This is a genomic window from Pseudomonas sp. 15C (assembly GCF_055484735.1).
Genome location: NZ_JBUDGD010000034.1, coordinates 1 through 54,311 on the forward strand (window position 1 = coordinate 1; position 54,311 = coordinate 54,311).

Annotated in this window: 61 protein-coding genes (1 of these 61 running past the window's edge); 22 read left to right on the plus strand and 39 right to left on the minus strand. The window is 61.0% G+C overall.

Going from position 1 to position 54,311, the window contains the following annotated elements; translation table 11 throughout:
• Positions 1-268: 268 nt before the first annotated feature.
• From ACYYKW_RS17465 to ACYYKW_RS17475, 3 genes are all read right to left on the minus strand, one after another.
• The gene (locus ACYYKW_RS17465; RefSeq protein WP_203418420.1) at positions 269-646 is read right to left on the minus strand and encodes a type II toxin-antitoxin system VapC family toxin; all 378 of its coding nucleotides are present in this window, start codon (positions 644-646) and stop codon (positions 269-271) included.
• A complete protein-coding gene (locus ACYYKW_RS17470; RefSeq protein ID WP_464990696.1) occupies positions 643-981 on the minus strand; it encodes a type II toxin-antitoxin system Phd/YefM family antitoxin in 339 nt (112 codons plus the stop codon). Before ACYYKW_RS17470 ends, ACYYKW_RS17465 begins: the two co-directional genes overlap by 4 nt.
• Before the next feature lie 200 nt (positions 982-1,181).
• Positions 1,182-2,483, minus strand: coding sequence for an erythromycin esterase family protein (locus tag ACYYKW_RS17475; protein WP_464990656.1), 1,302 nt, complete (start codon positions 2,481-2,483; stop codon positions 1,182-1,184).
• A gap of 174 nt (positions 2,484-2,657) precedes the next feature.
• Here ACYYKW_RS17475 and ACYYKW_RS17480 point away from each other — a divergent pair, with 174 nt between their 5' ends.
• Entirely contained in the window at positions 2,658-2,858 is a 201-nt protein-coding gene (locus tag ACYYKW_RS17480) for a hypothetical protein (protein ID WP_336355583.1), read from the plus strand.
• Positions 2,859-3,132: 274 nt separating this feature from the next.
• Here ACYYKW_RS17480 and ACYYKW_RS17485 read toward each other — a convergent pair whose 3' ends face one another.
• Complete coding sequence (locus ACYYKW_RS17485) at positions 3,133-3,750, minus strand: helix-turn-helix domain-containing protein (RefSeq protein ID WP_093100987.1); 618 nt, start codon at positions 3,748-3,750, stop codon at positions 3,133-3,135.
• Between the two features lie 45 nt (positions 3,751-3,795).
• On the opposite strand from ACYYKW_RS17485, the gene ACYYKW_RS17490 reads away from it, so the two are divergent.
• The gene (locus ACYYKW_RS17490) at positions 3,796-4,491 is read left to right on the plus strand and encodes a B3/B4 domain-containing protein (protein ID WP_464990657.1); all 696 of its coding nucleotides are present in this window, start codon (positions 3,796-3,798) and stop codon (positions 4,489-4,491) included.
• A 40-nt stretch (positions 4,492-4,531) separates the two neighbouring features.
• Here ACYYKW_RS17490 and ACYYKW_RS17495 read toward each other — a convergent pair whose 3' ends face one another.
• The 6 genes from ACYYKW_RS17495 to ACYYKW_RS17520 form a co-directional block, all read right to left on the minus strand.
• Positions 4,532-5,455 (minus strand): LysR family transcriptional regulator, encoded by a 924-nt coding sequence (locus ACYYKW_RS17495; RefSeq protein ID WP_090284007.1) that lies wholly within the window; start codon positions 5,453-5,455, stop codon positions 4,532-4,534.
• 93 nt (positions 5,456-5,548) lie between these two features.
• Positions 5,549-6,259 (minus strand): SDR family NAD(P)-dependent oxidoreductase, encoded by a 711-nt coding sequence (locus tag ACYYKW_RS17500; protein ID WP_464990658.1) that lies wholly within the window; start codon positions 6,257-6,259, stop codon positions 5,549-5,551.
• 50 nt (positions 6,260-6,309) lie between these two features.
• A complete protein-coding gene (locus ACYYKW_RS17505) occupies positions 6,310-6,966 on the minus strand; it encodes a DsbA family oxidoreductase (RefSeq protein WP_464990659.1) in 657 nt (218 codons plus the stop codon).
• A complete protein-coding gene (locus ACYYKW_RS17510; protein WP_093101002.1) occupies positions 6,963-7,178 on the minus strand; it encodes a tautomerase family protein in 216 nt (71 codons plus the stop codon). The genes ACYYKW_RS17505 and ACYYKW_RS17510 overlap by 4 nt, the downstream gene beginning before the upstream one ends.
• Before the next feature lie 160 nt (positions 7,179-7,338).
• Complete coding sequence (locus tag ACYYKW_RS17515; RefSeq protein WP_464990660.1) at positions 7,339-8,034, minus strand: tRNA (adenine(22)-N(1))-methyltransferase; 696 nt, start codon at positions 8,032-8,034, stop codon at positions 7,339-7,341.
• Positions 8,035-8,177: 143 nt separating this feature from the next.
• Positions 8,178-9,227 (minus strand): NAD(P)-dependent alcohol dehydrogenase, encoded by a 1,050-nt coding sequence (locus ACYYKW_RS17520; protein WP_464990661.1) that lies wholly within the window; start codon positions 9,225-9,227, stop codon positions 8,178-8,180.
• 223 nt (positions 9,228-9,450) lie between these two features.
• Between ACYYKW_RS17520 and ACYYKW_RS17525 the strand changes: the two genes are divergently transcribed.
• Positions 9,451-10,377 carry a Gfo/Idh/MocA family protein gene (locus ACYYKW_RS17525; RefSeq protein ID WP_464990662.1) on the plus strand — a complete coding sequence of 309 codons (927 nt, stop codon included), beginning with the start codon at positions 9,451-9,453 and terminating at the stop codon, positions 10,375-10,377.
• A 58-nt stretch (positions 10,378-10,435) separates the two neighbouring features.
• Here ACYYKW_RS17525 and ACYYKW_RS17530 read toward each other — a convergent pair whose 3' ends face one another.
• Positions 10,436-10,675 carry a hypothetical protein gene (locus tag ACYYKW_RS17530; RefSeq protein ID WP_336355591.1) on the minus strand — a complete coding sequence of 80 codons (240 nt, stop codon included), beginning with the start codon at positions 10,673-10,675 and terminating at the stop codon, positions 10,436-10,438.
• A gap of 176 nt (positions 10,676-10,851) precedes the next feature.
• On the opposite strand from ACYYKW_RS17530, the gene ACYYKW_RS17535 reads away from it, so the two are divergent.
• Complete coding sequence (locus ACYYKW_RS17535; protein ID WP_093101011.1) at positions 10,852-11,064, plus strand: hypervirulence associated TUDOR domain-containing protein; 213 nt, start codon at positions 10,852-10,854, stop codon at positions 11,062-11,064.
• Between the two features lie 9 nt (positions 11,065-11,073).
• On the opposite strand, the gene ACYYKW_RS17540 is transcribed toward ACYYKW_RS17535, so the two are convergent.
• The 3 genes from ACYYKW_RS17540 to ACYYKW_RS17550 all read right to left on the minus strand — a co-directional run bounded on the left by ACYYKW_RS17540 (position 11,074) and on the right by ACYYKW_RS17550 (position 14,337).
• Positions 11,074-12,336: an NAD(P)/FAD-dependent oxidoreductase gene (locus ACYYKW_RS17540; protein ID WP_464990663.1), complete on the minus strand. Its 1,263-nt coding sequence runs from the start codon at positions 12,334-12,336 to the stop codon at positions 11,074-11,076.
• Between the two features lie 71 nt (positions 12,337-12,407).
• Positions 12,408-13,355 carry a dihydrodipicolinate synthase family protein gene (locus ACYYKW_RS17545; RefSeq protein WP_464990664.1) on the minus strand — a complete coding sequence of 316 codons (948 nt, stop codon included), beginning with the start codon at positions 13,353-13,355 and terminating at the stop codon, positions 12,408-12,410.
• A 55-nt stretch (positions 13,356-13,410) separates the two neighbouring features.
• Complete coding sequence (locus ACYYKW_RS17550) at positions 13,411-14,337, minus strand: 4-hydroxyproline epimerase (RefSeq protein ID WP_464990665.1); 927 nt, start codon at positions 14,335-14,337, stop codon at positions 13,411-13,413.
• A gap of 256 nt (positions 14,338-14,593) precedes the next feature.
• On the opposite strand from ACYYKW_RS17550, the gene ACYYKW_RS17555 reads away from it, so the two are divergent.
• Complete coding sequence (locus tag ACYYKW_RS17555) at positions 14,594-15,364, plus strand: PAS domain-containing protein (protein ID WP_464990666.1); 771 nt, start codon at positions 14,594-14,596, stop codon at positions 15,362-15,364.
• A 3-nt stretch (positions 15,365-15,367) separates the two neighbouring features.
• Here ACYYKW_RS17555 and ACYYKW_RS17560 read toward each other — a convergent pair whose 3' ends face one another.
• The 11 genes from ACYYKW_RS17560 to ACYYKW_RS17610 all read right to left on the minus strand — a co-directional run bounded on the left by ACYYKW_RS17560 (position 15,368) and on the right by ACYYKW_RS17610 (position 27,125).
• On the minus strand, positions 15,368-15,964 hold the full coding sequence (locus ACYYKW_RS17560; protein WP_464990667.1) for a LysE family translocator: 597 nt from the start codon (positions 15,962-15,964) through the stop codon (positions 15,368-15,370).
• A gap of 55 nt (positions 15,965-16,019) precedes the next feature.
• Positions 16,020-16,856: an AraC family transcriptional regulator gene (locus ACYYKW_RS17565; RefSeq protein WP_090283981.1), complete on the minus strand. Its 837-nt coding sequence runs from the start codon at positions 16,854-16,856 to the stop codon at positions 16,020-16,022.
• 201 nt (positions 16,857-17,057) lie between these two features.
• Positions 17,058-18,239 (minus strand): MFS transporter, encoded by a 1,182-nt coding sequence (locus ACYYKW_RS17570; RefSeq protein WP_464990668.1) that lies wholly within the window; start codon positions 18,237-18,239, stop codon positions 17,058-17,060.
• Between the two features lie 107 nt (positions 18,240-18,346).
• Complete coding sequence (locus tag ACYYKW_RS17575) at positions 18,347-19,633, minus strand: aminotransferase class V-fold PLP-dependent enzyme (RefSeq protein ID WP_464990669.1); 1,287 nt, start codon at positions 19,631-19,633, stop codon at positions 18,347-18,349.
• An 80-nt stretch (positions 19,634-19,713) separates the two neighbouring features.
• A complete protein-coding gene (locus ACYYKW_RS17580; protein WP_093101032.1) occupies positions 19,714-20,610 on the minus strand; it encodes an EamA family transporter in 897 nt (298 codons plus the stop codon).
• A gap of 31 nt (positions 20,611-20,641) precedes the next feature.
• Complete coding sequence (locus ACYYKW_RS17585; protein ID WP_464990670.1) at positions 20,642-21,871, minus strand: ATP-grasp domain-containing protein; 1,230 nt, start codon at positions 21,869-21,871, stop codon at positions 20,642-20,644.
• A 30-nt stretch (positions 21,872-21,901) separates the two neighbouring features.
• Positions 21,902-23,233: an ATP-grasp domain-containing protein gene (locus ACYYKW_RS17590; RefSeq protein WP_464990671.1), complete on the minus strand. Its 1,332-nt coding sequence runs from the start codon at positions 23,231-23,233 to the stop codon at positions 21,902-21,904.
• Between the two features lie 69 nt (positions 23,234-23,302).
• Positions 23,303-24,643: an ATP-grasp domain-containing protein gene (locus ACYYKW_RS17595; protein WP_464990672.1), complete on the minus strand. Its 1,341-nt coding sequence runs from the start codon at positions 24,641-24,643 to the stop codon at positions 23,303-23,305.
• A gap of 15 nt (positions 24,644-24,658) precedes the next feature.
• A complete protein-coding gene (locus ACYYKW_RS17600; protein WP_090283971.1) occupies positions 24,659-25,411 on the minus strand; it encodes a hypothetical protein in 753 nt (250 codons plus the stop codon).
• A gap of 65 nt (positions 25,412-25,476) precedes the next feature.
• The gene (locus tag ACYYKW_RS17605; protein WP_090283969.1) at positions 25,477-25,773 is read right to left on the minus strand and encodes a 2Fe-2S iron-sulfur cluster binding domain-containing protein; all 297 of its coding nucleotides are present in this window, start codon (positions 25,771-25,773) and stop codon (positions 25,477-25,479) included.
• 95 nt (positions 25,774-25,868) lie between these two features.
• Positions 25,869-27,125: an MFS transporter gene (locus ACYYKW_RS17610; RefSeq protein WP_464990673.1), complete on the minus strand. Its 1,257-nt coding sequence runs from the start codon at positions 27,123-27,125 to the stop codon at positions 25,869-25,871.
• A gap of 150 nt (positions 27,126-27,275) precedes the next feature.
• On the opposite strand from ACYYKW_RS17610, the gene ACYYKW_RS17615 reads away from it, so the two are divergent.
• Positions 27,276-27,731, plus strand: a complete 456-nt coding sequence (locus ACYYKW_RS17615; protein WP_090283965.1) for a winged helix-turn-helix transcriptional regulator — start codon at positions 27,276-27,278, stop codon at positions 27,729-27,731.
• A gap of 18 nt (positions 27,732-27,749) precedes the next feature.
• Here the strand turns inward: ACYYKW_RS17615 and ACYYKW_RS17620 are convergent, their stop codons facing one another.
• The 4 genes from ACYYKW_RS17620 to ACYYKW_RS17635 form a co-directional block, all read right to left on the minus strand.
• The gene (locus ACYYKW_RS17620) at positions 27,750-30,134 is read right to left on the minus strand and encodes a DUF3772 domain-containing protein (protein WP_464990674.1); all 2,385 of its coding nucleotides are present in this window, start codon (positions 30,132-30,134) and stop codon (positions 27,750-27,752) included.
• Positions 30,135-30,227: 93 nt separating this feature from the next.
• Positions 30,228-30,671, minus strand: coding sequence for a DUF6130 family protein (locus ACYYKW_RS17625; RefSeq protein WP_464990675.1), 444 nt, complete (start codon positions 30,669-30,671; stop codon positions 30,228-30,230).
• Positions 30,672-30,809: 138 nt separating this feature from the next.
• Complete coding sequence (locus ACYYKW_RS17630; RefSeq protein ID WP_336355606.1) at positions 30,810-31,136, minus strand: hypothetical protein; 327 nt, start codon at positions 31,134-31,136, stop codon at positions 30,810-30,812.
• A 116-nt stretch (positions 31,137-31,252) separates the two neighbouring features.
• Entirely contained in the window at positions 31,253-32,137 is an 885-nt protein-coding gene (locus tag ACYYKW_RS17635) for a LysR family transcriptional regulator (protein ID WP_090283957.1), read from the minus strand.
• 155 nt (positions 32,138-32,292) lie between these two features.
• Between ACYYKW_RS17635 and ACYYKW_RS17640 the strand changes: the two genes are divergently transcribed.
• The 4 genes from ACYYKW_RS17640 (at position 32,293) to ACYYKW_RS17655 (ending at position 35,757) form a co-directional block, all read left to right on the plus strand.
• A complete protein-coding gene (locus tag ACYYKW_RS17640; protein WP_090283955.1) occupies positions 32,293-32,718 on the plus strand; it encodes a VOC family protein in 426 nt (141 codons plus the stop codon).
• Positions 32,719-32,828: 110 nt separating this feature from the next.
• Positions 32,829-34,106, plus strand: coding sequence for a cation:dicarboxylate symporter family transporter (locus tag ACYYKW_RS17645; protein ID WP_464990676.1), 1,278 nt, complete (start codon positions 32,829-32,831; stop codon positions 34,104-34,106).
• A gap of 103 nt (positions 34,107-34,209) precedes the next feature.
• Entirely contained in the window at positions 34,210-35,313 is a 1,104-nt protein-coding gene (locus tag ACYYKW_RS17650; RefSeq protein WP_464990677.1) for an alkene reductase, read from the plus strand.
• Positions 35,314-35,376: 63 nt separating this feature from the next.
• Positions 35,377-35,757 (plus strand): nuclear transport factor 2 family protein, encoded by a 381-nt coding sequence (locus ACYYKW_RS17655; protein WP_464990678.1) that lies wholly within the window; start codon positions 35,377-35,379, stop codon positions 35,755-35,757.
• Between the two features lie 37 nt (positions 35,758-35,794).
• Here ACYYKW_RS17655 and ACYYKW_RS17660 read toward each other — a convergent pair whose 3' ends face one another.
• On the minus strand, positions 35,795-35,956 hold the full coding sequence (locus tag ACYYKW_RS17660) for a DUF2986 domain-containing protein (protein ID WP_464990679.1): 162 nt from the start codon (positions 35,954-35,956) through the stop codon (positions 35,795-35,797).
• 253 nt (positions 35,957-36,209) lie between these two features.
• On the opposite strand from ACYYKW_RS17660, the gene ACYYKW_RS17665 reads away from it, so the two are divergent.
• On the plus strand, positions 36,210-36,704 hold the full coding sequence (locus tag ACYYKW_RS17665; RefSeq protein ID WP_464990680.1) for an anti-virulence regulator CigR family protein: 495 nt from the start codon (positions 36,210-36,212) through the stop codon (positions 36,702-36,704).
• Between the two features lie 73 nt (positions 36,705-36,777).
• On the opposite strand, the gene ACYYKW_RS17670 is transcribed toward ACYYKW_RS17665, so the two are convergent.
• On the minus strand, positions 36,778-38,319 hold the full coding sequence (locus ACYYKW_RS17670) for a methyltransferase regulatory domain-containing protein (protein ID WP_464990681.1): 1,542 nt from the start codon (positions 38,317-38,319) through the stop codon (positions 36,778-36,780).
• Positions 38,320-38,958: 639 nt separating this feature from the next.
• Positions 38,959-39,420, minus strand: a complete 462-nt coding sequence (locus tag ACYYKW_RS17675; RefSeq protein WP_464990682.1) for a hemerythrin domain-containing protein — start codon at positions 39,418-39,420, stop codon at positions 38,959-38,961.
• On the opposite strand from ACYYKW_RS17675, the gene ACYYKW_RS17680 reads away from it, so the two are divergent.
• The 5 genes from ACYYKW_RS17680 to ACYYKW_RS17700 all read left to right on the plus strand — a co-directional run bounded on the left by ACYYKW_RS17680 (position 39,410) and on the right by ACYYKW_RS17700 (position 42,553).
• On the plus strand, positions 39,410-39,709 hold the full coding sequence (locus ACYYKW_RS17680) for a hypothetical protein (RefSeq protein ID WP_464990683.1): 300 nt from the start codon (positions 39,410-39,412) through the stop codon (positions 39,707-39,709). The genes ACYYKW_RS17675 and ACYYKW_RS17680 overlap by 11 nt on opposite strands.
• A 42-nt stretch (positions 39,710-39,751) precedes the next feature.
• Positions 39,752-40,978 carry a zinc-dependent alcohol dehydrogenase gene (locus tag ACYYKW_RS17685; RefSeq protein ID WP_093101080.1) on the plus strand — a complete coding sequence of 409 codons (1,227 nt, stop codon included), beginning with the start codon at positions 39,752-39,754 and terminating at the stop codon, positions 40,976-40,978.
• Between the two features lie 96 nt (positions 40,979-41,074).
• Positions 41,075-41,575: a CinA family protein gene (locus ACYYKW_RS17690; RefSeq protein WP_464990684.1), complete on the plus strand. Its 501-nt coding sequence runs from the start codon at positions 41,075-41,077 to the stop codon at positions 41,573-41,575.
• Between the two features lie 4 nt (positions 41,576-41,579).
• On the plus strand, positions 41,580-42,098 hold the full coding sequence (locus ACYYKW_RS17695) for a hypothetical protein (protein ID WP_093101086.1): 519 nt from the start codon (positions 41,580-41,582) through the stop codon (positions 42,096-42,098).
• A gap of 8 nt (positions 42,099-42,106) precedes the next feature.
• Positions 42,107-42,553 (plus strand): DUF421 domain-containing protein, encoded by a 447-nt coding sequence (locus ACYYKW_RS17700; RefSeq protein WP_464990685.1) that lies wholly within the window; start codon positions 42,107-42,109, stop codon positions 42,551-42,553.
• A 46-nt stretch (positions 42,554-42,599) separates the two neighbouring features.
• On the opposite strand, the gene ACYYKW_RS17705 is transcribed toward ACYYKW_RS17700, so the two are convergent.
• Complete coding sequence (locus ACYYKW_RS17705; protein WP_090283927.1) at positions 42,600-42,815, minus strand: PLD nuclease N-terminal domain-containing protein; 216 nt, start codon at positions 42,813-42,815, stop codon at positions 42,600-42,602.
• A 396-nt stretch (positions 42,816-43,211) separates the two neighbouring features.
• Here ACYYKW_RS17705 and ACYYKW_RS17710 point away from each other — a divergent pair, with 396 nt between their 5' ends.
• A complete protein-coding gene (locus ACYYKW_RS17710) occupies positions 43,212-44,339 on the plus strand; it encodes a saccharopine dehydrogenase family protein (protein ID WP_464990686.1) in 1,128 nt (375 codons plus the stop codon).
• Positions 44,339-44,830, plus strand: a complete 492-nt coding sequence (locus ACYYKW_RS17715; protein ID WP_464990687.1) for a DUF2269 family protein — start codon at positions 44,339-44,341, stop codon at positions 44,828-44,830. The genes ACYYKW_RS17710 and ACYYKW_RS17715 overlap by 1 nt, the downstream gene beginning before the upstream one ends.
• Here the strand turns inward: ACYYKW_RS17715 and ACYYKW_RS17720 are convergent.
• Both ACYYKW_RS17720 and ACYYKW_RS17725 read right to left on the minus strand, forming a co-directional pair.
• Positions 44,769-45,290 carry a thiol-disulfide oxidoreductase DCC family protein gene (locus ACYYKW_RS17720; RefSeq protein WP_464990697.1) on the minus strand — a complete coding sequence of 174 codons (522 nt, stop codon included), beginning with the start codon at positions 45,288-45,290 and terminating at the stop codon, positions 44,769-44,771. The two genes, ACYYKW_RS17715 and ACYYKW_RS17720, sit on opposite strands and share 62 nt — an antisense overlap.
• 68 nt (positions 45,291-45,358) lie before the next feature.
• Positions 45,359-45,814 (minus strand): N-acetyltransferase family protein, encoded by a 456-nt coding sequence (locus tag ACYYKW_RS17725; protein WP_464990688.1) that lies wholly within the window; start codon positions 45,812-45,814, stop codon positions 45,359-45,361.
• A 156-nt stretch (positions 45,815-45,970) separates the two neighbouring features.
• On the opposite strand from ACYYKW_RS17725, the gene ACYYKW_RS17730 reads away from it, so the two are divergent.
• Entirely contained in the window at positions 45,971-46,384 is a 414-nt protein-coding gene (locus ACYYKW_RS17730) for a PaaI family thioesterase (RefSeq protein ID WP_464990689.1), read from the plus strand.
• 192 nt (positions 46,385-46,576) lie between these two features.
• Positions 46,577-47,788, plus strand: coding sequence for a multidrug effflux MFS transporter (locus tag ACYYKW_RS17735; RefSeq protein WP_464990690.1), 1,212 nt, complete (start codon positions 46,577-46,579; stop codon positions 47,786-47,788).
• A 17-nt stretch (positions 47,789-47,805) separates the two neighbouring features.
• On the opposite strand, the gene ACYYKW_RS17740 is transcribed toward ACYYKW_RS17735, so the two are convergent.
• Together ACYYKW_RS17740 and ACYYKW_RS17745 are read right to left on the minus strand one after the other, a co-directional pair.
• Complete coding sequence (locus ACYYKW_RS17740; protein WP_093101108.1) at positions 47,806-48,723, minus strand: AraC family transcriptional regulator; 918 nt, start codon at positions 48,721-48,723, stop codon at positions 47,806-47,808.
• A 156-nt stretch (positions 48,724-48,879) separates the two neighbouring features.
• Complete coding sequence (locus ACYYKW_RS17745) at positions 48,880-49,644, minus strand: SDR family NAD(P)-dependent oxidoreductase (RefSeq protein ID WP_093101111.1); 765 nt, start codon at positions 49,642-49,644, stop codon at positions 48,880-48,882.
• Positions 49,645-49,840: 196 nt separating this feature from the next.
• Here ACYYKW_RS17745 and ACYYKW_RS17750 point away from each other — a divergent pair, with 196 nt between their 5' ends.
• Together ACYYKW_RS17750 and ACYYKW_RS17755 are read left to right on the plus strand one after the other, a co-directional pair.
• A complete protein-coding gene (locus tag ACYYKW_RS17750; RefSeq protein ID WP_464990691.1) occupies positions 49,841-50,749 on the plus strand; it encodes a helix-turn-helix domain-containing protein in 909 nt (302 codons plus the stop codon).
• Between the two features lie 170 nt (positions 50,750-50,919).
• The gene (locus ACYYKW_RS17755) at positions 50,920-51,654 is read left to right on the plus strand and encodes an SDR family oxidoreductase (RefSeq protein WP_336355625.1); all 735 of its coding nucleotides are present in this window, start codon (positions 50,920-50,922) and stop codon (positions 51,652-51,654) included.
• 97 nt (positions 51,655-51,751) lie between these two features.
• Here ACYYKW_RS17755 and ACYYKW_RS17760 read toward each other — a convergent pair whose 3' ends face one another.
• A complete protein-coding gene (locus ACYYKW_RS17760) occupies positions 51,752-53,104 on the minus strand; it encodes a c-type cytochrome (RefSeq protein WP_464990692.1) in 1,353 nt (450 codons plus the stop codon).
• Positions 53,105-53,121: 17 nt separating this feature from the next.
• Positions 53,122-54,311, minus strand: partial view of a xanthine dehydrogenase family protein molybdopterin-binding subunit gene (locus ACYYKW_RS17765; protein ID WP_464990693.1) — the 3' portion only. The gene runs 1,066 nt beyond the window's last position; 1,190 of the gene's 2,256 nt are visible here — the last part of the coding sequence; its start codon lies beyond the right edge, outside the window; it ends in the stop codon at positions 53,122-53,124.

Consider the following 54,311-nt stretch of genomic DNA (forward strand, 5'->3'; position numbering starts at 1 on the left):
CAGCGTATTCCCAACTACCGCAACCTGATGAACAGCTACTCGGCGCTGACGGCGCAGCAGAAGTAATCGGTATCGCTGTACAACAAAGCCCGCTTTGAAAGCGGGCTTTTGTCGTTGCCACCTTAAACACACCGCTCCCACAGTGGACCGCATTTCAATTGAAGAACCACGAACAAATTGTAGGAGCTTGCCTGCAAGCGATGGCGGCCCGACATTCAATATGGATTTTGAATTACGAAGCGCGATTGCAAGAAAGCCACGCATCGGGTTAAACCAGAACCACCAGATCAGAATATCGAGCGACCAACGGATCGGCCGTAAGCAACCTCATCGGTTCGGTCATGGCTGTGGCAACGATAATGCGATCAAACGGATCCCGATGATGGTGTTCAAGATCCTTCACAGCTATGGCGTGTTCCGTGGTCACCGGCAATTCGATAAACCCGCTATCAAGGCAATGTTGGCGGACGTCATCCAGATCAACATCCAATTTACCGAGCCCGACCTTGATAGCCATTTCCCAAAAAGTGGCGGCACTGATGTAGATATCGGCAGCGTTTTCAATCAGCTTTCTGGCTTTACCAGACAATTTGGCGTCATCACTGAGCGTCCAGAGCAGAATATGTGTATCAAGCAGTAGCCTCATGTCTGAGTGCCTTCGAATGCATCCAGCATGTCATCGGGCAATGGTGAGTCGAAATCTGCAGGCAGCAACAGTTTGCCCTTCATTGCACCAATACGCTTTGCGGTCGGTTTTCCCGCAGGAACGAGGCGAGCCATCGCCCGGCCATGCTTGGCAATCGTGATGACTTGTCCAGCGGCGGCATCATCGACAAGTTTGGATAGGTTGTTTTTAGCTTCGGCCAGCGGAACGATGATCATCAGTTCACTCCAATATTCTGGACAAATATAGCCAGAATAATTTGGCGCTGCCAATCCCTCGGCGCTTTCAGCCCATTTGGAAAAGATGTCTCTATGCATTTTCGCCTCGCTGTTCTTTCGATTGAACAAGGCTTCACCATAGAACTATCCATTCACGCTGGCTGTAGGACGAAACGGAGGTTGCAGCGAGAGCTTTCGGCATTTGTCCACGGACAGAACAAAATCGGTAAAAAGTCATACAAACGACTCTCTGGCAAGCCAGCCGCCACTCAGTTTTTATGTCGCTGTACCGATACGGTTCACACCCCAAACGGAAATGTGTCCTCTTCATGACTCGATGACTCCGGGCTCGACAGCGGTGTAATCGCCGTGGTCTGCGCGCACCATAAATACGCATCGAATTGCTCACTGAGGGTGGCGTCGAAGTAGTGGCTTTGGCGTTCGGTCTGCGGGCGGTAGATCACCCCGATCGCGCGTTCGAGCAGGCGCCGCGTGAGGGCTTCGCGCAACTCGGCGCGATCTGCCGCGCGCCAGTCATATAACGCCTGCGGGCAACCGGCCTCGACACAGGCGCGCTCCCAACTGCGCGGCAGGGCGGGAAGCACATTTTTGATCTGCATCGGCGCGTCCCAGTCGTCGGCAGCAGCCACGCTGCCCTGATCGGTGCCCATGCCGATCAGCACCGCGTCTTTGCCGAAGGCTTGCCGGCACAGCTGGCCGAGGGTCAGTTGGCCGCTGTCGCCCATTTGCGTGGCGCGGGCATCGCCGATGTGCGAATTGTGCGCCCAGACGACCACTTTCGCCTCGTGCGCGTGGCGCATGCGCAACGCTTGGAGGGTCTCGAACATGTGCCGGTCGCGCAGGTTCCACGATTCGCGGCTGCCGCGATACATCGCTCGATAATATTGTTCGGCGGCGTGCACGACGCGGGCGTTCTGGGTGGCGTTGAACAGCGCTTCGCCGTCGTTTTTCATCAGACTCAGACGTTCATTCAACAGGGCCTGAAGTTGTTCGAGCACGGCGCGTTCGCAAGTGGCCATGCCGCCCACTTCTGTGAAATGCCCGTAGAGCGCCGGATCATCGTGCCAGGGATTCAGGCAGGCGTAGCGCTGTTGTGCTTCGCGGGCCATGGCCGGGTCGGTGTCTTGCAGATAACCCAGCACCTCGCGAATCGAACTGCGCAGGCTGTACACGTCGAGTCCGCGAAACTCCACACGCTGCTCTGCTGGTTGCGCCTGGTTGTATTGCTGCAACCAGCGGGTAAACGCCTGCACATCGGTGTTGCGCCACATCCACGTCGGGAAGCGTGAGAACGCCGCGTCGTGCCAGGCCCCTTGGCCTCGGCCGCGCACGCAGCGATCAATCTGATCGGCGTCCGGCCAGTCAGCCTCGACCGCGACAATGGTGAAACCATGATGGGCAATCAGATGCCGGGTGATCGCCGCGCGTGCTTCGTAGAATTCGTGAGTGCCGTGGCTGGCTTCACCGATCAGCACCACCTGGGCATCGGCGTAGCGGTCGAAGAGGTCGGCAAAGGCGTCACTGCCAACATTCGGCAGCGGTTCGGCGTACTCCATGAGGGTCGAGACCAGAGTGTCCATGTGCGGATTCTCCGTGGAGGGTTGTGCATTGGAAAACCCACAGCAAACAGCGGTTCCATCGGACTGAGCGGACGGCTGCCTGCCCGGCGATGCACCGTTCGTCCAGCGTTGGGCACTTGCCCGGCCTGGGCTTTTCTCAGTTCTAACCCCTGTGAATCACTACGGAGAGCAGACATGAACATTGACGAAAACGCACCGGGCAATCAGTCGCAGCAAGGCGCAACACGCCCGACCGACAACGAGGCCGGGCAAGATTCCCCGCGCAAAAAACCCGAGGTGCCGCTGCCGGCCGATGACGAAGCACCGGTTGATGAAGACATGGCGGATGTCGACGCGACGAACTCGGTTTCGCAGGAACATCCCAAGCCGCAATAACAGCGCAAACGCAGGCGTAGACAGTTGAGGGAGTGTTGCAGCTCAAAAGCCCCTCACCCTAACCCTCCCGAAACGTCGGACCGCCCGGGGGGAGAGGGGACTGATCGCGTGGGATATGAGACGTGCATCGACCTGAGCGCTCTGCGTAGAACTCAAACCTCGAAAGCGACAAGGATCGGCTCCCTTTCCCCCTCGCCCCCTGTGGGGAGAGGGCTGGGGTGAGGGGGCTCGATTCAGGCAACCCCACACAAATCACGCCGGGCTAACAAGCCGCTTACACTCCCCGAACCGCCTGATGAATCTCCGTCACCGACATCGTAAACACCAGCTTCGATTTCCCCTGATTGGCATACTCATGCGGCACATCGGTCCTGGCCACAGCCGAGCAACCCGGGCCGATGATCAGTTCAACCTCGCCAACCTTGAGCCGCAGCGTGCCTTTCTCGACGTGAAACAGTTCGGTGGTGCCGTGCGGGTGGCCGGGAGAGCTGTAGCTTTCGCCGGGGAACATCTCCCAGCGCCACAATTCGAGCATGTTCGGCCCGCTGGTGCCGGCCAGCAAGCGCGCCGATCCACCGAGCTCGCCGTGCCATAACGTGGGAATGTCCTGACTGTCGATCAAATGCGCCGCGGGTGTGTCGGCGACGTTGACGAAGTCCGCCACGGAAAGCCCCAGCGCAGCGGCGATCTTGCACAGAATCGCGATGCTCGGGTTGGCGGCGCATTTCTCGATTTCGACCACCATGCCCTTGCTCACGCCGGCGCGGCGCGACAGTTCGTCGAGGGTCATGTTCTGCTGTTTTCGGGCCTGCTTGAGAGTGCGCGCTACGGCTTCGCTTACGCTCTGGACGTCGGCGCCGGCCTCGGTCGATATATTGACTTTTTTGGTCATTGGTCGCTAGCATCGGTTGAAATTCAGATTTAAGGGGATTCTGGGATGCTGTCTGTCGTGCCGTCAATCGATCCGGCTGTTGCGCAACTGGCGCCGGGCTTCAGAGCGTTGAGTATTGTCGTGCAAGCGGCGCCGATTACCCGCCCGCTGATTGCCGGCGAAGCGCTGGCCAACGCCTGTCAGACGGTGACCTCGGGCGGTCCGGAGTGGGCGGCGGCGCATCTGCAGGCGTGGGCCGAGGTGTTCCGCCGCTTCGGCGCCAAGCCGCAACGTACGCCGTGTTCGGCCGAAGCACTGCGCAAACGCGTGCTGCGCGACGGCAGCCTGCCGAGCATCGACCCGGTGGTTGATCTCTACAACGCCATCAGCCTGGCCTACGCGATCCCGGTCGGTGGCGAAAATGCCCAGGCCTACGTCGGCGCGCCACGCCTGGTGGTGGCCGACGGCAGCGAACCGTTCGACACCATGAAGGAAGGCGCCCCGGCCCATGAATTCCCTGACGCCGGTGAGGTGGTCTGGCGCGACGATCAAGGCGTGACCTGCCGCCGCTGGAACTGGCGCCAGGGCGTCAGAACCCGCCTCGATGCCCAGGCGCAGCAGATGTGGTTCATCCTCGAAAGCTTGCCCGAGATGCCGCTGGAAGCACTGACCGAAGCCGGCGACAAACTCATCGAAGGCCTCCAGCAAATGATGCCCGGTGCCGAGATCGAAAGCATGTTGATCGGACCGGGGGCGGGCTGATCTGCGCCCGTGAATCGGTATCGCAATTCAATTCACCCACCTAGGCGCTCGCCCACGCTTCGCGATACTGCAACAGAAAATCCACAAACGCGCGCACCCGCTGCGGCACATAGCGGCCGTGCGGGTAGAGCAGGGTGTAGGGCCGTGAACGCCCGGCGTAGGGCTGCAACACCTCGATCAGGCTGCCGTCGGCCAGCTCTTTTTCGACGATGAACTTGTAGGTCTGGAACACCCCGGCGCCGTGCTTGGCCAGGGTAACGCCGCCGAGTACGTCGTCGGAACAGGAATAGCCGCCGTCGGACATGACTTCGCGGTCCTCACCGTTTTCCTGAAACAGCCAGGAGATGCGCCGACCGCTGCTTGGCAGCTCGAACTGAATGCAGTCATGTTGCACCAGGTCTTCGAGGGTGTGCGGTGTGCCGGCCTTGTCCAGGTAATCGGGAGAGGCAACCACCACCAGTTTCGCGTCTTCGAGCAGACGCGCGATCATGCTCGAGTCGGGCTGGGCGCGGACGCGGATCGCCAGGTCGTAGCCTTCGCCGACGAAGTCGATGTTGCGGTTGCCCAGGTGGATATCGACGCTGACCTGCGGATACAGCGCACGGAATTTTGGCAGCAGCGGCAGGATACGGTGGTGGCCGTAAGTGGTCGGCAGGCTGATGCGCAACAGACCCGACGGCGTGGTCTGCGCGCCCATCACTTCCTGCTGTGCCTCGACCAGTTGGGTCAGGGCCTGGCTGCACTGGAGGAAGAAGTTTCGCCCGGCTTCGGTCAGGCGAATGCTCCGGGTGGTGCGGGCAAACAGGCGTGAACCCAAACGTTGTTCCAGACGCAGAATCGACCGGCTGACAGCCGCGGGGGTGACCCCGGCCAGTTGCGCGGCGGCGGTGAAGCTGCCGGCCTCGGCGGCGAGGCAGAACAGCTCGATACTGCCCAGTTGCAGGTCATCAAAATGGCGCTTCATGTGGGTACACCGAGGTTTGCCTGACATGTGATCCTCGGTGTTATCTCACGAAGCAGCACCGCCGGTACACACCGGCGGGGAAGCGGGGAGCGATCAGTGGCCAGCGCTTTGGCCGCCGTCGACATGGAGGATTTCACCAGTGACGAAGTTCGCGGTGTCGAGGTACAGAATCGCCTGGACGATGTCATCGATCTCGCCCATATGGCCGACCGGATGCAGACTGCCAAGGGCCGCGTGGGTCTCTTCGCCGTGCATCGGCGTTTTGATGATGCCAGGCGACACCGCGTTGACCCGAATGCCACGTTTGGCGTACTCGATAGCCAGGGATTTGGTCGCTGCGTTGATGCCACCCTTGGTCAGCGAAGCGAGGACCGACGGCACGCCGTCAATCGCGTGGTCGACCAGGCTGGTGGTGACGCTGACGATGTGGCCGCTGGCGTTCTTCTGCATTTCGGCGATTGCCAATTGTGAGATGTAGAAGAAGCCGCTCATGTTGGTCGCCACGACCTGGGCGTAGTCGGCGTGGCTGTACTCGGTGAACGGCTTGGCGACGAAGATCCCGGCGTTGTTGACCAGCGTGTCGATCCGGCCGAAGCGGGCGACGGCTTCACGAATCACCCGCTCGGCGGTTTGCGGGTCGGCGATGTCACCGGCGACGGCGAGAATATCCGGGTCTGTCGAAGGCTGGATCGAACGCGAGGTCGCGACCACTTTGTAACCGCGCTCGCGGAAGCTTTTGACCAGACCTGCGCCAATGCCTTGCGAGGCGCCAGTGATAACCACAACTTTGTTGGAGGTGTTCATGATGTTTCCTCTATGCAATCTGAATGGATTGGTTAACGACTTGCGAAATCTCAGGCGTGCGCCGGAACCTGCGCGGCCTGGCGTAACGCTTGCTCGTAATAAGCGACGGACTGCGAACCGGCGATGAGCTGTTGGTCGTCGATGACCATGGCCGGAACCGAATCGATGCCGCGCAGTTGGTAGAACCGTTCGAGTTCACGCACTTCCGTGGCAAATTCCCCGTTCGCCAGCACGGCCTGCGCTCGCTGGCTGTCGAGGCCGACGGCGCCAGCCAGAGTGACCAGCGTGGCGTGCTCATCCGGGTTCTGGCCGTCGCTGAAGTACGCCTTGAGCAGCGCGCGTTTCAGTGGCCGTTGCAGCCCTTGTGTTACGGCCCAGAACAGCAGGCGATGGGCATCGAAGGTGTTGTGAAAGTGGCTGCGTTTTTCCAGGTCGAAGTGAAAACCGATCTGCGCGCCACGTTCGATGATCATCGCGTTGCGGTCCGCCACTTGCTCGGCGCTGCGCCCGTATTTGCACATCATGTGGGCAATGGCGTGCTCGCCTTCGGCGGGCATGTCCGGGTTCAGTTCGAACGGTTTGTAAGTCAGTTGCACCTCGACTTCACCGGCCAGATTGCTGATCGCCTGTTCCAGCGCGGTGGCGCCAAGGGCGCACCAGGGGCAGACGACATCCGAAACGAAATCTATTTTTACCGTGCGGCTCATGACTGCGAATCCGCCAGTTGCTTGCGGTACTCGGTGGTGCTGATGCCGGCGTAGCCCCAGTTATCGGTGTCGACTTCTTCGATGACGATGTGGGTCAGGTGCGGATCCTTTTTCAGCACGCGGGTCATGGTCTCGGTGATTTCCTGGATGACCTGGGCTTTCTGCTCGCGGGTGACGCCGTCGCGGGTGATACGAACGCTGATGAAAGGCATGTGAGCTATCTCCAGTCGCTGGCCCGTCGGAGTGAAGGGCCGCTGTTGGAGTGAACTTTAGGGGGCAGGGTTGAATTGATAAATGGGGCTTGCGGTACTTCATTTGTGATGCGGTGTATCTAATCGAAGCGTGCTGATCACGGTTCGAGGGGGGAGAATTTCAGGCGAGCAGTTCCTCGATCCAGCGCGTCTGTTGCGCGAGGGCTTGAAGCTTTTCCTGCGGCACGGTCTGTCGCGCCTGGGCGAGGCGGGTCAGGGTTTTCTGCTTGAGGCGTAGTCGATGCTGCCATTTGCGGATGAAGGCCGGGCTGCGCGTCTGCATCTGCACTGGGCCGAAGTACAGTTGCTGGTCGGTGTAGCTCACCGGGCCGTCGCGCTCGGCCACGATGATTTCGTAGTCGAAACGGTTTTCATGCAGCACTTCTTCGCTGAGGATGCGGTAATCGTGCTCCATCAGCCATTCACGCAAAGGCTGTTCGCCGCCATTGGGTTGCAGGATCAGGCGTTCGCGGCCGCTGAGGTGGGCCTTGCCCGCTTCGAGGATGTCGCGGATCGTCTCGCCGCCCATGCCGCAAATGCTGACGGCTGTGATGCCATCGTCCGGTTTGATCGCCGCCAGACCATTGGCCTGCCGCACGCTGATGTGCGCCCGCAGATCGTTTTCACGCACCGTGCGTTGCGCCGCCCGGAACGGCGTCAACGCCACTTCGCCCGCCACCGCTGCGCTGATCAGGCCGCGGCGCAGCAAGGCGACCGGCAGATAAGCGTGATCCGAGCCGATATCGGCCAGCCGCGCACCGACCGGCACGTGTGCAGCCACGCGCTCAAGGCGCAGGGACAAAGTCTGTTCGTTCAACGGCAACCCCTTTCAACACCAGCCTGCGGCTCGACGGCAGGCAAAGGGGTGCGACTCTGGCGAGCCGCGCTTGAGCTGTCAAATCGCGCCGACAGAATCGTTGCGCCCATCGCCAGCGCCAGGCTGGAGATGGGCGCGCGGGGTTAGCCGGCCAGGGTTGCGTTGTCGATCACGAAGCGATATTTCACGTCGCCCTTGAGCATGCGCTCGTAGGCGTCGTTGATCTGCTCGGCGCCGATCAGTTCGATGTCCGAAACGATGCCGCGCTCAGCACAGAAATCGAGCATTTCCTGAGTCTCGGCAATCCCGCCGATCATCGAACCGGCGATGGTGCGGCGCTTGGTGATCAGGTTGAACACGTTGGGCGACGGGTGCGGCGAGGCGGGCGCGCCGACCAGCGTCAGGGCGCCGTCACGCTTGAGCAGCACCAGAAACGCATCGAGATCGTGGGGTGCGGCGACGGTGTTGAGGATCAAATCGAAGCTCTTGGCATGCGCGGCCATTTCTTCGGCGTTGCGCGACACCACCACTTCATCGGCGCCCAAGGCTTTCGCCGCGTCGCGCTTGGATTCCGAGGTGGTGAAGGCGACGATATGCGCGCCCATCGCGTGCGCCAGTTTGATACCCATGTGCCCCAGCCCGCCGATGCCGACGACACCGACTTTCTTGCCCGGCCCGGCGTTCCAGTGACGCAGCGGCGAGTAGGTGGTGATGCCCGCGCACAGCAGTGGCGCGACGGCCGCCAGTTGTGCCTCGGGATGACGGATGCGCAGGACATAGCGCTCGTGCACGACGATGTTTTGCGAGTAACCACCCAGCGTCCAGCCCGGCTCATCCGGGGTCGGGAAGTTGTAGGTGCCGACCATGCCGTCGCAGTAGTTTTCCAGACCGCTTTCACAGTCGTCGCAATGTTTGCAGCTGTCGACAATGCAGCCGACGCCGACCAGATCACCGACCTTGAAGTCTGCAACATGCGCACCCACCGCCGAAACCCGGCCGACAATTTCATGGCCCGGTACGCAAGGGAATTGCGTACCGGCCCATTCGGCGCGCACCTGATGCAGGTCGGAGTGGCAGATGCCACAGAAGGCGATGTCGATCTGTACGTCGTGGGCGGCCGGCGCGCGGCGCTTGATCTGCAGCGGCTCAAGGGGTTGGTCGCCGGCGTGGGCACCGTAAGCGTGTACAAGCATGGGAACGTCCTCCATCGGTTTATCGTGAGGTTATTCTTGCGGGTCTGGCGTATCCGGTCATGGTGCAATCCTGTGCGATGCTTGCCTGATCCTGCGAGGTACCACAGACCTTGTGAATTTGTGACGTTGCGCCGACAGACGCTCAAGTGATTTGCAGGTAATCTGCCGACGCGCTGACTCAAACGCGTCAGCTGACTAAAACAAAACAAAAGCGGAGTCATTGATGCAACCAATCCGTCTCGGTCTGGTGGGCTACGGCAAGATTGCCCAGGATCAACACGTACCGGCGATCACCGCCAATCCCGGATTCCAGCTGGTTTCGGTCGCCACCCAGGGCAAACCCTGCGCCGGGGTCGAGAATTTCCAATCGTTGACCGAGCTGCTGGCCAACGGCCCGGCGGTGGATGCGATCGCGTTCTGTACACCGCCGCAAGGTCGCTTTGCACTGGTTCAGGAGGCCTTGGCCGCGGGCAAACACGTGCTGGTCGAAAAGCCGCCCTGCGCCACCTTGGGCGAGGCTTTGGCTTTGGTCGATCAGGCGCAGGCGCAAGGCGTCAGTGCCTTGTTTGCCTGGCATTCGCGCTACGCCCCTGGCATCGAAGCCGCTCGTGACTGGCTTGCCTCGCGCACCCTGCAAAGCGTGCAGATCGACTGGAAAGAAGACGTGCGCAAATGGCACCCCGGCCAGACGTGGATCTGGCAACCCGGCGGCCTCGGCGTATTCGACCCGGGCATCAACGCCTTGTCGATCGTCACCCACCTGCTGGCGCTGCCACTGTTTGTCGAAGCCGCCGAGTTGCGCGTGCCGAGCAACTGCCAGTCGCCGATTGCCGCCTCGATCAAAATGTCTGACGCGAACCACCTCGATGTGCGCGCCGAATTCGACTTCGACCATAGTCATGACGAACTCTGGAGCATCGAAGTGCGCTGCGCCGAGGGCGTGTTGCGCCTCGATAACGGCGGCGCGCTGCTGAGCATCGATGGCGTGCGGCAGACGGTGTCGGAAGAGGGCGAATACGCCGCCGTCTATCGACACTTCCAGCAGTTGATCGGCACAAAGGCCCGTGATCTGGACGTGCAGCCGTTGCGCCTGGTGGCGGACAGTTTTTTTGTCGGTAGCCGGGTGGCGGTTGAGGCGTTTTACGACTAGTCGTCAGGATCGCTCGCTTCGTGGCAGCGCTGCCTAACCACAGCGCTGCCACGCCGGCTCAACGCGGGTTAGGTTGATCATCCATCTCCGCATTGTCGGTTTCCCTGCGCACCCGTTCCGGGTCGAGACCGGTGCTGTCATCGTCCAGCGGAATTTCGCCCTCGTTGTCAGGGAGTTCATCGATGCCGCGATCCTTCATCGGATCGACTTCGGTGCGGCCCGGGCTCAACGGATCCGGGGTGGTCGGAAGCGGATCGTCCTGAACGGTTGCGCCTTGCAGGTTTGGGTCGTTGGTCATTTCACACCTCGCGTTGTGCGCTGTTTTATCGGCGTACAGGTTGGAGGTGCAGGGAAATCATGCCGTTCGATTTTTCCGCGTGCCGGTGGTCGGCTCAGCCGTGGAAACACGCTTTGTTGAATTTTCTCCGGTGACAGAAGATCCACAGCACAACCATGACACATGAGGAAATCGACATGAGCGCTTCATTCAAAGTCGGCGATGCGGTGCGCTGGAACTCCGAGGCCGGGGAGATTCATGGCACGGTGGTCAAGGTGCACACCCGCGATACCGAGTTCATGGGCCGCCATCGGCCGGCGTCGAAGGACTCGCCGCAGTACGAGGTCAAGAGTGACAAGACCGGTCACTTGGCCATGCACCACGGCGAGGCGCTCAAGCGCGTTAACTGACGCGCTCAATCAGAAACGCGCCAATCGGTAACGATCTCCCTTCGGCAAATCAGGCGCCGGATTTGAAGCCGGGAACGCCATCTGCACCAGCATTTCGGCGGTGACTGCTGCCTGGGTCAGGCCCAGGTGCTGGTGACCGAACGCGAGCAATACCTTGCCCTCGCAGACCTGATCGATGATGGGCAGCGAGTCCGGCAGCGAAGGGCGAAATCCCATCCACGGCGTTGCCGCTGCAGTGCTCAAATCCTCGCGAAACAGGCCTTGGCTCAAACGGTGCAATTGCCAGGCGCGTTGCATATTGGCCGGTTTATGCAGGCCGGCGAATTCCACCGTGCCCGCCAGGCGCAGGCCTTCGGTCATCGGCGTCATGATGAACTTGCGCTCCAGCGAGGTGACGGGGAAGGGCAGTCGACCGGTTTCGTGGGGTAGCATCAGGTGATAACCGCGCTCGGTGTCCAGCGGGACCTTTTTGCCGGTGAGGGCGGCGGTGAGTGGCGCCGAATGGGCGCCGCAGGCGATCAGCACGCGGCGGGCGCTGATTGGCCCGTTGTCGGTGTGCAGACAAACGCCGTTGTCCTGCACCTGACCACCCGCCACCCGCTGCTGCAAAAAACTCATGCCGCCAGCCTTGGCCGCATCGACCAACGCGGTCACTACGCGGTAGGGATCGATGAAATGCCCGGTGCTTGGGAAGAACAAGCCGCCCTGAATCCGTTCGCTCAGCTGAGGCGCGGTGTCGCGAATGGCGTCGGCCTGCCAGGCATCCACCGGCACTTGTTGCTGGTGCAACCTTTGCTGCAACGCCTCGATTGCCTGCCGTGATTCGCCGCGCTCGTACACCAGCAATGAACCGTCGACTTTAAGCAAATCGCTGCGCTGAATATCGCCGAGCAAACGTTGCCACGCCCCAAGGCTGCTTCCGTTCAATGCGCGCAAACCGGCGACCGTATTCTCGAACGGCTGCGCACGCAGATTCAGCAACAACCGAGTGAACCACGGCAGCGCGCGCGGCAGGTAGCGCCAGTCCAGGCGCAACGGCCCCATCGGATCGAGCAGCATGCCCGGCAGGCGTTTGAGGATCGACACGTCGGCGATGGGAAAAACCTGCTCGGTCGCCAGATGCCCGGCATTGCCGAACGAAGCGCCATGGCCGTGGGGCTGCTGATCGATCACGACCACGCGCAAACCCTGACGGGCCAGACGCAGCGCGCAGGCAACGCCAATAATGCCGGCACCGACCACGGCGATGTCGTGCGCGGGGTTATTTGCCATGGTGTGTTCCTGAGAAAAAGAGGAGGAACTGCCGGCAACCTCGGGCTGCACGGCAGGTGCAAGTGCGTGACTCAGGCGAAGTCCTGTTCCGCCAACCAGTTTTCATACCAGTGACGGAACAGCGCATATTGCTGCTCGGCGTAACGCCGTTGCGAGTCGCTCAAGGCGTCGGTTTCGTTGAAGTGCAGGGTGTATTCCTTGTCGCCGTTGAGCACCATCAAATGCTTGTAATACAGGACCAGATCGCAGCCCTCATCGAACGACGACAACACCGCCAGCGCCGACTCCAGCTCCCGCGCCTGGCGCCGCGCCCTGGCGTCGCCCTTGGCCGCTTGCTTGCTCAGCGCCACCAGTTGCAGCACTTCGCGCGGCAGGGCGTTGCCGATGCCGGTGATCGCGCCGGTGGCGTTGCAGTTGACGAAACCGTGCACCACTTGGGTGTCGACGCCGACCATCAGGGTCACGTCATCGTCCTTGGAGGTGATGTTTTCGGCGGCGTAACGCAGGTCGGCGGCGCCGCCGAACTCCTTGAAGCCGATAAGGTTCGGGTGCTCGCGACGGAGTTCGAAGAACAGCTCGGCGCGGGTGGCGAAGCCGTAGTAGGGGCTGTTGTAAATCACCGCCGGCAGGTTCGGCGCGGCTTGCAGAATCGCCGAGAAATGCGCCTTTTGCGCCGCCGCAGAAGCCCCACGCGACAGCACTCGCGGAATCACCATCAGGCCTTGCGCGCCGACTTTGGCGGCGTGCGCGGCATGGGATATCGCCTCCCGGGAATTCACCGCGCCGGTGCCGACAATCGTCGGCACGCCGGCCGCGACCAGCCGCGCCACGCCTTCCTGACGCTCGGCTTCGGTGAGCAGCGGCCAGTCGCCCATCGAACCGCAATAGACCACCGCGCTCATGCCGATGTCGACCAGTTCGCGACCCTTGGCCACCAGCGCGTCGAAGTCCGGGGTGCGCTGGGCGGTGCACGGGGTCATCAGGGCCGGCATGCAACCGGTGAAGATGTTGTCGCTCATTGTCATGACTCCTTGGCACAGCATTCGAAGTAAGGTGAAAAACCAGCGTGGCGGCTCAGATGCCCCACGCGAACGGATCCTGTTCGTCGATCAGCAGGGTGCTGTCGGCGGTCATGTAGGCGCGGCCGGTGATGAACGGGCGAATGCGCTCGCCTGCCCATTCGAAGCGGCCTTCGAACTGGCTGCCGGTGATGCTCGCCTGCACCCAGAGCGCCCCGGGCTGCAATTTGTCGTCGGCAGCCAGGCAGGCGAGTTTGGCGCTGGTACCGGTGCCGCACGGTGAGCGGTCATAGGCTTTGCCGGGGCACATGACGAAGTTGCGGCTGTCGGCGTTGGCGTCATCGGCGAACAGTTCGATGTGATCGATGACCGCGCCGTCCTCACCGTAAATGCCCTGATCTTCAAGGGCTTTGAGCATGGCCCAGGTGTAGGTGGTGAGGTGGTCGACGTGGTCCATGGTCAAGGTCTGGCCGTGCTCGGAGACCAGGAAGAACCAGTTGCCGCCATAAGCGATGTCGCCGGATACCTGGCCAAAACCCGGCACGTCTACCGCCACCTGCTTGCGGTAGCGATAGGCGGGCACGTTGCCGACGGTCACGCTGCCATCCTCGTGCAGGGTGGCGCTGACCGGGCCTACCGGCGTGTCGATCCTGTGTTCGCCGGGCTGGATCTTGCCCAGGTACTGCAACGAGTTGATCAGGCCGATGGTGCCGTGGCCGCACATGCCCAGATAACCGGCGTTGTTGAAGAAGATCACCCCGCAGGTGGCCTCCGCCGAGACCGGCGGGCAATACAGCGCGCCGACCAGTACGTCGTTGCCGCGCGGCTCCAGCAGGCAGGCGCGGCGCCACTGATCATGCTGGCTGCGCAGGGCATCGCGTTGTTCGGCGATGGTCGCGCCGGGCAGGGCGGGGAAGCCGTCCATTATCAACCGGGTAGGTTCGCCGCCGGTGTGCGAGTCGATCACGTGCAATCGTTTCATGGGCATGTCCCGTAGATGATTTCAGTAGGCGCCGAGGACTCACGCTGGCGCTGGAGACAGCGACTTCACTTTCCGGCCTGACTCTGCACTCATCGACGCAGCAGCGATTGATGTTTTAGCGCGGCATCGATGACGAATTCAGCACAATGGCGCTGCTGGAACGCCACGCTCGACAGGCTTCGGGCGATGTTGCAATCTGCACGCGACCGCCGCAGATCGGGCACCTGGCCGATCCACGAACCGAGGACACTCTTTGATGCACAGCGCGCTTTCGATCCTGGCGCAGGGCGGCAACGGCCAGCGCCCGCAGACCCTCGAAGAACTGGTGGCGAGCGCCGCGCTGCTGTTACCGATGCTCGACGTGATCCCCAACGCGGCGATTTTCATCAAGGATCTGCAGGCCCGATATGTCCTCGCCAATCGCACGCTGGTGCAGCGCTGCGGCTTGAGGGATTTGCGTCCGTTGCTCGGCAAGACCAGTGCGCAGGTGTTCCCGGCGCAACTGGGGCCGGGTTACACCGAGCAGGATCGCAAAGTGCTGGAGGAAGGGTTTGTGCTGCAGGATCAGCTCGAACTGCATCTGTATGGCAGCCGCGAGCCGGGCTGGTGCCTGACGCACAAACAGCCGCTGTACAACCGTGGCGGAGAAATCATCGGCCTGGTCGGGATTTCCGTGGACCTGCAATCAGCCAGCGAAACCCACCCGGCGTTCGAGCGGCTGGCGGCGGTCGACGAACACATTCGTGCCAACTTCAATCGCCGGGTGACGCTGGGCGAACTCACGCGCATCGCCGGCATCTCGGTGGCGCAACTGGAGCGCTACTGCAAACGCGTGTTCCATCTGACGCCGCGGCAGATGATCCAGAAAATACGCCTGGAACACGCGCACCGCTTGCTGCACAGCGACCTGCCGATCACTGACGTGGCGCTGCAATGTGGCTACACCGATCACAGCGCCTTCACCCGCCAGTTCAAGGCCTCGACCGGGTTCACCCCACGCGAGTATCGGCAGGCGACAGGCAATTAGAACTCACAGCAACACCGCCAGCCACGCCGAAATCAGCAGCAAAAGCGCCAGCGCGGCATTCATGCGCCGGTACGCCCGTGCGGAGCCGAACAACCGCGTGCTGCCCACCCCGAGCAGCGCCCAGAAGGTCATGCACGGCAGCGAGACCAACAGAAAGGCCAGTGACAACACCAGCAGGCGCAAGGTCTTGTCGCCTCCGCCGACGAACACACTGACCACCGCCACGGCCATCATCCATACCTTCGGATTGACCAGTTGCAACAGCGCCGCGCCGAAGACGCTGATGCCTGGGGATTGTTGCTGAGCGGGGTCCAGCGACGGCGGCGGGCTGCGGAAGATCTGCCAGGCCAGCCAGCTCAGCCAGAGCACGCCGCCCCAGGCCATGGCGTGTTGCACCAGCGGATAGCGCAACAGCGTTTCGCCAGCGCCCAGGCCCACCACCAGCACAATCAGCGCCGCCGCAGTGCAGGCGCCGAAGATGATCGGCAGGGTGGCAAGCAGGCCCTGCCGGGAACTGTGGCTCAGCACCAGAATATTGGTCGGGCCGGGCGTGATCGAAGCCACGAAAGCGAACAGCAGAAAGGGCAGTAATGAGGCCATGATGCGCAGATCCTGAAAGTTGAAACAGGCCTGCATGATCGCCAGTCGGCGCGCCTCAGTCTGGAAGGTTTGAGCAGCGCTTGCGGTAGTCTGCCGGGGTCAACTGGTAGGCGCGTCGGAACCAGCGGCCCAGGTGACTCTGATCGGCAAACCCCAGCACACAGGCAACCTCGGCCGGCGTCTCGCCGCGCGCCAGCAACTGCCGCGCCTTGGCCAGGCGCAACTGGATCAGATAGGCGTGCGGGGCCAAGCCAAAAGCAGCCTTGAACGCGCGGCTCAGGCGAAACCGGTCGACCCCGCAGATCTTCGCCAGATCATCCAGACCAATGTCTTCAAAGGCATGCGCGTGCAGATAATCCCGCGCGACCTGCGCTACCAGCGGCAAGCGTGGATCAATCGGCTGACGCTTGCGCCAGTCGAGGTGGCGAGTCAACGAGCCCAGCAGCCCGTCGATGGCGGTTTGGCGGACGATGCGCAAATCGCCGTCGTGCAGCGCATGAAAGGCCTGAACAATCGCGGTGGCGAGACGCGGGTCCTGGCTCAGCGTGTCGGCAAATCCCGGCTGACTGTTCGACGGTGCGTCTTCGTAAAGCGCATGCACTTCGCGCTCGAGCCAGTGCGGATCGAGGTACAGCATCGAATAGGTGAAACCGTCCTCGGTCGGCGCATGGCCGTCATGAATTTCCCCCGGTTCGAGCAGAAACACCTGGCCCGGCGTACTGCGATGGCGCCTGCGCCGGCAATTGAATTGCTGCACGCCTTGCTCGGTGACGCCGACCAGAAAACTGTCGTGCCAGTGCGGGTCGTAGGCATGCCCTTCAAAATGAGCGCGAATCGATTCGATCCCGGTGTCGACATCCTGGGACAGTTCGATCCAGTTGCGTTTATCCACGAAGGCTCCAGGGTTCGGATTGGCGAAGTACGGCTGGATAAAATACCGCGCAATGGCTTGAGGCGTTTAGAACATTTGTGCAGAACGCGCCTGCAACTCGCCGAGCGTATTGGCAGGACATTTTGCCGCGACGAAAAAAAACCGGCGTAATCAGCCGGTTTTTTCTTCAAGCGATCGTCTGAACGACGCTCTGCGCAATGCTCAGACGCTGACTGCCTCCACCGGCGCCTGTCCTCGCGCAAAGCGAGTGGCCGAAGTTTGCAGCAACAGGGCCACCGTCAATGACACCAACAGGAACGGCAACAGCCAGGCGTTTTCGATGATCGCCAGTTGCAGGCTGAGTATCAGCAGCAGCACCGGCGTGGCCAGCGCGTTGGCTTTGCTCACGTACAGGCCCACGGCGGCTTCGCTGTAGCGATAGGCGATCGCCACGCGGATGTGGACTCGTGCACCGCCGAATGCCATGCCGAGAATCAGCAGGCTCAGCGCCTTGAGCAGCAGCGTGTCAGACATCAGCCACCACATCGAAGTGGAAATAACGGCCAGAGCGATCAACGCGCAGAGGTAGGCGAGCAGGTTCCGTCCGGTATTGGCAATGATCACCAGCACGCCGATCAGGGCCATGCCCAGGCCAAATACGGCGTCGAGCACGCCGAGTTCGAACAGCGACCAGCCATGATTCGACACGTACACCGGCAGCATGAAATTGAAGGCGCCGAGAATGGGCCAGATCAGCACCATTGGCACAAACAGGGTTAACGGCAAACGCGCCGGCGCCACGACCTTGCCGGCCTCCTGAACCGCCACCGGCAGGCTGCGACGGCTATGACAAACGCCCGCGACCAGCAGGAAGCCGGCGCCGAGCACCAGCGAAAAACCCATCCCGTTCAATATCGGCATCAGACCTGCGGCCAGCAACGGCCCGACCATCAGCGCGGCCTGGCTCGTCGCCGTGGTCGCGCCGCTGATCCGCCGCACCGTGGTTTGATCCATGCCTCGTTGCAACTGGGTAAACCACATGTCCAGACTGGCCTCCAGCGACATGATCATCAGCCAGACGAACAGGTTGGTGACCAGCAGGCCGACCGTGACATTGCGCGACAGGCCAGAGATCAACGCCAGTCCGGTCAGGCACAAGACGAACCAGGCACTCATCTGGCGACCGTCCATGCGGCGTGACAAGCGTTTGATCATCACCGGTGTGATGAAGGCCGGTATGAACGAGCAGAAAATCGCCAGCGCCAACGGCAGGTAATCGTCATCGTTCTGTTTGAGAATGGTCCAGGTCAGCGATACCAGCAGTGCACCGGAAAACAGTCGATAAACCGTCGAGCAGAACAGGAAAACCGCCAGTTCCTTCGAGGTACTTTGTTGTTCACTCATTAGATCGATCCTTGCCCTTGGGCACACACGATGCTTGGATGGATGGCCGAGGTCAGCCCCGGCGCCCGGGTGGCGGGCTGCCAGGGTGATGGCTGTTCGGGCCGGGGTCAGACCAGCGTGCGCATGACCTCGAGGGTCCTGTCGATGTCCCGCGCAGTGTTGATGATGCCGGCCGAGAATCGCACCGTTGAATGCCGGTAGGGGGTGGCGCTGGCGATGATGTTGTGCGCCTTCAATTTCGCCACGATTTCCTTGGGCGTCGAACCCTTGACGTCACAGCAGACGATGCCTGCGGAAAACTCAGCGGCGCGCGGCGTGTGCAAGTACACATTGGGCAGTGCGGCCAGACCTTCTTTGAGTTGCCCGTTGAGTTCGGCCACACGATCAGCGATGCGCTTGCGTCCGATTTTCTTGATGAATTCGAACGCCTCGATCACGCCCCATTGGTTTTCAAATGCCAGGAACCCGCCCGGGCTGACCCAGGCTGCCTGCGTTTCGCCTTGCGGATCGCGCAGCTCACGCCAGGCATTGCCGGGCTCGGCGGCCATGATGGTGGGGATGGTCGGGACGATCTGCGCCCATTGGCCTTCGCGCGCCCAGACCAGCCCCGTACCATGCGGGCCGAGGATCCACTTGTGGGTGCCGGCGCTGAAAAAATCACAGCCGAGGCTGGCCACCTGGGCTTCGGAGCAACCGAAACCGTGCACACCGTCGATCACATAGATGATCCGGTCCGCCTCGGAGCGATTCTGATTGAGCCGCGCCACCAGCGCCCCGATTTCCTTGACCGGCAAACGCACGCCGGTACCGGAATGCACCCAGGTCATGGCGAGGATTCGCGTGGTCGGTCTGATGGCGGTTTCGATGCGTGCGACGATGGCGTCGACGCTGACATCCTCGGGGCCCTCATACAGATCGATGCGGCGAATGCTGCCGCCCCATTTGACGACGGCGAGGCGCATGGCCTCGTCGTGGGTATACCACTCGTGGTGGGTGGTGAGGATTTCCTGTTCGGGCTCAAGCTTCAGACCGTTGTAGATCATTGCCAGGCCCTGGGTGGTGCTGGTGGTCAGCGCGATGTCCTCGGCGCGACCGCCGGTGTATTCGGCAGCTGCGGCGCAAACCTTGCGCCAGACCATGTCGTCGGGCCTGGCGAACATGTTGTCTTCCAGGTAGGTGTAGGGGTTCTCATCGAACGCCTGGCGGTGGCGGGCCATGGCTTCGCGCACGGGTTTGGGGTTGGAGGCCAGAAAAAAATTGGAAATGTGCACGAACTGCGGCGACAGCTTGAACTGCGCGCGAACCGACGCCCAGTCGGCCGGATCGAACGGCGTGGTGGTGTCATTGTGCGCCGGTGCCTGAGCCGCCTGCGCGCTTGCCAACCCTGCAATCATGCTGCCTCCAATCAGGGACGCCCCGACAGTGGCGCCCATAAAATCACGTCTTCCCAGACTCATACCGATTCCCTGTCGATTCATAGTGAACTGCGCGCAGGACGCGCGAACATAGCATTGAAAATACGCTGGCCATAGAGGCCGACAGCCAGCCCGAGGACAATGAACACCACCGCGAGGATCTTGCTCGCCGGCACGCTTTCGTTGAACACCACCACCGAGCCGAGCATTCCGAAGATCGGCACCAGCAATGACAGCGGCGCCACCGTGGAAACCGGGTAGGTCTTGAGCAGCGAGTTCCAGATCCAGTAGGCGAACAGTGTGTTCGGGTACACCTGAAAGAGGATCGACAGTACGGCGGTCGTGTCCACCTGTTGGACGAACGCGGTGTAGCCGGCGCTGCCGTTGACCGCGTAGTCGAGGGCGAACAGCGGGATCGGTGCAAAGGCACTCGACCACACCAGGAAGCCAAAGACATCCTTGGTGCTGGCCTTCTTGTTGATGACGTTGGCCACGCTCCACGAAGCGGCGCCCACCAGCACCAGCAACACCCCGGGCACACTCACCGAACCGTCGCTGATCTTGATGATGCATAACAGCCCCGCCAGTGCGATCAGCATGCCCAGAATCTGGAAGCGGGTCAGCGCTTCCTTGAACACCCAGCCGCCGAGCAGAATGGTGAAGAAGGCGCTGAATTGCAGGACCAGCGAAGCGATGCCTGCGGACAGACCGGCCTTGATGCCAAGATTGACCACGCCCCACAGGCCGATGCCGAACACCAGGCCGTAGCCGATGATGTAGCGCCATGGCACATCGGGCTTGCGGATGAAAAAGATCGCCGGTAACGCACAGAGACTGAAGCGGATACCCGCCAGAATGAACGGGTCGACGGTGGCGAGCCCCAGTTTGATGACTGAGAAATTCACACCCCAGATCGCCGTGATCAATACAGCCAACACTACGTGCAGTGGTTTCATGGATGAATGGCCTTGAAGGTCAAAGGCGACGTCACGCAACGGACGTCAGGTCATGGGCGAGGCTCACCCGGGAAAACAGCGTTTGCAGCAGCGCGCGGGTCTGTTGCGGCTCGGCGGTCTTGACGATGCCGGCCAACGGCGCTTCGAACGCCGAATACGTCACGTGCTCTGGCAGCAGCGAGCCTGTCGGCAGTTCGTTCCACTGCACGATGTGCGGGCTTGCTCGCAGTTCCTCGGCGCCGTTGAGGCCCTGATAGATGCGTTGTGCATGGGTGTGGCCAGGGAACACGAACCAACCGAAACCGAGGTCCGGCGGCTGTGCGGCGAACGGCGCAATATCCAGTTCGCCATCGACGTGGATGCGCAATTCCAGCGACGGCAGATGAATGCCGGTCGCCAATTCATAGGTTGCAACCACATCTGCACCGCCGACCCGGTTGCCGACTTCGAGGAACACCGGTTCGTCGCCATCCATGATCGCTTCCAGGTGGAAGGCGCCGTTGTCGATCTGTACAGCCTGCAACGCTGCGCCCACCCAGGCGTGCATGGCCTCGGTGGTCGGCAGATGCCAGGAACCCAGCGCACTGCCGCGCTCCATATAGTCCAGGCAGGTGCCGACGTATTCGCTGGAGAGCAGGGTCAGGATGCGCCCATTGAGTACCAGTCCGTCGAAATGACGGATCGGGCCGCTGATGAATTCTTCGACCTGGAAGTCTTCGATGGGCAGCGCCAGTTCACTGATCTTGTGGCGGATTTCATCGAAGGCCTGCGCCGGTTGTGAGTGGATGCTGACGTCCATGCTCGATGCGCCACTGTGCGGTTTGAGCACGGTGGCGCTGGTCCATGGCACTCGCCCTTGCAGAGCCAGGTAGCGCTCCAGCGCCATGAAGCGCGGTACACGCAACCGGCGTGCCTGCACCGCGGCCTTCATTTCCAGTTTGTTACGAGCCAGCGTGACCGCCTTGAGCGAGGCCCCCTGAATGCTCAGGGTTTCGCGCAATCGCGCCGCATCGAGCAGTTCGTACTCGGACATCGAAATGACCCGGTCGAAGGTCTGCGGATGCTGCGCCAGCCACGCCAGGGTTTCGTCACAGGCGTTGCTCAGCCCCGGCCGGACCACGCGCGTGCAGCGCAGCTCTGGCGGCAGGGTGTCGATCGCCGATTGTTTACCCAGGTACGTGACGTCATGCCGTTCGTGGTCGATGCCACGGTGGTAGTCGATGCGAGGGTAGGGGACTCGGTGGAGAATCAGGATTTTCATGCCAGTGGTCTCGACGCGTGAAAAAAAGGCTCAGGAGGCGACTTTCAAGGGTTGCTCGCAGGCCAGGCTGCGGTTCAGCACCACCTGCCATTGTTCGCGCAGCACCGTCACCAGATCGCGAATGTCTACGCGCGGGTCATGCAAGGCGACGCAGGCGTGGGCAACGAAATCGCTGTTGTCTCTCGGGATCGCGTGGATCAACCGCGACTCCCCGGCGATCCATGCACATTCCAGTAGCGTGATGTCGGCGCTGGCCATGGCGAATGTTTGCGCGGCGCGGGTCAGTGTGTCCTCGACCAGGCTGTCGATCGCGCCGAGTCCACTGACATCCAGAGTCATGTCCTGCGGCACGCCGAACATCACGGTGGCCGCGCTGCAGGAAGCATCGGGCAGTTCGCGCGGGACGGTGGCGGCGAATACCGAATCGACCCACGCCGCGTACAGGTCCAGACCATGAACGGCTTTGGCCAGTGTCCAGATTTTCATCCCGCCCGGCCGCCGGTTGGGTTCGATGACGGCCGTGTGGTAATCCCTGTCGCTGAGCTTGATCTCGTTGTGAAACGGGCCGATTCGCTGGCCTACCAGGCGATTGACCTGCTCGCCGGTCAGCCGGATCGCCTGACGCTCCTGCGTGCTAAGGCGGGCGGGCAGAATCTGCGCAACCTCGACCGGATAGCGCCCGGTGGCGCTGACTTTTTCGGTGATGAACCACAGCTCGCCAAGCCCATCGTAGGAATACTCGCGGGTATAGGCGATAAAAGCTTCGGCCAGCACGCCGCCGTCCAGATACGGTGCGACCTCGGCAAACGCGTCTTCGCAGTCACCGCCCGGAGCAACCATGACCACGCCGCGATTGTTGCCTTCACACGCGGGTTTGATGACGAAACCGCGCTCCTGGCGCAGGGCAAAGTTGCGCACATCATTGACGCATTCGATCGGCTGAAAGTCGGGCAGCATCACCCCGAGACGGTCCAGCAGCGGTGCAATCGCTCGCTCGGCCTCGCGGTAGGCGAGCTTGTCGAAGGCCGCGAGCGCTCGTGCGGCGTCGTCCACCGGCAGGCCGAGCCGTTCGAGCAGCGCCGCGCCGCTGGCCACGGCGTTGTCGGAAAACACCAGCCCGGCGCTGATCCGGGCCGCGTCACCGGCCAGCCGATGCAAGGCCTGAGCGACGAAGTCGGTGGCCAGCGGGTCGGCGTCGATCACCCGGTCGCTGATCTGCAGGTCATGGTCTTGCGGGTTGGCCCGGATCAGCCAGGTTTCGGCTCCCCAGCGCTCGCGCGCATGGTTGCGCATATGCAGGACATCGCCGATCCGGCTCAGGTTGTAATCCACTATCAGCAATACAGGCGCACGCAGCGGCATGTTGGTCATCCTCGATACTTGTCAGTGTTCATGAACAGCAAGGCTGTGCCAGGCGCTGGCCTGGCGTAATCAAGGGGTGCCGGGTTCGTAGCGAATATCCAGCGCCGTTGCGGACAGGTGCGCCAAACGCTCTAGCTCCTCGGCCTGGCGGCTGCGATCGAAGGCCCACAGCAACTGGCCGAGAAACACCTCTCGGGCATGGGCTGGAATCACATCGCCGGCCTTGAGCAGGATGTGCTTGACGGTGGGGGCGAGGGGCAGCTCGTTCAGCGCCACCGAACTCAACGTTCCCGGTTGAGCGAAATACACCCGGAAGAACGTCGCCACCGACTGTGCACTGGTGCCATCCGCCTGCCACTGGAACGCGTTCAGCTGTTGCGCGAGGGCATCGCGTGGCGCGTGATCGTCCTGGCTGGCCAGCAACAGATCCAGCCACAGCGACAGCATGCTGTGGCCGTGGGTGACGGCTTCGACACTGTGGGAAATCAGGCTGCCACCCACGCGTGGATTGATCTCGATCAGATCCCAGTGCTGCCCGGTAAAACGTGCCTCGATGTGATAGCAACCCCAACGCAGCGCCATGCACTTCAAGACTTTTTCCAGCCACTGCAGGCCCGCCGCGATCTGTGCCTGATCGAGGCTCGCCGGGGGCGTGGTGCAACTGTCTTCAAGGACGGTGTCAGCGGTTTCGGTCACTTCGTATTTTTCGTGGATGGCAACGACATGCGTCTGGCCGTCGATCAACAAAGTCTCGAAGCTGAATTCCTGGCCGGCAATGTAATCCTCGGCCATGAACTGCAGCCCGTCATTGAATGCCGAGGCGTATACCGTGTCCTCGACCGAGGCCAGGCGCAGCGTTTCGAGGGCCTTCCAGGTGGTGTCCTCACGCAGCGGAAATGCCGCGTAGGACGCAATTCCGTGAATCGGTTTGATGAAATAACGCGCGCTCTGCGCTTGCAGCGTTTGCAATACCGGTGCGGTCAGCGCGTGCGCACGGGCTTGCGACAAACCGGCATCGGCCAGTTGATTGCGCACATTGAGCTTGTTGCGCAATGCCAGGGCCTGCTGCGCGTCGATGTCATAGGTGCCGAGCGCTGCGTTCGCCGCCGCCATCAAGTGCCGATAGCCTTCCCACACACTGATGCAACAGGTGACCTGTTCGCCCGACTTGTGCAGGGTTTGCAGGGCATTGTTGACGTCCTCCAGTTTCAATTGGTGGGAGTCGGCGGTGTAGAGCCGGTCCGCCCAGACCTGGATCTGCTCCAGGCGAGCCGGCACATGCTCGGCGAGCGGCAATGAAGTCAGCACGAAACACCGGAGCTGGCGCCGTTGCAGCTGCTCCTTCAAGTCCTCCAGGAAAGAAAAGCCACAGTGGCTCAGGATCAGAACACCGGGTCGATTCGAATTCATTGCCTGCTCCATGGCTTAAGCAGCCTTGTCTTGCGGCTTGGCCAGGGTGTCGATGTACAGCTCGCTGAAATACATGGCGAGGATTTTCTGGTGCTCGGCCAGGTAACGCTTCAGGGCTGCGATGTCCTGCTCGCCTTTGATCAGGAAGCGCAGGGCTGCCCAGACTTCACCCGGATGGTCATCGTTGATGTCGGTGTGGGAGTGCGACACCTGACCCACGATGTTCTTTTCGCCAACCGAAACCTTGAGCGCTTCGAGCTTGCGCGGCTCCAGCTTCACGTTGACGTACTCGACCAGGTAGGAATAGGCGATCACACCCAGTGGACCTTCGTGATCCAGCAGGTAGGAAAAGAAACCGGCCAGCAGTTTGGTCGACAGGTAGGGTTCGGTGGCGAGGAACTCTTCGCGGCTTACACCGACACGTTGCAGATCCTGGATGAACAGGTCGTCATGGAGCATTTCTTCCTGTTCGTAGTGAGCCCAGATCTGCGCGGCTTCCGGGCTGACCTTGGCAACCTCGACCAGTGCCTTGGCTTCGGCCACGCGCAGCAGACGGATGCGCCATGCGGTTTCGACCAGGTGGCGTTTGTAATAGGCGCTGTTGACGTCTTTGCCTTCCAAGTGTGCGGCTTGAGGCACGGTTTCGTACCATTGCTCAACTTGCCCGTCGATGATCCGGTCGATTTCCCCACGCAGATTTACCGAAGCGGCAGCGTTGAGGAAAGGTGTGCGATCACCATAGCCAACATTCTTTACACGGTTAAGCATATTCAAGCCTCTATTTTGGGTTTGTTTTAACGCGTTTAATAATGACCAGACTTCAACTGCAACTATCAGCCAATCACTTCTATGGCCAATTCACCTCTTATCAGGCACTGACAGGCCAGCCGGTATTCTTCTCCGCTGTAACCCAGTACCTCGATAAACGCTTCTTCGTCACCGTCCCGAGGATTCAACGCCTCAAGGCCCGAATTGACTTTGATCAGGCATGCGCCGCAGGCCCCGACCCGGCAGCCCAGCGGGATCACGTTCTTGCCGCCGGCTTCCCACTCGATGTCGGTAAGCGCGGAGTTGGCCGGCAGCTGAAATTCAAGTTGATGCGAAGTAATGGTGAGTGTGTGCAACGCCATACTGACCTCGGTTGAATATTAAGTTCGTGTGGCAGGCACACAGTTTCACGCCAGCGTTTTAAAACGACAGTGAGAAGTTCTTGAAAGTTATGAGCTTAGTTGGAGGTCAGCCCCAGATATAACCAGTAGAGCAGGGCGACAGCACTGATGGCCGCACCCAGAATACAAACAGCGACCCAGCCAAAGTGTGCATAGGTGTAAGTGGCCGCAATCGCACCAAGGCCACTGCCTACCGAGTAGAAACACATATAGGCGCCGACCAGACGGCTTTGCGCGTCCGGGCGAGCCGCGAAAATCAGGCTTTGGTTGGTGACATGCACCGCTTGTACGGCGAAGTCCAGCAGCACCACACCCACGACCATGGCCAGCAATGAGCTTTCGACAAACGCCGTGGGCAGCCATGACAGGGTCAACAACGCCAGGGCGATGCCGGTGGTGCGATTGCCACGTCCCTGATCCGCCAGGCGGCCGGCCCGCGCTGCTGCCAGCGCACCGGCCACACCGGCGAGGCCGAACAGGCCGATCTGCGTGTGCGTCAGCGACAGCGGTGGCGCACTCAGCGGCAGTACCATCGACGTCCACAGCACGCTGAAGGCGGCAAAGATCAGCAGGGCGAAGGTGCCTCTGACCCGCAGCGTGCGCTCGGTCAGGTACAGCTGGAACACCGATCGCAACAACTGCCAGTAACTGCCTTTGGCCGGCGGGGCTGCGGAGGCGGGCATGGTTCGCCACAACACGAGCGCCATCCCGATCATCAGCGCAGCCGAGACAAAGTAAACGCCACGCCAGCCGGCCAGATCGGCGACGGCCCCTGACACGAAGCGCGCCAACAGAATGCCCAGCACCACGCCGCTGGTGACCGTGCCGACGGCTGCACCGCGCTGTTCCGGGCTGGCCAGCGAGGCAGCGTAGGCCACGACCACCTGCACCACCACCGCCATCAGGCCCACCAGCACCATGGCACCGAGCAACATGCCCCAGTTACCGGCGAGTCCCACCGCACACAAGGCCACGGCCGACATCAGCATTTGCGTGAGGATGAGTTTCTTGCGATTGAGCAGGTCACCCAGCGGCACGATGAACAACAACCCTACGGCATAGCCCGCCTGAGTCGCGGTGACAACGATGCCGATCGTGCCCGGCGAAACGGCCAGGCTCGACGCCATGGACTCGAGCAATGGCTGGGCGAAGTAGACGTTGGCCACGGCCATGGCGCAGGTGATTGCAAAGAGCAGGGTTTGATAGCGGCTGAGGGTCGAGGTGCCAGCGGACCGCGAGGTCTGTGAATGTCCTCCGGTCGCCTTTTCGGCTTCGACGTCCATTTTTACCGGGGCATGAGGCGTGTACGGCATTCATCCAATCCTTGGAATATGTGGTTTCGAAACAAAACCGATGCGTTGATTTTTATCAAATCAAGTTGTTAAATACAACCACATTTTGCAAAACATTTTCGTCTGACGTTAGATCGTTTTTCTTCCTTCCTATCTGCCCACTGGAGCGTCATGGCCAGACAGAAATTACTGGCACAGAGCGAATGCCCGGTCGCCAGAACACTCGAGGCCATTGGCGATCGCTGGGTGCTGATGATCATCCGCGACGCCTTCGACGATGTCCGCCGCTTCAGCGAGTTCCAGAAACGCCTGGGGCTGGCGAAAAACATCCTCACGGTGAAATTGAAAATGCTCGTGGAACTGGGCGTGCTGGAGATCCAGCCGGCCTCCGATGGCAGCGCCTACAAGGAATATGTGCTGACCGAAATGGGCCGCGCGGTGTTTCCGATCGTGGTCAGCATGCGCCAGTGGGGGGAGCGCTTCCTGTACAGCGAAGGCGAGAGCCATTCGGTGCTGCTCGACAACGATTCAGACCAACCGGTGGAGACCATCGCTGTACGCTCGACGTCGGGCAAGGTGCTGACGCCTGCCGACTGCCATCGACGTGTGGTCACACGTAAAGCCTGAGTGGCGGGTCGGGCTCCCTCAACTCGCGGCTGGCGGTTTCGCCAGCGCGATGCCCGCCGCACTCAGACGCTTCAAAATTTCAAACAGCAAATCACTTTTGGTCACCCCGACAATCCTCGGGCTGGCCACGTACCCGGTCACCGTCAGGGTGATCCCGTCCGGCGACAGCTTGCTGAAGCGCACGAACGGCGCCGGTTTATCGAGCAGGGTTTCGTTCTCGCGGTAGGCATCGAGAAGCAGCTCTTTGACTTGCTCAGGGTCGATGTCCAGCGGGAACATCAGCTCCAGCGATGCCACGCCTTGCGCGCTGCCGCCCAGGGTGACGTTGCGCAGGTTCTGCGAGATCAATTGCGAGTTGGGCACGATGACAATCGAGCGGTCGCTGAGCTGAATTTCCGTGGCGCGCACATTGATCCGGCGGATGTCGCCTTCAACGCCGCTGATGCTGATCAGGTCGCCAACCTTCACCGGCCGTTCAGTCAACAGAATCAGCCCGGAAACGAAATTCTTCACGATCTCCTGCAAACCGAAACCGATGCCCACCGACAGCGCACTGACGATCCACGCCAGATTGGTCCACTGCACGCCCAGCGACGACAGGGTCAGCAGAATCACCAAGGCATAACCGATGTTGGAAAACAGCGTGCTCAGCGACGCGCACATGCCGGGGTCCATCTCGGTCTTGGGCAGGAACTCATTGTCCAGCCAGCGGCTCAGGGTGCGGATCAGCCAGATTCCGATAATCAGCGCGAGCACGGCATTGAGCAGGTGCGCGGGGACGATGTTCAACTTGCGCAACCCGGCGCCGCCGAGGATGACCATGATGTTGCTCAGCAATTGCCCGAGCGTGGTGCCAATACCGCCAACGAACAGGCTGATCACCGCCAGCAGCATCAGCGCGGCACGGCTGAAGCCGGACAGCAGGATTGCCATCTGATCGAGGCGCCGATCGCCGATGCCGAGCAGTTGCTTGAGTGCCTTGCCGCTGGCATGGCGGGGCGAGAACACGTGTTCGCAGAGATCCTTGACCAGTTGGATCAGCAGGTAGAAACCGGACAGGACAATAAAGCCCCAGACCAGTTGGTAACTGATGAACCGCGCCAGCGAAACATAGCCGGCGAGCAGGGCCAGCGCCGAAACCAGAATCGAAACGCTCGCGACCGTGTAGATGATCCCGGCAAAGGTGCTGTTGGCCGCCGCCGCATCGTTGGCCGCGACCAGCGCCTTGCGCACCTTGCCGACCCGCAGCAGCAAGGTCAGGACAATCGCCAGCACCACCATGGCAATGATCCCGCGCCCGGCAATCACGATCTGGCTGCTCATGCCGGTGGCGTTGCTGACCTGGACCAGCGTCACCAACACCAGCAACGTGCAGGATAAAACCCGCGGATACGGCTTGAGCGCCTGCGCCACTGGATCGGCAATCGCCGGCAAACGCCACGAGGGATGCTTGGTCGACAGCAGGGCGCGGCTCAGGCCGGTGATCAGCACGCAGGCATACACGACTTTTTCGAATTCCTCGGAGAAGGTTTGCAGTACCGGCGACAACGGCTGATGGCGGGTGCACGCATAGAACAGAATTTGCAGGGCGATGGCGGTGGTGGCGATCGTCGCCAGTGCCGAGGCGAAGGCCAGCGCGCTGCGGCGTAGCCGTCCCTCCGGCACGCGATGAATGCACAGCCAGGTCAGGCCGCGCTCGGCCAGCCGGCGTCCGAATGTCCAGACGATAAAGGCCAGAAATACCAGCAGGCTGGTGTAAAAGCGCTCGCCGGGTAGCCACACGCTGGCCCCGGAAGTGCGCAGTTGGTCGACGAAAAAATGCAATCGCCGACGGTCATCTGCGTCTGGATTGACCAGCGGCGACCAAAAGCCTGGATTCAGTACGCTATGGGTGCCCAGCGTCAGTTCGCTTTCCAGCAACGTGCGGCGGATGCCGGCAATCTGGGTGATCAGGTCCGCCGCATTCTGCTTTAGCGCGGCGAGGCTTTTAAGCGTGCTGTCGAGCTTGCTTTTCTGCGCCGTCAGCGTCGCTCGCTGGGCAATGATATCGGCCTGTTCGGCGGCCACATCGGTGTCCGGCGCGGCGCCCAACACACCCAATTGCACCGCCAGTTGCGCCTGTTGCGGCAACAGCGCAGCCGACAATCGATCGATATCGAGAATGAACGCCTGGACCCGATCCTGCGGTCCTTCGAGCTGGTTGTAATTGTTCGCCGCCGAGATCTGCTGCTTGAGCCCGTCGAGGCGTTGTTGCAGAGCTTGCAGATCACTTTGCGCGATCACCGGCAACGGCGCGGCGGCATTCTGGGCCGGCGCCGGCAAATCCTCCGCCCACAGCGCCAGGCTGCTGCTACCGAGCAGGGTAAGGGCGACCAACAACATCCATTTCAAGGTGTCGCGCATGGCGTGGCGGCTCGCATCGACCAGACAGTCTATGAGGGTAGGTGATCAACCCGAGGGCGGAGGAAAAGTTTGCGCGCCGGCTGCCGACTTCGCTCAGGGCTGCTTGGCGGGCACGACGAAATTCACCGTCGTGCTGGTCAGCACGGTGTGCGTCGGATCGGCAATCTCCAGCAGCACCTTGTGCGCACCGGGCGTCAGGCCGACCAGAATGATCGGATCCTCATTCGTATGGGCCCATGTGCCTTGCCAGTCATCAACGGTGACGTGCAGATGGCCCAGACGCGGCGAGACCGGCACCGCCGCTTTGCCGAACACCGGCATGATCCGCGTGTGTTCGGTGCGGTATTGAATGATCACCACGCCACGGGCCAGCGGCTCGGCGAGCGGCGGGTAGGCAATCAGCATGGGCGCGGCTTCGGAAACCAGCGGGAGCAGGGCGGGTGGTTGCTGCGGGTCGGCCTCGGTTTGCGCGTCGGCGCTCATGGCGAGCAGAAGTGAAGCCGTCGGGGCGAGCAGAAATCTGATCGCGAGGGACATGATTTGTTTGCTCCCGCATAAGGTTACTCAAGGTTAGTTGAGCGCAGGCGGTTACGCGCAGTATTGCGCAAGCCCAAACGCAAAAAGCCCGACGGCGAGGTCGGGCTTTTCTTCGGTGACCGCGGTGAAACGCGGCATTCAGACGGCGCGGCGTTCGATCAGACGGTCAGAACCGCCTTCGGCTACTGCATCGCTGAACAGCGGGTCGGTCTCGGTCGCGGCGACGGCGTCGCTGAACAAGGGATCGGTTTCAGTGGCGGCTACGGCGTCGCTGAACAGCGGATCGGTTTCGGTCGCGGCGACGGCATCGCTGAACAGTGGATCGGTTTGCGTGGCAGCAGCGGTGCGTTGTTCCAGCAAACGGTCGGAACCCCCTTCGGCAACCAGCGGCTGCGCAGGGGTAGCGGCGAAAGCGTTCAGTGCGAAGAGCGAGAAAGCGATGCTGAGAAGGGCCTGGCGTTTCATGATGGTGTGCTCCGTTGGGTAGTGGCTGGGTCTGGAGCCGATCTTACGCCGCGGCACTGATAAGAGAACTTCATTGAATTAATGGTTGTTATTGATGCAGTTAATGGTTGGGCCGATCAAGCCTGCTCGCTGCCGGGCTTGAGCTGGGTGCTGATCAACTCGGCGAGGACACGCACAGGCTCGGTGAAAGTCTCGCGCGCTCGGTGGACGAGGCCGATGTCGCGGTGAAATGTGTGCGGCCCAAGATCGAAGGCGCGGACGCCGGCAGGCCATTCAAAGTCGGGCGAGGTTTGCGGCACCAGCGCCACACCGACGCCGTTTTCGACGAGTTTGATGATCGCCTCCAGTTCGTCCAGCTCACAGACTTCGCGCAGGTTGAAATGCATCTGGCGCAAAAACCGGTCGACCTGTCTGCCGCCAAAGGAGGAGCGGTCATAGCGGATAAACGGTTGGCTGCTCAGCAATTGCGTCCAGTCATCGCCCGCCACATCGCGGGGCACGATCAACCGATACGGCTCAAGGGCCAGGGTGGTCCAGCGCAAATCGCTCTGCAGCGAGAAGGGCGGGCGAATGACCACAGCCATGTCGATCTCGCCGGTGTCCACCAGATTGACCAGCTCCATCGACAGGCCCGGAATCACCCGGGTTCGGCAGTACGGACATTGTTGGTGAAAGCGCGCCAGCGCATCCGGCAGATAGGAGCGCTGCACCGAAGCAATCGCGCCAAGGTTGACCAGCACACTGGGCGGCAGACCCACCGCGGTCGAACCGAGGTTGTCGTAGAGCCTGAGCAAGTCTTGCGCTTGCAGCAGGATCTGCTGGCCCATCTTGTTCAGGTGCGCCGAGCGGCCCTTTCGGTCGAAGATCTCGAAACCGAGTTCGGCTTCCAGGCGCTGCATCTGCGCGCTGACCGCGGCCTGCGTCAGGCCGATCCGGTTACCGGCCGCCGCGAAGGTGCCTTCGCGCGCAACGGCAATAAGTGTTTTCAGTTCTTTGATCATTCACAAATATTAGTTGTGATTCTGAGAAATATATATTGATTTTTATGTTGGGTTTTTCGTCCTAGGATGTTTTTCATCCCGGCGCCGGCTGAACCGCAAGAGCCGATGTCGCTGGGACTTGTTTGCCAACCAACAAAAACGATCCTGGAGCTCTGATGACTCTCTCGCCTTTTCACCTCGCTATCCCTGTTTATGACCTGGCTGCGGCGCGCACTTTTTACGGTGAAGTCTTCGGTCTTGAAGAAGGACGCTCAAGCACTCAATGGGTCGACTTCAACTTTTACGGCCATCAACTGGTGATTCACGAACATCCGAAAACCGCCTCTCAAGAGAGCGTGCACAGCAACCCGGTTGACGGTCATGACGTGCCGGTGCCGCACTTCGGCATTATTCTCGGCTGGCAACAATGGGAGGCACTGGCAGAACGTCTGAAGTCGTTTGGCACGCAGTTCGTGATCGAACCGTACATTCGCTTTCAGGGCCAGGTCGGTGAACAAGCCACCATGTTTCTCTTCGATCCCTGCGGCAATGCCCTGGAATTCAAAGCGTTCAAGGATATGAGCCAGCTCTTCGCCAAGTAACAACTGCCATGGCACAACAGCGTTGTGCCATTTCTCACAGTGAGCTGGAAGCTCATGACTCTAGCAACTGCCTTTTGTGCAGACCGTTCATTCCAACAAGAAGGCTAGACATGAAACGTATTCCCCTGGTGTGGCAAATCGTTGCCGGGCTGGTGCTTGGCATGCTCGTCGGTTGGTATTTCAATACCCATCCGCAGTATCAAATGTGGGTCAGCGCGGAGATCCTTAAACCGCTCGGCGACATCTTTATCAAGATGATGAAGATGGTGGTGGTGCCGATTGTGTTCTGTTGCATGATTCTGGGGATTGCCGGCGGTGGCGATAACAAATCGTTCGGTCGTATGGGCGCCAAGTCGCTGGGCTATTTCTTCGCGATCACGGCGCTGGCGATCGTCATCGGACTGTGTTTTGCCAACCTGTTCGAACCGGGTGCAGGCACCGATATTTCCGGCATTTCGCACAACGGCGCTGAGATCAAACTGGAGCCGTCCAAAGGTGCTCTGGTGATCCTGCAGAACATCGTCCCGGACAATGTGCTGGTGGCCATGTCGGAAGCGAAGTTGCTCTCCGTGTTGTTCTTCGCGGTGTTGTTTGGCCTGGCCTTGAATGCACTGCCCAAAGACAAGAGTGCGCCGGCCATCGCTTTGGTGCAGAGCATTTCCGATGCGATGTTCAAGGTGGTTTCCATTGTCATGGCCTACGCGCCAATTGGCGTGTTCGGCATGATCGGTGCGACCGTCGCGACGTTTGGTTTTGCCTCACTGTTGCCGTTGCTCAAGTTGATCGGCGTGGTCTATCTGGCGCTGGTTGTCTTTGCCTTGGTGGTACTCGGCGGGATTTGCTACCTGATCGGCGAGAACATTTTCAAGTTGATCGGCTACTTCCGCAACGAGCTGATCCTGGCGTTTTCCAGTGCCGCTTCGGCGGCGGTCATGCCGCAGTTGATGAGCAGACTCGAGCAGTACGGCGTACCGCGGCGGATTGTCAGTTTCGTGGTGCCGGTGGGCTATGCCTTCAATCTCGATGGGGCATCGATTTTCCTTGGCGTCGCGACGATTTTTGTTGCGCAGCTGTACGCCATCGACCTGTCACTGTCGCAGCAGATATTGCTGGTGGTGACCATGGTGCTGACGTCCAAGGGCGCAGCGGGCGTACCGGGGTTCGCCATCATCATTCTTTCCGCGACCCTGGCGTCGGCCGGCCTGCCGCTGGAGGGCGTGGCGTTGATCGCGGGGATTTTCCGGATCATCGACAGCGGTACCACGACGCTGAACGTACTGGGCAATGCTATCGCGCCGCTGGTGATTGCCAAGTGGGAAAAAATCGCGCTGCAACCCGGTGCCGCCGAGGCAAATGTGAAACACCAGGCGCCGCTGCACTGCCACTGAACGTCCACTCAACGGACGCTTGAAACAAGCAATCGCCCGCTGGCTCAGGGGCGTTTTTTTAACGCTGGTTGCTAGACGACCAGTCTAATGTTTTGGAGGTTAGATGATTGATCACGCGGCTGACACCGACCTTTTTTCACCCGTCACCTTCGGCGCGCTGCACTTGGCCAATCGCATCGTCATGGCCCCGGTGACGCGCAGCCGAATGGCCAACGACGGCGTGCCCAACGCCATGCATGCGACTTATTACGCCCAGCGCGCCACGGCCGGATTGATCATCGCGGAGGCGACGAATATTTCTGCCCAGGGTCGCGGCTATGCGATGACGCCAGGTATCTGGACGCAGGAGCAGGTCGCTGGCTGGAAGACTGTTACCGATGCGGTGCACGCCGCCGGCGGCAAGATCATCTGCCAGTTGTGGCACGTCGGGCGGTTTTCCAGTGTCGAGTTGCAGCCGGACGGCCAAGCCCCTGTTGCACCTTCGGCGATCAAGGCTGAGGGCAGCACCTACACCGAAAAAGGCTTCGTCGACGTGTCAATGCCGCGCGCACTCGAAACAGCGGAGATTGCCGGCGTCATAGAGCAATACCGGCGTGCCGCGCAGAACGCCAAACAGGCCGGTTTCGATGGCGTGGAAGTGCATTCGGCGAACAGCTATCTGCTCGATCAGTTTTTGCGAGACTCGACCAACCAGCGCAGCGATCAGTATGGCGGCAGCATCGAAAACCGTACGCGCCTGACCCTGGAAGTCACCCGCGCGGTGATTGACGTCTGGGGCAGCGACCGCGTCGGTATTCGTCTGTCGCCGGTCACGCCTGATGCCGGCAACACACCGCCCGACAGCAATGTCATGGCGACTTACGGCTATCTCATCCAGCAACTCAATCCATTGAATCTGGCCTACCTTCATTTCGTTGAAGGGGCGACAGCCACGTCGCGCAGCGTGCCGGAAGGTGTTGATCTGGACGCGCTGAGTGCGCAGTTCACCGGGCCGTTCATCGGCAACAACAACTACGACCTGCCAATGGCCCTCGAGCGACGCGCACAAGGACGGATCGATGCGGTGGCGTTCGGACGTTTGTTCATCGCCAACCCCGATCTGGTCGAGCGCCTGCGTCGCGGTCTAGAACTGACCATCGCGCCGCGTGAGAGCTACTACGGCGGCGGCGCCAAAGGCTACATCGACTGGCCCACCGCCAGTGTCTGATCAACCCCGTTGCCGCGTCAGCCTTGGCTGGCGGCAGCCTTTACTCAAAACAGGAACTCCACCATGACTACCCCAACTTACGTGCAGGAATACAACGCGATCGTCGCGATTCTCAACCAGTACAACGAAGGCGGCGCGAAGGCTGACAGCACGCTGATGAAACCGGCATTCAATCCGCAAGCAACGATGTTTGGCGTCGACGGCGAGCGCCTGGTCGGCGGCGCGATCCAGAATCTCTACGACGTGATCGACACGTCCTTTCGCCCATCGCCCGAAGCTCAGGCTGCGATCGTGCGGATCGATATCGTCGGCACTGCCGCCAGCGCGCGCGTCGATACCGACAATGTCTCAGGCTTTCGTTTCACCGATTTTTTCAATCTGCTGAAGGTTGAAGGGCAGTGGACGATTGTCAGCAAGATTTACCACACGCATTCGGACGTTTGATCGAGCGGGTCAGCGCGTTGCTACCAGGCAACGCGCTTCAAGCGTGACGTTCGCCGCTCTCGACCGGCTCCGCGGCTTCAGCGGCCAGTTTCAAGCGATCCGCCTTGCTGATGTACCTGGGCTTTTTCGGCGCCAGTTTGGCACTGGCCTTCTTGGCCTTTTCCTTGAACAGTTGTTTGAGTTTCTTCTGGCGGTTCATCTGGGCTACTCGTGGGCAAGGTGAAGTCGACCGGGACCGTACGCTGAACAGATACGCGGCTGACGATCGAAAAGGCGCGAATCCTGACCCAAGCGCCGGGCCAAGGCAATGTCAATTTGTTGAGGAAAAAGTGAAGCCTCGCACAGTCTGCACCGTAGCCGCTTGGTTTGCCGATGGTCAGCGCGGCGAAATAAACTAAGCTGAGCTCAATGTCATCGATGACAGTGAAGCATCCCGCCATGAAGGAGTACCCATGATCAGCTCTCGTAAATGGATTGCAACGGCGTCGTCCCTTGCATTGGTTTTCGCTTCTGCGGTGGCTTCGGCCGACCCCGGAAATGGCAAAGGCCAGGGGAACGGCAAAGGTAATCCGCAGAACATGCAGGATCACGGTAAACAGAAAGACCAGGGTAATCAGGGCAGCCAGGGCAAGCAGGGTGGGCAGGGTGGCCAGGGCAAGCAGGGCTACCGCGGCGGTCCTAGTGTTGATCGCGGCAACATACTCGGGATCGTGGGCGGTTATCGCGATTACTGGAGCCCTGGGCCGGCGTTGCCGCCGGGTATTCAGAAAAATCTGGCGCGGGGCAAACCGCTGCCACCCGGTATCGCGAAGAAACTGGACGGTCGCCTGCTGGGCCACTTGCCGCGTTACGACGGCTACGAATGGCAGCAGGTGGGGACGGATCTGATTCTTGTCGCGCTAGCGACCGGTTTGATTTACGAAATCGTCAATGGCGCCTTCGATTAAGCAGCGCAGCCAATAAAACCGCGCGTTGGCAGCGGCAGGGTTAACCTGCTACTGCTTCCGCGCATTCTGCACCTCAAGCGATTTTCAACGCCCTGAGCACCACCAGCGACTGCTCGGCAAACGCCTGCGCCTGTTCGGTCAATTCAGCCAGGTTTTCTTCAGAAGTGAGCAACGGCTTGTCGCCCTTGACCAGTACTTCGCTTTGTTCGCTGAGCACACTCCACGCCAGTTGCGCCCATTCGGCTGGGTGCTTTCTGCCTTGTTTGATGGAAATCAGGAACAGTTGCTGGAAGCGGCTGACCGTCACGCCACCACCGGTGACCGGGCTGGACAGTACCTGAACCTTGGCGGTGAACAGGGAGCGTTTGCACAATTGCAGGTTGAGCGCGGCGCAGCGGTCCTGCACCTGCGACTCAGCCGCTTCGCTCTGGCACGGCGCCACGACCCCCATGCCGACCAGCACGGCAAGCGCTTGTTCTAGATCGTCGAAGGTCAGCGGCGCCGTCGCCCCGAGCAAGTGGCGCATTGATTTTGCGGCGTAGGCCTGGTCCGCCAGTGCGTCCAGTACCGGGCCATAAATCTCCGCTTGCAACGAGGCTTCGCCGGCCGGACCGGTGACGGCGGTGGGTACGCTTGTTGCCGGTTGTAGCAGCACGAAGCGCGTATGCAGCATCTGCGCGCGGCGCTCGGGCGCAGACAGACGGTTGGCACCGCGCACGTACAGGTCGCGGCGGAAATGCTGATTGACGAAATAGTCGCGCGCCTGCTCGCGCATGACCGGATGCTCAATGGTTTCGAGGAAATCCATCGCCTCCGCGCTCAGGTTCAGCGGATCGACTGAGTCCAGCGGTACCGCGGTCGTCGCGTAATCGAGCTTGGCAGGTGCGAGGGCATCGACCATGTCGGCGAAGTACATGCAGTTCCAGTCGCGGTTGAAATATTCATGGGCGACGTACTGGCGATCCTGGCCCTTGATGCTCTGCAGTCGCGCACCCAGACTCGGCGCCGCCGCGGCGTATTTCGGGTTGGCTGCCAGCAGCGCCTCGGAGAACTGCAGCGCAGCGTCGATGCGCTGATCCGGACGCGCAGAGGTGTTAGCGAAGCGGTCATGCAGACTGAACAACTGGCGCAACGGCGCCGATGGCGACCAGCCCGGAAAACTGTTGTAGCTGACGTACAGATGACCACCGGGTTTGAGGTGACGGCGGGTGAATTCGACGATCAGCTTCTGGTTGTCGCGGCTGACCCAGGTCCAGATGCCGTGCAGGCTGATGCTGTCGAACTGCGGCAGGTCATCACGCGCCAGCAGTTGCTCGAAACTGTCGTCGTAGAGGCGGGCACCATTGTTGGCCGCCGCTGCCAGCTCAACGGCATAAGCCGCCTGGCCCGGATGAAAGTCCGTACCGACAAACGTGCCCGGATTAGCGGTGGCGTGGATATTGATCGACACGCCCTGACCGAAACCGAGTTCGCAGTGGTAGCCGTCGGAACTGTCCAGACTGGCAAAACCGCGCAACAACAGGCAGTAGCGCTGGAACACCGGGTTGATCTCCCGGCTGTAGCTGTAGGTGTAGCCTTCGTCGGTGAAATAGCCTTCGTTCCAGGCGTTGCTCATGGTGGACGTCTCTTGTTCTTGAAATGAAAGCAGTCGTTATAAGGGGTTGTCGGGGCGCGCGACAAGCGAAAAGACAAAAGCCCTCACCCTAACCCTCTCCCGGAGGGAGAGGGGACTGACCGCGTTGTTTAACAGTGGTATGTCGGCACGGAATACCGGGTTGAATGCAAGTCTTGTAACCAACCGAAATCGGCTCCCTCTCCCGGATGAGAGGGGACTGACCGCGGTGGATGCGAGGGATACGTCGATATGAAATACCGAGTCGTTCGCGATTTCGAAACCAACCGAAATCGGCTCCCTTTCCCGGATGAGAGGGGACTGACCGCGGTGGATGCGAGGGATACGCCGATATGAAATACCGAGTCGTACGCGATTTCGAAACCAACCGAAATCGGCTCCCTCTCCCGGATGAGAGGGGACTGACCGCGGTGGATGCGAGGGATACGCCGATATGAAATACCGAGTCGTACGCGATTTCGAAGCCGCCCGAGATCGGCTCCCTCTCCCTCGGGAGAGGGCTGGGGTGAGGGGAGAATGCACCGCCGAACTAAAGCCGACCACATCCGCCATCGCTAGCAACCGCGCGAGCGCCAGGCAAAAAAAAGCCCGGCCAAAGCCGGGCCAAACCACGCGTAATCCTTAAGCAGCCATTTCCTTCTTGTAACTGGCCTTCATGGCCTCCATCTGCGCGCCCAGCTCATCGAGCTTCGCCTTGCCCAACAGCTGCCTGGCCTTGGGAAACATCTCCGATTCCTCTTCTTCGATATGGTGCTCAAGCAGCTCCTTGACCACCTTCACCCGGCCAGCGAACTCAGGCGTGCCCGGGTCGGTTTCCTTCAGATCGGGCAGCACCAGCGAATCCACGGTGCGGTGTTCTTCCTTGGCCTCGTAATACATCACGTCCTCTTCCTTGCTGCCCGCTTCCTTGAATGCGGGATAGAGAATTTCTTCTTCAAGACGGGTATGAATCGAGACTTCCATCTCCAGCTTGACCAGCAGCTCGGCGCGTTTTTTCAACGCCCGTTCAGTCGACTCGCTCAGTTGGCTAAGGATGTCTTTGACTTTTTCATGATCGGCTTTGAGTAGGTCGATGGCGTTCATTATTTATTGGCCTCTGCTATCACGGTATGAACACAGGCCTCTATGGGCCGTGCGGTGTATGTCTACAACGCATGAGCTGTGCCAACTTGCAGTGATCGGCCAAACCGCGCTGGATCAAGGCTTTGCCGGAGCCGCGACAAAACCGCTTCGTGCACTCTGCATGAAGCGCATCGTGCACGCCTTGCAGATTACCAATCTGAACAAAACCGAGCCTGCTGCCACCGCAGCCATTGATCCGCTGCGGCAAAATTTCACTGAACTCCTGCAGAACGCTGCGCTTCCGAAATGAAGAGACTCACGCCATTTCATTGATCAGGAAGAGGACCTTGCCATGCGTGCAATGACCTACCACGGCGCTCACGATGTGAGAGTCGAAACCGTGCCGGATCCGAAGCTCGAAGCCCCCGATGACATCATTTTGCGCGTCACCGCGACCGCCATTTGCGGCTCCGATTTGCACTTGTACCGAGGCAAGATTCCCACTGTCGAACACGGCGATATCTTCGGCCACGAATTCATGGGCATCGTCGAAGAAACCGGGCCGGAGGTGACTGCGGTACAGCGCGGTGATCGCGTGGTGATTCCGTTCGTGATCGCCTGCGGTGGCTGCTTCTTCTGCCAGATGGAACTCTATGCCGCGTGCGAAACCACCAATCCCGGTCGCGGCGCAATCCTCAACAAAAAGTCCATTACGCCGCCGGCGGCGTTGTTCGGCTTCAGTCGCTTGTACGGCGGCATTCCCGGCGGTCAGGCGGAGCTTGTGCGCGTGCCCAAGGCCAACACCGGACCATTCAAGGTGCCGGGCACGCTGGCGGACGAAAAGGTCTTGTTCCTGTCGGACATCTTGCCGACTGCCTGGCAAGCGGTGAACAACGCGCAGATCGGCAAGGGCTCGACCGTCGCCATTTACGGTGCCGGCCCGGTCGGGCTGCTCAGCGCAGCGTGCGCGAAAATGCTCGGTGCCGAGCAGATCTTCATGGTCGATCACCATCCGTATCGGCTGGAATACGCGCAGCGCACCTATGGCGTGATTCCAATCAACTTCGATGAAGACGACGATCCGGCTGACACGATCATTCGGCAGACGGCCGGCCATCGCGGCGTTGACGGGGTGATCGATGCAGTGGGGTTTGAGGCCAAGGGCAGCACCACCGAAACGGTGCTGGCTACGCTCAAGCTCGAAGGCAGCAGTGGCAAGGCCCTGCGTCAGTGCATCGCCGCTGTGCGGCGTGGCGGTGTGGTCAGCGTGCCCGGTGTGTATGCCGGGTTTATTCATGGATTCCTGTTTGGCGATGCGTTCGACAAGGGCCTGACGTTCAAGATGGGCCAGACCCATGTTCAGCGCTACCTGCCGGAGCTGCTCGGGCATATCGAAACCGGAGCGCTGCAACCCGACGCGATCATCACCCACCGGCTCTCGCTGGAGCAGGCGGCCGAGGGCTACAAGCTCTTCGACAAGAAGCAGGAAAATTGCCGCAAGGTGATCCTCACGCCCGGCAGCAGCGACGTGCCGCTGGCGGAAACCACGGAGACGCCACCGTGGGTGCCCGCCACTTGAGGGAACCGGCGAGCCCGGCGTCTACCGGGCTCGCTGAACGTGGGAATGATCACCGCGGTATGCGGTCAACCGGCAATAACTCCAAGAGTGAGCGTCATGTCCATCGCCAATGAAACGGTCGATTATTTGCGCGACCATTCGCTGATCATCACCACGGCGGAATCGTGCACCGCCGGCAACATTGTCATGCTGCTGTCCGAGGTGCCGGGCAGCGGGCAACTGATCGAGAGCGGCTATGTGGTTTATTCACCGCAAGCCAAGCAACGGCTGCTGCACGTCAGCCCGGACACCATCGAAACCTTCAACCTGACCAGCGTCGAAGTCGCGCGGGAAATGGCGATCGGTGCGTTGCGTGACAGCACCGCCAACGTCGCCGTTGCGACCACGGGGATTCTCGGTCCTGACGACGTCGACGGCATCGCTGCCGGCACCGTCTGTTTCGCCTGGGCCTTCCAGCTGGACGGTCAACACGCCGTATTCACGCGTCAGCAATGGTTTCCCGGTTCGCGTGTAGAGGTGCTGCAGATTGCTTCGGAATTCGCCTTGCAGCAACTGCCGCACTTTCACCAACGAGCCCAGCGCGGCGAGCGAGGCTGAACCGATGAAAGGCGACGGCGATCATCCGGACTTGCAAAGCAGGGACTACCCGGTGCGCGAAGACATGGCCTATCAGGCGAAGGTCTGGCGCTTCGAGCGGTGCGGTTGGTACGTGCTGGTGTTGTTGGTGGTGCTTGGTCTGCTGGGGTTGTTTTCGCGCGGGCTCATCAGTTCGCGGGAAGTCATTAGCGACAACGGCCACCTGCGCGCCGAGTACGAAATGTTCCATCGCAATGGCTCAACCAATGCGATGAAAATCAGCCTGAACGGCAAACCCGATGCCACGCTGGAACTCGACATCGGTGGCGAGCTCCTGGAAGGCTTCAGTGTCGAAACCCTGCAGCCGCAACCGCTGCGCTCGCGCAATTCGGCGCAGGGCATGCGCCTGTGGTTACAGGCAGACGGGCAGGGCCAGGCGACGTTGTACCTGACTTTGCGCGGCGACGGCCTCGGGCTGTTCCGCAGCCGTATCGAATCGCCCGGTTCAACTGGCGTTGAGCTGGTTCAATTCATCTTTCCGTAGGTGACGCCATGGATTCCGTGTTGCGCGCAGTAGCGATGTACCTGGCCCTGATGGTGTTGTTCAAAATCGCCGGACGGCGTTCACTGGCCGAGCTGACCACGTTCGATTTCGTCCTGCTGATGATCATCGGCGAAGCCACCCAGCAGGCCTTGCTGGGCGACGATTTCTCTATCACCAATTCGCTGCTGGTGATCGTTTCGCTGATCGCGATCGATGTCGGCTTTTCCTTGCTCAAGCAGCGTTCGAGCTGGGTGTCACGCCTGATCGACGGCGAACCGACAATCATTGTCGAGAACGGCAAGCTATTGCATCGCCGATTGCGCCATGCGCGGCTGGTGGAAGCGGATGTGATGGAGGCTGCGCGCTCGAGCCAAGGCATTGAAACGATTGATCAGATCAAGTTCGCGATCATCGAGCGCAACGGCAAGATATCAGTGATCCCGCAGGATTCCTGAGCGAGCTGGCCGCAAATCCAAAGGCTTGCGGCCAGCGTTGGCAACATCAGCGACCCGGATTTGACGCCGTGTCGTGACGAATATGTTTAGGCCCGGCCAGCGCCCAAGCGATCAGGCCGAACAGCGGCACAAACACGATCAGCACGATCCATACGCCTTTGTTGCTCGATTTCCCCTCGCTCTTGCGCACCCGATTGATGGCCCACAACTCGATCAGCACCAGCACTGCCGCCAGTACGATCCACACGGTTTCGATTTGCATAGGCTACCTCCTGATGGTCTATGCGTTAGGCGGTGCCGGATTCGTCGGGTTCATTTAATTTCACTTTCGCGGGTGAAACTACATGCACGCTGCACCTCGAACCCCATGTGGGAGCCAGCCTGCTGGCGATAGCAGTTTGTCGGAGATCAAGGCTTACCTGACCCGACGCCATCGCCAGCAGGCTGGCTCCCACAGGTTTTGTGGTGAGTCGAGATCTTCGGGGTCACCCAACCCCCTGTTGGAGCCAGCCTGCTGGCGATGGCGCACTGTCATTCTCATAAGATCTGCCTGACCTGACACTATCCTCCACAGGTTTTATGGTGCCGCGCGATGGCCCGTCGATCACCAGCCCTATATCCTGCCCGCTGTGTAATGAATGACTTAGGGAAGAATTGCATGCCGTTCAGGGTGATGGTGGTCGGGGGTTACGGAAATTTTGGCAGTATCGTTTGCCGGCATCTGATCTCGATGCCGGCCATCGGTCTGGTGCTGTCCGGACGTGATCCGCGCAAGTTGCAGGGCAAGGTCGACCAGTTGCAGGCGCAGTCTGGCGCGGTGTGCGAGGGCTGGTGCGGTGATGCGATGGGCGCGGGGTTCAGCGACGCCTTGCGCGCGCTGAATATCCAGTTGGTGGTGCACACTGGCGGGCCGTTTCAGGGGCAGTCCTATGCGGTGGCGGAAAGCTGCATCGCGGCCGGCGTGAATTATTGCGATCTTGCCGACTGCCGCACCTTCGTCAATGGCATCGACGCGCTCGACGCACGGGCGAAACAGGCGGGCGTGGCGATCCTCAGCGGCTGCAGCTCGGTGCCGACGCTGTCGTCAGCGATCATCGACGAGCAACGCCAGCGCTTTTTGCGGATCGACTCGATCGAGCACGGGATTTCCTCGTCGGCGAAAATGCCGGGGTTGTCGACCATCGAAGGCGTGCTGGCCTACGCCGGCAAACCGATCAGGCAACTGAAAAACGGCAAGGTCCATGAAGTCTTCGGCTGGCTCGATCTGACCTTGCGCAAGATGCCGCAACTGGGCACGCGCCTGCTGGCCAATGTCGACGTCCCGGACATGGACATCTTCGCCGCTCGCTATGGCGCGCAGACCCTGCGTTTCAAGGCCGGTGCCGGGCTCAAGCTCGGCGGACTCGCCAATGGTCTGTTGGCGCAGGCATTGAAGCTCGGCCTGGTCCGCGACCATGCACTCTGGGCCGCGCGGCTGCATCGCCTGGGCATGCGTTTCGAGCGATTCGGCGACGGCAAAAGTGCGATGTACATCGATGTGCAGGGGTTGGGTTTCGATGGCCAACCGTTGACGATGACCGCGCAGCTCACCGCCCTCAACGACAAAGGCCCGGAAATCCCCAGTTGCGCTGCCGTCGCACTGGCGAGCAAAATGGCCCAAGGCTACGTACCGTCCGTGGGCGCACGCCCTTGCGTGGGCGAAATCACCGTTGACGAGTATCTGACCGCGATCAACGATCCGCATAACCTGAGCCTGTCGGTGCAGTTCTCGGACGGGCAGCGCTGATGCTCTATCTGTGCCTGAAATACCTGCATGTGGTCGCGGCGATTTTCCTCTTCGGTTTCGGCATGGGTTCCTACCTCTACCTGATCGCCGCCAGCCGCACGGCCAACCCGCAAGTCATCGCCCACGTCGCGCGCATGGTGGTGCGCTTTGACACCTGGATCACCACACCGGCAGGCTTTGTGCAGATCATCACCGGCTATGGGCTGCTGCGTCTTTCCGGATTGCCCATCAGCACCGGCTGGATACTGACGTCGCTGATCATCTTCGTCTGCGTGGGCGCGTTGTGGCTGCCGGTTCTGCTGTTGCAGAAACGACTCTGGCGGATGGCCGTGCAGGCGGGCGAGGCGGGCGCCGTCCTCGACGTGCGCTATGCGACCGTGTACCGCGCGTGGTTCTGGATGGGCGTAATGGGATTCGCCGGGATGTTCGTCATTGTGCTGATGATGGTGACGAAGATGACGCCGGTTCAATTGCTGGGTTATTGGCTGTAGTGGCCGGAGGCGCACGCATCTTCAGAAAACGCAACTCATGGTCCGCATTGGGCAGCAGGCAGGTGTCGTACTGGCCGAACAGCCGATAGCGGTTCAGCGCGATGCGGTCATACGCCCAGTCTCGCAGGCGCCGAGGCAAGACGCGCAGCAGGCGCAGCGGCTGCCAGCGGGCTGGCAATTGGCGAATCACTTCCAGGAATGCATCCGAGCGTTCCCAATAATGCCGATCACGAATCACCGCCATGGTGTCGAACTGGTCCACCGGCAACCCGGCCCATGCCAGCAGCGCCTGGCCTTCTGGGGATTGCACGGCGGCTAGGCGCACGCGTCGCTGCTGATCGTGACGAATCAGGAAACGCGCCCAGCCATTGCAGAGTTTGCAGACGCCGTCGAACAGAACCACGGTTTCGCCGGGTTTGAGAAGCGGCGCGGGGGTAGGGCGGATGTTCGGGGTTGGCATTCCATCGGATTCCAGGGCAGGGCTGGTTACCAGCATAGCGCCGCGTTGTATTCCGGTAATAGCAAACATTACGGCATCAGCATCTTGGCCATGATGATCGTACGCTCCGATTGATAATACTCGTCGCGGATTTTCCTGAAGCCTAACGAAGTGTAGAAGCCTTCTGCTGTGATTGAAGCGGGCACGTTGAGCAAACTCAAGCCTGCATCCAGAGCGATGGATTCAATGGTGCTGATCAAGCGCCTGCCGATGCCCCTTCGGTGATATTGCGGGTCGACAAATACGCTTCGAATAATGTTCTTCTGAAGACTCGCTGTGGCGACGATGTGGCCGTCAATTGTCGCGACGAGCACTTGGCGCTCAGTCAACATACGCAGGACCGCCGGGACGGAGAAGCCTTGAACCACTTGGTCGATAATGTCGGATGAATAGTCCCGCGCGTTGGACTCTCGAAGTGCGTTGATGATCGTCTTGCTGATGGCCGGCGCATCGCTATCCGATGCGTTTCGAATCTGCACATCCACTCGCATCGCTCCTTTTACAGTGTCAGCCGTGTAGCACGGGCGACTTATCCCAGCATATTCCATGTCCGTATAGTTCTGGCCCGATTATCTCTCGGCACATACAACCGAACTCAGCAGGTCAACATCATCGTTGAATCACCCGCAACGGGAGCAAGCATGAACGCCACTGTAATCCCCGAAGGTTTCACGCTGTTCAGTCGCAGCAGCCCATTGCTCGATTTGCTGGGCCCAATCTACGCGCGCGGCAGTGGTCTGCAACTGGAACTCGGATTGTTGACCGACGCCAGGCACGCCAACGGCCGTGGCACGTTGCATGGCGGTGTGTTGGCGACGTTGGCGGATGTGGGTATGGGCTACGCCATGGCATTTTCCAGCGACCCTCCGCAGCCATTGATCACGGCGAGCATGACCCTGGATTATCTCGGTGCCGTGCAAATCAATGAATGGCTTGAGGTGCGCCTCGAACATTCGAAAAAAGGTCGGCAACTGGTGTTCGCCGCTGTCAGCCTGCATGTCGGTGAGCGCACGGTGGCGCGCGCCAGTGCGGTGTTTGCTGTGCCTGTGAGCTGAGTGCATGTCTACGCTTTGCGGCTACTGAAATTACGGGTGTCATATTTACAGGTGGAAATTATTATGATCATAATGCTGCGCCCTCGGTGCAGTGGTTGGCTGCTGTCCTGGATTGCGCGTGAGGGCGTTTAACACAACCGGGACCCCAAATGGATCGGGGCATTTTTCTCCCCATCCACTTCGGATACAGCCATGCACACATCCACTCGTTCCAGCGTATTGCTCGCACTCCTGATCGGGCTTTGCGGCCTGGGGGAAATTTCCACGCAGTTGCTGATTCCCAGCCTGCGCGAACTCGAGTCAGGCCTTGGCGCTGCACCGGGTGCCTCGCTGGCGGCGTTGTCGATGTTTGTCGCCGCTTTTGGTCTGGGGCAGTTGTTCTTCGGCCCGCTCTCAGATCGCCTCGGTCGGCGCCCGCTATTGCTCGCCGGCGTTGCGACTTACGTGCTGGCTTCACTCTGGATGGCGTATGCGCAGAGCATGGACGAGTTCATCGTCGGCCGTGCGCTTCAGGGGTTGGGCGCCTGTGCGGCGCTGGTGGTGGCGCGCAGCATTGTGCGGGATGTGTGGAAAGAGCGCGCCGGACCGATCATGGCCATCACCGTGATCGGCATGCTCAGTACCATCATGCTCTCACCGGTAATCGGCGGGTTGATCGCCACCCACGCCGGCGGCTGGCGCGCCGTGGTGATGGCAACCGTAGTGTTCGGCGCACTGGCGCTGATCGCCTCGCTGTTTTTCAAGGAAACCCATCTGCAACGTGACCCGCAGGCCGGGCGCCTGAAGACATTGCTGGGCAACTACGCGGCGCTGCTCAAAGGCTCGTCCGTGCGCAGTTTTTCCGTTGCCATCGCTTGCACCTACGGCGCGATGTTCAGCTTTATCGCCGGCTCATCGCGGGTGTTCGTGGGCCAGCTTGGCTTGAGTCCGACCCAATACGGTCTGCTGTTTGGCAGCATTGTTTCCGGGTTGATTGCGGGGGCGGTCTACACCAACCGCACCATCATCAAGTCCGGGCCGGAAAGGATCGTTGCCGTGGGCACCGGCCTGGTTGCGGCAGGCGCCAGTCTGTCGTTCATTATTCACCAGTTGGCTGGCCCATCGGTAACCGGTCTGATGCTGCCACAGGTGTTGCTGACGCTGGGAGCGGGCATGGTGCTGCCCGGTTCGGTCGCCGGCGCGGTGATTCCCAATCCGACCCGCGCCGGGCTGGCGGCTGGTTTTATCGGCTTTGCGCAAATGGCCGGAGCGACCGTTGCGGGATTGCTGCTCAGTCGTCTGCAGGACGACACCGCCTTCGCGATGGTCGCGCTGAATGCTGCGTTTGCCGTCGCCGGTTTTGTGGTATTCCGCATAATGCTTGCGCGTAAATCTCGCGCAGCCAAGCTCGCTCTGGGCGAGTAAGGCGTGCTGTTCGTCGCTCACGCCAGGCTCCGCGCACTGCTGATATCTTTCGAGGGCGGCGAGCCGAACTGGCGGCTGTACTCACGGCTGAATTGCGAGGGGCTTTCATAGCCGACGCGATAACAGGCACTTGCCACATCCAGCCCCTCGCCGAGCATCAGCCGGCGGGCTTCCTGCAGGCGCAGTTGCTTCTGGTATTGCAGCGGGCTCATCGCGGTCATCGCCTTGAAGCGGTGATGCAAGGTTGAGCTGCCGAGGTTGGCGATGCGCGCCAGTTCCTCGATGCGCAGTGGCTGGGTGTAATGGCTGTTCAGCCAGTCGATCGCCCGCGACACGCGGCGCGCTTGCGAATCACCCATGGCCAGTTCATACAGGCGACGCCCGTGGACGCCGCGCAACAGGCGGTAGTACATCTCGCGCAGGGCCAGCGGCGCGAGCATGCCGATGTCGCGCGGGGTTTCCAGCAGACGCACCAGACGCAGCATGGTTTCCAGCAGCGGCACGTCGATGGTTTCCAGAAACATCCCGCGCTCAGGCTCGTCGGGAACACCGGTCGGCGGCGCATCGGCGATCACCTGCGCAAGATCGGTGGCTTCGAAATCGAGACGGATACACAGATAAGGCGCCTCAGGGCTCGCCTGCAAGACTCGTCCGGACACCGGCAACGTGACTGAGACCACCAGATAATTCAGCGGGTCGTACCGGTAGCAGTCCTCGCCCAGGCCAACTTCCTTTCGCCCCTGCAAAATCAGGCACAGCGCCGGTTTGTGCACGGTGTGGATCAGCTCGGTGGGCTGGTCCATGCGAATCACATGCAGCGGCGCGATGGCGGTCTCGTAGATGCCCGGCTCGGCAAAGCGCTGGGTCAGTGCGCGGATCAGTTCAGTGCGATAGAGGGCGGTGTTTTGCAAGAGGGAAGCATCGCTCTGGTGCATAGCAAACTCTCATTAAAAATTCGGGGGCCATGGCGGTACCCGTCGCTGATCTTCAGATTACACAGCGGGGAGGGCGCAGTGTTACGCCGATACTGCCGCAGATCTGCCTGATCCTGCTGCGCGTGCCGGACATTTTCGCCTGCGCCCGTTGCCATGTCAGCCAGCGGTGACGGTCATGCCGCCATCGGCCATGACCACCGCGCCGACCATGAAACTGGCGCGGTCCGAGGCGATGAACGCGACCACTTCGGCAATTTCCTCCGGCTGCGCGGCGCGGCCGATGGGCGCGCTTTCACCGTGTTGCGCGAGGAACCCGGGACCATCGTCGACCACGTCGTTGAGAATGTTGGTCACCACATCACCGACGCCGACGGCATTGACACGAATGCCATGTTCGATCACTTCCAGGGCCAGGGTGCGTGTCAGTTGTGCCAGCGCGCCTTTCGAGGCGGTGTAGGCGGCGATGGTCGGGAAGGCGAAATACGACGCATAGGACGCGATGTTGACGATCGCACCGGACTTGTTCGGGATCATCGCTTTGACCGCTTCGCGACTGTGCAGGAAAGCGGCGGTGGCGTTGACCGCTTGAATGCGCTCCCAGTCGTCGCGGGTCATGTCGACCACCAGTTTGTTGATGATGATCCCGGCGTTGTTGACCAGAATATCCAGCCGACCAAACTGCTCGACCGCCAGCGCTACTGCACGTTCGGCGGCGCCGTCTTCGGTGATGTCGGCCACCAGCGGTACCAGGCCGGGGCGGGCCAGTTCCTGCACGTCGGGGTTGAGGTCTTCGGCGATGACTTTGGCGCCACGGGCGTGCAGCAACAAGGCGATCGCCTTGCCGATGCCGCTGGCCGCGCCGGTCACCAGGGCCACTTTGCCCATCACTTCATTTGGCGTGCTGTTGTTGATCTCGCTCATGATCTTTCTCCACGTTGTGATCCAGTCAGGATTGCCTTGCCAGCGACGTTTGGCGTCGGCGACGGTTCAACTGTCTCGCAATGCGCGGGTGACAACTTTCGCGGGCTTGCCGGGGCTGTCGGAGTTTTGCGCCCAATATGAGGTATGGCTGGGTTATTGTCGGATTTTGCAACTGCGAGAATAGAAGGACCCTTTCATGGCGAATACTGCTCAGATGCTCATAACCGGGGAGTCCATGGCTGATTACCTGCCGGGTGAACCGCTCGCGCTGACTTCGCGACCGCGAATCGACGATGTCGTGATTCAGCTATTCAGCCATCGCAGTATCAATGAGCCGATCACGGTGCCGGCGGTGGTAGAGCCGTTGCTGGTATTGGTTCTGGCAGGCGCGGCGCGGGTGGAAGAACGGGCGCCGGGTGGCGATTGGGAGGCGGTCGAGGTCAAGGCCGGCGACTTTTTTCTCACCCAGTCGGATGAACCCTACGAAATGCGCTGGCAGACCCACGGCGGCGAAACCTTTGAAGTCATGCACCTTTATCTGGGTTTGCCGCTGATCGAACGTGCCTCGCGCGAGCTGTCCGGGCAGGCCAACGCGCCGCTGCGCTTGCGCGATGTTTCAGGCGCGCGGGATTCGCACGTAGCGTTTGTCATGCAGCAATTGCGCAGCGAACTGATCGAGCAACGCACGCCCAGCGCACTGTTCGCCCAGTCGCTGGCCCAGGCGCTCGCCGTGCACCTGCTGCGTACCTATCCAGCCGAGACCCAGGCGGAGCGTCGCGTCAACGCGCTGCAGGCTTACAAACTGCGCAAAGTCACCGACGCGATGACCGCGCATCTGGACGACGAATTCAGTCTGGCGAAATTGGCAACGCTCGCCGAGCTCAGCGAATACCACTTCAGCCGCCTGTTCAAACGCGCCACCGGTCTGGCGCCTTCGCAGTATTTCATCCGCTTGCGCATGGCCCGCGCGCGGCAATTGTTGCTCGAGTCCCAGCGCAGCGTGATCGACATCGGTCTGGAGGTCGGCTATTCCAGTGCCAGTCACTTTTCGCAGGTGTTTCGTCGTGAAGTGGGCGTAACGCCCAGCGAATTTCGCGGTGCTTGAAGAGCGCCGATAAACCATCACCGCGCACTCAGACACGAATAGGCAAACCTCACGCAGCTTTCGGCACGCGTCCACCGCGCCTGCGCGCTTAAGCTTTTCGACGTACCCAGCCAACACCCCGCACAACGCGGCCCGGCTGACTTTCCATGCACTGAGCAGGAGAAACGGATATGTCGAACATCCACAACAAAGTCGTACTGATCACCGGCGCCAGCAGCGGTATCGGCGAAGCCGCCGCACGACTGATCGCAGCCAAAGGCGCTCACGTAGTACTCGGTGCCCGCCGCACCGAACGCCTGGAAAAGCTGGTCGGCGAGATCCGCAGCGAAGGCGGCTCGGCCAGCGCTCGCGCACTCGACGTGACCGATATGAATTCGATGCAGGCCTTCGTTGAATTTGCCAAGGCGCAGCACGGCAAGGTCGACGTGATCATCAACAACGCCGGGGTCATGCCGCTGTCGCCACTGGCTGCGCTGAAGGTCGATGAATGGAACCAGATGCTCGACGTCAATGTGCGTGGCGTGCTGCACGGTATTGCCGCGGTGTTGCCGGGAATGGAAGCGCAAGGCTTCGGCCAGGTCATCAACATTTCTTCGATTGGCGGCCTCGCGGTGTCACCGACCGCCGCCGTGTATTGCGCCACCAAATTCGCAGTCAGGGCCATCTCCGACGGCCTGCGCCAAGAGACGGACAAGATCCGCGTGACCGTGGTTTGCCCGGGCGTGGTCGAGTCCGAACTGGCGGATTCGATTTCCGATGAGGTGGCGCGTGAAGAAATGCGCGCGTTCCGCAGCGTGGCGCTGGGTGCCGATGCGATTGCGCGAGCGTTGGTTTACGCGATTGATCAGCCGGACGATGTGGATGTCAGTGAGATTGTCGTGCGGCCGGTGGCCAGTCCGCATTGATCGGTTGAGACAAGTCGCCGGTTACAAAGCCTGTGACGACTCATTGAAAGTAAAATGCCGGTCCCACGCGGGACCGGCAATTGCAGTCTCAGCGCTCCTAACGCATCTGCAAAATGATCGGACTGCTGCTCGCCGGATCAGTGTGTTCGCGCAGTTTGCCGACCGACGCGGCATCGACCGCGCTGGCCTGATTGCCCCAGGTACTGCGCATGAATGTCAGCACCTCGGCGATCTGCTGATCCGAGAGCTGTTCACGGAAGGCTGGCATACGATAGGCGTCCGGTACGCCCGCCGCGACGACCCGTTGCGAGCCGTTGAGGGTGATGTTGATCGCCGATGCCTGTTCCTTCGCCAGCGCGGAAGTGGCGCCGGCCAGCGGCGGCATCCATTCGGCCTGTCCCTTGCCGTCGACACCGTGGCAAGACGCGCAGCGCGTTACGTACGTATGCGCGCCGGGGCTGTCCAGGCTTGGCGCGGCAGACGCTTGCTGATATTGCCAGGGCGGGCCATCACGTTGTGGGTCGCCAGGCAGCGATTTCAGGTAATGGGCAATGGCGCTCAGATCTTCGTCGCTCATGAACTGCGTGGAGTTGTTGAACGCTTCGGTCATCGAACCGTAAACCACCGCATGGCGGTTGCGCCCGGTCTTGAGGAACTGGACGATTTCCGCCTCGTTCCAGCGGCCCAGTCCGGTGTTGTGATCGTCACGCAGACTTGGCGCGTACCAGCCGTCGAGCAGTGCGCCGGCGAGGTACGGTTGGCCGGACTCATCGAGCGCTTTCTCGTTGAAGGCCAGTCCGCGTGGCGTGTGGCAACTGCCGCAATGCCCGGCGCCCTGGACCAGATAGGCGCCGCGGTTCCACTGTGCATCCTGCGAAGGTTTGCTGGCGTAAGGTTCGGCGTCGACGAACACGCCGTTCCACATCGCAATCGGCCAGCGCAGGTTCAGCGGCCAAGGGATCGAACTCTGCTGGTTGGTCTGCTTGACCGGCGCCACGCCTTTCATGAAAAACCCATACAGCGCGCGCACGTCGTCGTCACTGAGCTTGGCATGCGAGGGATACGGCATCGCCGGGTACAAACGCCGACCGCCCGGCGCTACGCCATGGCGTACGGCACGGTCGAAATCGGCGAGGCTGTAGCGGCCAATCCCGGTGTCGGCGTCCGGGGTGATATTGGTCGCATGGATCACGCCCAGCGGTGTGGCCATTTCCAGGCCGCCAGCGAACGGCGCGCCGCCCGGCACGCTGTGGCAGGCGACGCAGTCGCTGAGGCGGGCGACGTATTCGCCGCGGGTGACCAGCCCGGGGTCGATGTCGGCCACGCTGAACGGTGGCTTTTCCAGGGGCGAGACAGGCTCGCGGGTGACATACCAGGCCAGCAGACCTGCCGCGATCAGACACGGCACGGCCAGCCAGCCAGCGGTTCTTGCGAATCGGCTGTTGTTCATAAACGCTCCGGCGCTGATCAGCTAAAGGTGTGACGGCTCATGGGCAGGCTGCGAATTCGCTGCCCGGTCAGTGCGGCCACCGCGTTGGCGACGGCCGGCGCGACGGCAGGCAGTGGCGGTTCACCGATGCCGCCCATTTTTTCCCCGCTCTCGACCACCCGCACATGCACCCTGGCCATGCGCGAAGGCGGCAGGATCGGATACAGGTCGTAATTGCGCGCGCGCGGTTTGCCATCGAGCCACACGGCTTCCTCGACCAGCGTCTGCGACAGCCCCAACGCCACGGCGCCGTTGACCTGCGCCTCGACAATCGCCGGATTGACGATGCTGCCAGGATCAATCGCTTGCCAGATGTCGTGCACCTTGACCTGGCCGTTTTCGATCGACACTTCGGCAATCACGGCCGTCTCGGTGCCGAACGGCGACGCCATCGCCACACCGCGCGCACGCCGGCTGCCATCCTCGGCAGTAAACGGTCCACGCTTCCAGCCGCCCGACAATTCGGCCACCGCTTGCAACAGGGTGGTCAGCCGAGCATTGTCACGCAGCAGATGCAGGCGCAAGTCGAACGGGTCCTTGCCGCCCTTGTCGGCCAGTTCGTCGAGGAACGATTCATAGAAAAAGTCGTTCAGCGAATTGCCCACCGAACGCCAGTAACCGAGCATGGCCGGGCCTTTGACGTAGATCTGCGCGATGCGCTTGTTGGCGACTGCATAGGACTTGCCCGACAAGCCTTCCAGCGCCGTCGGGTCGAGCTTTTCGCCTTGCTTGCCGGCGATGGCTTCGGTGGGGCCTTCGGTGGCGCTGATCGCTTCGATTGCCAACGGCCAGCCATCGTTGTCCAGCGCTGCGCGGAAATTGACCGCCGCCACCGGGCGCAGCACATCACGCAGGAATTCCTCTTCGCGGCTCCAGATCAGTTTGACCGGACGCCCGACAGCCTTCGCCAGCTCGATGGCCTGCGGGTACGGACTGGCCGAGTCGTAGAGAAAATGCCGACCGAAAAACCCGCCCAGCAGCGGCGAGTGCAGGGTGATTTGCCCAAGCTCGAGACCGGTGCGTTTGGCGATGTCGGCGCGATACAGGTCCGGTGCCTGATTCGGCAGCCAGACTTCCAGCGAGCCATCGGCATTGAAGCGGGCCAGCGCCGACGGCGGCTCGAGTTGCGCGTGATTGAGGTACTGGTTGTGATACGTCGCGTCGACGC

Coding starts and splice junctions, on each gene's coding strand:
- ACYYKW_RS17465 (WP_203418420.1), bottom strand. CDS start 646: ATGAGGCTACTGCTTGATACACATATTCTGCTCTGGACGCTCAGTGAT.
- ACYYKW_RS17470 (WP_464990696.1), bottom strand. CDS start 981: ATGCATAGAGACATCTTTTCCAAATGGGCTGAAAGCGCCGAGGGATTG.
- ACYYKW_RS17475 (WP_464990656.1), bottom strand. CDS start 2,483: ATGGACACTCTGGTCTCGACCCTCATGGAGTACGCCGAACCGCTGCCG.
- ACYYKW_RS17480 (WP_336355583.1), top strand. CDS start 2,658: ATGAACATTGACGAAAACGCACCGGGCAATCAGTCGCAGCAAGGCGCA.
- ACYYKW_RS17485 (WP_093100987.1), bottom strand. CDS start 3,750: ATGACCAAAAAAGTCAATATATCGACCGAGGCCGGCGCCGACGTCCAG.
- ACYYKW_RS17490 (WP_464990657.1), top strand. CDS start 3,796: ATGCTGTCTGTCGTGCCGTCAATCGATCCGGCTGTTGCGCAACTGGCG.
- ACYYKW_RS17495 (WP_090284007.1), bottom strand. CDS start 5,455: ATGAAGCGCCATTTTGATGACCTGCAACTGGGCAGTATCGAGCTGTTC.
- ACYYKW_RS17500 (WP_464990658.1), bottom strand. CDS start 6,259: ATGAACACCTCCAACAAAGTTGTGGTTATCACTGGCGCCTCGCAAGGC.
- ACYYKW_RS17505 (WP_464990659.1), bottom strand. CDS start 6,966: ATGAGCCGCACGGTAAAAATAGATTTCGTTTCGGATGTCGTCTGCCCC.
- ACYYKW_RS17510 (WP_093101002.1), bottom strand. CDS start 7,178: ATGCCTTTCATCAGCGTTCGTATCACCCGCGACGGCGTCACCCGCGAG.
- ACYYKW_RS17520 (WP_464990661.1), bottom strand. CDS start 9,227: ATGCTTGTACACGCTTACGGTGCCCACGCCGGCGACCAACCCCTTGAG.
- ACYYKW_RS17525 (WP_464990662.1), top strand. CDS start 9,451: ATGCAACCAATCCGTCTCGGTCTGGTGGGCTACGGCAAGATTGCCCAG.
- ACYYKW_RS17530 (WP_336355591.1), bottom strand. CDS start 10,675: ATGACCAACGACCCAAACCTGCAAGGCGCAACCGTTCAGGACGATCCG.
- ACYYKW_RS17535 (WP_093101011.1), top strand. CDS start 10,852: ATGAGCGCTTCATTCAAAGTCGGCGATGCGGTGCGCTGGAACTCCGAG.
- ACYYKW_RS17540 (WP_464990663.1), bottom strand. CDS start 12,336: ATGGCAAATAACCCCGCGCACGACATCGCCGTGGTCGGTGCCGGCATT.
- ACYYKW_RS17545 (WP_464990664.1), bottom strand. CDS start 13,355: ATGAGCGACAACATCTTCACCGGTTGCATGCCGGCCCTGATGACCCCG.
- ACYYKW_RS17550 (WP_464990665.1), bottom strand. CDS start 14,337: ATGAAACGATTGCACGTGATCGACTCGCACACCGGCGGCGAACCTACC.
- ACYYKW_RS17555 (WP_464990666.1), top strand. CDS start 14,594: ATGCACAGCGCGCTTTCGATCCTGGCGCAGGGCGGCAACGGCCAGCGC.
- ACYYKW_RS17560 (WP_464990667.1), bottom strand. CDS start 15,964: ATGGCCTCATTACTGCCCTTTCTGCTGTTCGCTTTCGTGGCTTCGATC.
- ACYYKW_RS17570 (WP_464990668.1), bottom strand. CDS start 18,239: ATGAGTGAACAACAAAGTACCTCGAAGGAACTGGCGGTTTTCCTGTTC.
- ACYYKW_RS17575 (WP_464990669.1), bottom strand. CDS start 19,633: ATGATTGCAGGGTTGGCAAGCGCGCAGGCGGCTCAGGCACCGGCGCAC.
- ACYYKW_RS17580 (WP_093101032.1), bottom strand. CDS start 20,610: ATGAAACCACTGCACGTAGTGTTGGCTGTATTGATCACGGCGATCTGG.
- ACYYKW_RS17585 (WP_464990670.1), bottom strand. CDS start 21,871: ATGAAAATCCTGATTCTCCACCGAGTCCCCTACCCTCGCATCGACTAC.
- ACYYKW_RS17590 (WP_464990671.1), bottom strand. CDS start 23,233: ATGCCGCTGCGTGCGCCTGTATTGCTGATAGTGGATTACAACCTGAGC.
- ACYYKW_RS17595 (WP_464990672.1), bottom strand. CDS start 24,643: ATGAATTCGAATCGACCCGGTGTTCTGATCCTGAGCCACTGTGGCTTT.
- ACYYKW_RS17600 (WP_090283971.1), bottom strand. CDS start 25,411: ATGCTTAACCGTGTAAAGAATGTTGGCTATGGTGATCGCACACCTTTC.
- ACYYKW_RS17605 (WP_090283969.1), bottom strand. CDS start 25,773: ATGGCGTTGCACACACTCACCATTACTTCGCATCAACTTGAATTTCAG.
- ACYYKW_RS17610 (WP_464990673.1), bottom strand. CDS start 27,125: ATGCCGTACACGCCTCATGCCCCGGTAAAAATGGACGTCGAAGCCGAA.
- ACYYKW_RS17615 (WP_090283965.1), top strand. CDS start 27,276: ATGGCCAGACAGAAATTACTGGCACAGAGCGAATGCCCGGTCGCCAGA.
- ACYYKW_RS17620 (WP_464990674.1), bottom strand. CDS start 30,134: ATGCGCGACACCTTGAAATGGATGTTGTTGGTCGCCCTTACCCTGCTC.
- ACYYKW_RS17625 (WP_464990675.1), bottom strand. CDS start 30,671: ATGTCCCTCGCGATCAGATTTCTGCTCGCCCCGACGGCTTCACTTCTG.
- ACYYKW_RS17630 (WP_336355606.1), bottom strand. CDS start 31,136: ATGAAACGCCAGGCCCTTCTCAGCATCGCTTTCTCGCTCTTCGCACTG.
- ACYYKW_RS17635 (WP_090283957.1), bottom strand. CDS start 32,137: ATGATCAAAGAACTGAAAACACTTATTGCCGTTGCGCGCGAAGGCACC.
- ACYYKW_RS17640 (WP_090283955.1), top strand. CDS start 32,293: ATGACTCTCTCGCCTTTTCACCTCGCTATCCCTGTTTATGACCTGGCT.
- ACYYKW_RS17645 (WP_464990676.1), top strand. CDS start 32,829: ATGAAACGTATTCCCCTGGTGTGGCAAATCGTTGCCGGGCTGGTGCTT.
- ACYYKW_RS17650 (WP_464990677.1), top strand. CDS start 34,210: ATGATTGATCACGCGGCTGACACCGACCTTTTTTCACCCGTCACCTTC.
- ACYYKW_RS17655 (WP_464990678.1), top strand. CDS start 35,377: ATGACTACCCCAACTTACGTGCAGGAATACAACGCGATCGTCGCGATT.
- ACYYKW_RS17660 (WP_464990679.1), bottom strand. CDS start 35,956: ATGAACCGCCAGAAGAAACTCAAACAACTGTTCAAGGAAAAGGCCAAG.
- ACYYKW_RS17665 (WP_464990680.1), top strand. CDS start 36,210: ATGATCAGCTCTCGTAAATGGATTGCAACGGCGTCGTCCCTTGCATTG.
- ACYYKW_RS17670 (WP_464990681.1), bottom strand. CDS start 38,319: ATGAGCAACGCCTGGAACGAAGGCTATTTCACCGACGAAGGCTACACC.
- ACYYKW_RS17680 (WP_464990683.1), top strand. CDS start 39,410: ATGGCGTTCATTATTTATTGGCCTCTGCTATCACGGTATGAACACAGG.
- ACYYKW_RS17675 (WP_464990682.1), bottom strand. CDS start 39,420: ATGAACGCCATCGACCTACTCAAAGCCGATCATGAAAAAGTCAAAGAC.
- ACYYKW_RS17685 (WP_093101080.1), top strand. CDS start 39,752: ATGCGTGCAATGACCTACCACGGCGCTCACGATGTGAGAGTCGAAACC.
- ACYYKW_RS17690 (WP_464990684.1), top strand. CDS start 41,075: ATGTCCATCGCCAATGAAACGGTCGATTATTTGCGCGACCATTCGCTG.
- ACYYKW_RS17695 (WP_093101086.1), top strand. CDS start 41,580: ATGAAAGGCGACGGCGATCATCCGGACTTGCAAAGCAGGGACTACCCG.
- ACYYKW_RS17700 (WP_464990685.1), top strand. CDS start 42,107: ATGGATTCCGTGTTGCGCGCAGTAGCGATGTACCTGGCCCTGATGGTG.
- ACYYKW_RS17705 (WP_090283927.1), bottom strand. CDS start 42,815: ATGCAAATCGAAACCGTGTGGATCGTACTGGCGGCAGTGCTGGTGCTG.
- ACYYKW_RS17710 (WP_464990686.1), top strand. CDS start 43,212: ATGCCGTTCAGGGTGATGGTGGTCGGGGGTTACGGAAATTTTGGCAGT.
- ACYYKW_RS17715 (WP_464990687.1), top strand. CDS start 44,339: ATGCTCTATCTGTGCCTGAAATACCTGCATGTGGTCGCGGCGATTTTC.
- ACYYKW_RS17720 (WP_464990697.1), bottom strand. CDS start 45,290: ATGCCAACCCCGAACATCCGCCCTACCCCCGCGCCGCTTCTCAAACCC.
- ACYYKW_RS17730 (WP_464990689.1), top strand. CDS start 45,971: ATGAACGCCACTGTAATCCCCGAAGGTTTCACGCTGTTCAGTCGCAGC.
- ACYYKW_RS17735 (WP_464990690.1), top strand. CDS start 46,577: ATGCACACATCCACTCGTTCCAGCGTATTGCTCGCACTCCTGATCGGG.
- ACYYKW_RS17740 (WP_093101108.1), bottom strand. CDS start 48,723: ATGCACCAGAGCGATGCTTCCCTCTTGCAAAACACCGCCCTCTATCGC.
- ACYYKW_RS17745 (WP_093101111.1), bottom strand. CDS start 49,644: ATGAGCGAGATCAACAACAGCACGCCAAATGAAGTGATGGGCAAAGTG.
- ACYYKW_RS17750 (WP_464990691.1), top strand. CDS start 49,841: ATGGCGAATACTGCTCAGATGCTCATAACCGGGGAGTCCATGGCTGAT.
- ACYYKW_RS17755 (WP_336355625.1), top strand. CDS start 50,920: ATGTCGAACATCCACAACAAAGTCGTACTGATCACCGGCGCCAGCAGC.
- ACYYKW_RS17760 (WP_464990692.1), bottom strand. CDS start 53,104: ATGAACAACAGCCGATTCGCAAGAACCGCTGGCTGGCTGGCCGTGCCG.